Below are 57009 nucleotides of genomic sequence, written 5' to 3'. Positions count from 1 at the left end.
CTCGGAAATCAATCGGTTCACCCCTGCTTTTCCCAAGCTATGGGAACGGAGTGGAAATAGAAGTGCAAGCATTTGCCCTGGGTGATCTTGACGCCGGTGCGCCCGCTCAGCTTGTCATGCCAGGGCCGGAACGCCGGACAAGGCTCCATCGCTGAGAAGACAGGCAGCAGTCCGGGATGATCCCTCCGCCGGTGGAGAATCTCGGCGATGCGCTCTTCCTTGCGAAAGTTCCGCCGTTGAATGAACTCCACTTCCAACCCGGCGGCACGGGCCAGCGTCAGGGCGTGATCCCGCATCGCATCCCGCAGCGGTTCGGCGAAGAGGCCCAGATCAAAACAACGAATGTTGGCAAAGTGAAGCTGTCGCTCCAAAGCGGCGGGATGACACACGTCCTGTAAACTGCCGGTGATGATGACACGATCAAAACAGCCCAACTGTCCGGCAATCTGTGAAGCGTAACGCGAAATCAGTGAACTCGGCTCGGGAGCCGGGGGGATATTGGTCGTTTCCATCCCCGCCAATCTGCCCCAACCTCTTGGTTCCGGCTACGCCGGGTTAGGAGATGGTATGAGCGTGGATCTTCATGGGGACATATACAGAGAACCTCAGAACAAGAGTGCTATGTATTGCGTTCGTAGTAGTGAGGGCTGTTCTCGATCTGAGAATAAGCGTCATCGGTTTCCAACTCTATTCCCTGCGGAGGGCCCGCCGCGTGCCCTCCAGTTTTCATCTCTATTGCACGGTTTCCGACTTTATTACCTAGTTTCCAACTTTACTCCCTGAATACAGAAATACATAAGGATGGGCGAGGCTACTCTACGGTGACGCTCTTGGCTAGGTTGCGGGGCTTGTCTACATCGCAGCCGCGCAGGACGGCGATGTGGTAGGCCAACAGTTGTAGCGGCACCACCGTCAGCAGCGGCTGGAGGATATCCATTGTCCGCGGGACGTAGAGGACATCGTTGGCTTTGTGGGCGATTTCGGTGTCCCCTTCGGTCGCGACGGCGATGATCGGCCCTTTGCGGGCTTTGATCTCTTCGACGTTGCTCATGTTCTTGTCATACATGGCGTCGCGCGGAATCACGAATACGCTCGGGAAGTCGGGCGCGATAAGTGCGATAGGCCCGTGCTTCATCTCGGCGGAGGGATAGCCTTCGGCGTGGATATAGGAAATCTCCTTCAGCTTCAGGGCGCCTTCCAGGGCGACGGGGAAGTTGAATTGGCGGCCCATGTAAAGGAAATCGGTCGCCTTGTGATACTTCCTGGCAATCTTCCGCAAGTGCGCGTCGCCGGCCAGAATCTTCTCGATCTTGCCTGGGATGGTCTGCAACTCGCGCACGAGCTTCCGGCCCTCGGCGGCTGAGAGCTCGCCGCGCTGTCGAGCCAGGGCAATGCCCAGCAGGGTCAGCTGTAGCGTCTGCATCTCGAAAGCCTTGGTCGAGGCCACGCCGATCTCGGGGCCTGCCCGCATGTAGATGTCCGCGTCGGATTCGCGCGCAATGGTCGAGCCCACCACATTGACGATGCCAAGCGTGCGGGCGCCTTGGGCCTTGGCGCCGCGGATGGCCGCCAGCGTGTCCGCCGTCTCCCCGGATTGGGAGATGGATACCATGAGCGTGTTCTTCTCGATGGGGCGGCCGCGATACCGCATTTCGCTTCCGTACTCGACCTCGACCGGCATGCGGGCGAGCGTCTCGATGACATACTCGCCCACCAGCGCGGCGTGCCAGCTCGTGCCGCAGGCGACGAGGATGAGCCGCTCAATCTTGGCCAGCTCCTTGGGTTTGAGGGCCATTTCTTCAAACTCGACGTTGCCTTTCGCGGGACGAAGCGTGCGCTTGAGCACCTCGGCTACGCGGCCAGGCTGCTCGAAGATCTCCTTCAACATGTAGTGCGGGTATTTCCCGCGCTCGGCCTCCTCAGCCGACCAATCCACCGAACTGACCGCACGCTTGATCGGCTTGCCCTTGGCTTGTAAAGCGAAGTCCTTGTCAGTGAGCGTGACGACGTCGCCGTCGTGCATATAGATGACCTTGCGGGTGTGCGCGACAATGGGGGAAACGTCGCTGGCAAGGAAGTTCTCGCCCTTGCCCGTCCCGACCACCAGCGGCGACCCGCGCCGAGCGCCGAACAGATAGCCCGGCAGGTCCTGATGCATGAGCGCGATGCCATATGTGCCGTCAACCTCGCCAGTGGCGGCGAAGATGGCCTGGACGAGACGCTCTGGGCTGACGCCGCCGTTCCTGGCGGGCAGCTTCTCGAGGTGATAACCAATAAGGTGGGCCAGGACCTCCGTGTCGGTCTGGGACAGGAACTGGTGCCCGTGGCGCTGGAGGCGATGGCGCAGGCTGGCGTAGTTCTCGATGATGCCGTTGTGCACCATGGCGATCTTGCCGGACTGGTCGAGGTGCGGGTGGGAGTTGATGTCGCTGGGCAGCCCGTGGGTGGCCCAGCGGGTGTGGCTAATGCCCAGGGACCCTTTGACTGGCTTTGCCTTGAGCGACTGTGCCAGCCCTTCGACGCGCCCGACTTGCTTGCGCACCTGCAAACGCCGGTCCGCCAGGATGCAGACGCCGGCCGAATCGTAGCCGCGGTATTCCAACCGGCGGAGGCCTTCAATGAGTAACGGGGTTGCTTCTCTTTTGCCAACGTATCCAACTATGCCACACATAATTCTTGTTCTTTCGTTTGGGAGTCTCTCTCGGAAATGCCCCGCCCGGCGGGGCGGGGGTTCAGGTTTGCTTGAGTATCAACTGTGCCGCCGCGGCCAAATCGTCCACGACAGTGGCGGCCGCCAGTTTGCCGGCGGATGCGCGCTCCTGTTCCGCCCCGTAACCGGTACGGACCAGCAGACAGAGTTTCACGCCGGCATTCCAGCCGCATTCCAAATCAATCAGTTTGTCGCCAATCATATAACTCTGCGCCAAATCCAGGCCGAACTCATCGCGCGCATCCAGTAGGAATTGCGGTGACGGCTTGCGGCCCCGGCTAGGCACATCGGGCGCCTCGGGCGCGATGTACACCCTATCAAAGCGTGCACCTTCGCGGCCAAGTTCCCTGAGCAGATACTGGTTTACTTCCTCGACTTGCGCCAGCGTAAAATAGCCTCGCCCCACGCCAGACTGGTTGGACACGATGAAAAGCCTGAACCCGGCTTGGCACAAGCATCTCAACGCCGCTGCCGCACCGGGGATAATAACTACCTCCTCTATGCGGGAGAGGTAGTTTCTTTCCTCGATGATGGTCCCATCGCGGTCGAGAAATACGGCTCGGTTCATGACCTAACAGGGCGGAATTGTTAAGGCAATGCCCGGGCAATGGAAATGATAAAAGGGGCCGCGGTAATCCTGGCCTCATACAGTGAACATGGGCAAGAGCTTCCAGTTTTGCCTTTCTGGACGTTTGAGCCCAAGCAGATGCGGCAGCGAATCTCGGGTCTGTTTCGTCGGGGGTGATTGAGAAACCGTGTTGACTTGGATTCTTGCCCCGGCGGGTGCTTTTGACTAATGTAGCCAGACGAAGTGCGGCTACTCCGGTGAAGAGCATCGGCTGGAATTTCGTCGAGGTTATGACCGAGTCTTATATTCAGAACCTGTTTGCAGCTCGTATCGGCGGCCGGGAATACGGCAAGTCGGGCACTATCTACAAATTCGAGAAGATCAAACGGGCGAGGCGCGCGGCTCTGGCGGCGCATCCCGGCGAGGAGATTATTGACCTGGGTATCGGAGAGCCGGATGAAAAGGCGTTCCCCGAAGTTGTGGATCAGCTCTGTGCCGAGGCGCGCAAGCCGGAGAACCGCGGTTACGCGGACAACGGCGACGCGGTCCTGAAAGAGGCGGCGGCCCGCTACCTGGATCGTGTGTTCGGCGTGGAAGAGATTGACCCGGAAAGCGAGGTGATTCACTCGATTGGCAGCAAGGCGGCGCTTTCCATACTGCCGACGGCGCTGATTGATCCGGGAGATTATGTGCTCATGACGGTGCCCGGCTATCCGGTGTTCGGCACGCACGCGAAGTATCTGGGCGGGCGGGTGCATAACCTGGCTCTTACGGAGAACAACGGCTTCCTCCCGGATTTGAACTCGGTACCCGCGGAAGTGTTGAGCCAGGCCAAGGTGCTGGTGCTGAACTATCCGAATAACCCGACCGGCGCGAGCGCGACGCCCGAGTTCTTTGCTCGAGTGGTGGCATTTGCGCGCAAGAATAGCCTGGTCGTCATCCACGATGCGGCTTATGCAGCGTTGGTGTTCGAGGGCCGGCCGTTGAGCTTCCTGGCGACGCCCGGGGCTAAGGAGGTGGGCGTGGAACTGCACTCGGCCAGCAAATCACTCAACATGACGGGGTGGCGGTGCGGATTTGTGGCCGGCAATGAGTTGCTCGTGCGGGCCTACGGGGATGTGAAGGACAATACGGACTCGGGGCAATTTCTGCCGATCCAGCATGCCGCGGCGCATGGCTTCGACCATCCCGATATTACCGCCCGGATTGCGGCGAAGTATTCACGACGGATGGACGGGCTGGTGCGGACGCTGGCGGGCGCGGGGTTCCAGGCCCGGAAACCGAAGGGATCATTCTTCCTGTATGTCAAGGCGCCCAAGGCGCTTGTGACCAGGTCCGGCAGCCGAATTGAATTCGGCAGCGCGGAAGCGGCCTCGCAATGGCTGATCACCGAAAGGTTGATTTCCACGGTGCCTTGGGATGACGCGGGCGCTTACTTGCGGTTCAGCGTTACCTTCCCCGCGAAGGACCTGGCGGACGAGGAACGGATTCTGCGCCAACTGGCCCATCGGTTGCAGGGGGTGCAGCTCGAGTTTTGAAGCGCGGCTCCAAAATCCGTATTGGCAAGCGCCCGCACTCGCCGTCCGAACGGGCGGCTTCGAGAACCAACAACATAAAGAAAGCACAAACAACTATGAGGAGTGATCGTTCTGGTCTGCCATTGCGCCCCTGGGGCCTGGCTGTCCTGCTGGCCATTGGTCTTGGCACATTCCTGGGCACTGGCTGCAGTTCGACTAAGACGGCGAAGTCGGCTCACTTCGCCTCTGTCGAGATTCGTGGCCAGCCGCCCGAGCGAGTGAGCGATGTCACCTCGGAGGTGTTCCACGACCATGGCTATAAGGTGACTCGCAGAACCTGGGCTAGCCTATGCTTCGAAAAGGAAGGCACGGCAATGAACAATCTCGCTTACGGCAACTGGATGGGACAACGCGTTTGGGTACGCGTCAGGGTATCGGTCGGGGAGGCATTGCCCGGCACCTGCCAGCTCAAGTGCGAGGCATTCTTCCTGCGCAACAGGGGAGAGCCGCTGGAGGAGGAAATCAGGATTGGCAAGCTCCACAAAGGCCAGTACCAGGAACTTCTGAACGAAGTGGCCACGCGGATAAGCGGCAAGACAGCGGAGCCGAAGTAGTTCAGCCCCGCCTGGCTTGTCTCAAAGGCTCCAACCGGCGCGATATTCGCGGCGCAGGAACAGGTTCGCGTCTTCGAGGTTGGTGAACCGGAGGTTAGCGCCGTCCCAAAGAAGACTGCAAAGCGTCAGGTCTTCCCGGAGTTGGACTCGTAGAGCGACGTTGCCCAGGAGGACCGACTCGGCGAGTGGCCCGGCCCAGTCGAAGTTTGCGCCAGCGGGCTTGCCTCCTTTGCACGCCTGGATCCACTCTTGGTGGTGGTCTTTGGAACGTGGAATACTCTTGGAAAGGTCGTGGACCTCCCTGGCACACGACTCGGGGTAAACTTCGTTGCCCAAAATAAATCCCTTTTCCCCAATGAGAAGACGACCGTTGTCGCCCAGGGCCCTTCCTTCGGGCAAGGCGTCGGGCCGGGACGGGCGCAGCCCGCCGTCGTACCAAACGAGCGTGCATGGTGGCATGGCGACTGCCCCGCTTGGCGCGCCAGTCAATCCTGTCACATGGCCATTGATGGCTTGGGACGTAGCCCCGCGCGCCGGGAACCGGTAGGTCACGATCGAGCCCAGAGGAAAGGTCTCCTGATTTACGCGTGTCGAGGCAGCCTGGACGCTGAGAGGAGCGCCCAGTTTGAGCGCGCGAAACACCGGGTCCATCGCGTGGCAGCCGATGTCACCAAGGGCGCCCGTGCCGAAGTCCCACCAGCCGCGCCACTTAAAGGGAAGGTAAGCCGGGTGATATGGACGGAAAGGCGCCGGGCCCAGCCAGAGGTCCCAGTTCAGCGTTGCAGGCACCGGCGGCCTGTCCTCGGGTCGGGCGCAGCCTTGCGGCCAGTACTCGTCGAATAATCCCCGGGAGGGGCGGTCGGTCCAGATGTGGGCTTCGTGTACTCTGCCGATGGCGCCGGACCAGATGTACTCGCAGAGGCGGCGCGTCTGCTCGGAAGCCTGGCCCTGATTGCCCATCTGGGTCGCGACCTTTGCCTCCCGCGCCGCTTGTGCCAGTCGCCGTGCCTCCCACACCGAATGCGTCAACGGCTTCTCGCAATAGACATGCTTGCCGCGCTTGATAGCCTCCATCGCGGCGGGGGCGTGATGATGGTCGGGCGTGGCAATGACGACTCCGTCAATCTCCTTCAACTGGTCAAGCATCTGGCGGTAATCGGTGAACTGCTGCGCTTTGGGGTACTTCCTGAAGGTGTGGCCGGCGCGTTCCATGTCCACGTCGCAGAGGGCGACGATGTTCTCGCTCTCCATTTGGCTGAGGTCGTGAGCACCTTGTCCGCCGATGCCGATGCCGGCAATGTTCAGTTTCCGGTTCGCAGAGGTCGCCCCGCGCAATCCCAGCACCGCGCCGGGCACCGCCATAAAGGCGGCGGTGCTGAGCGTGGTGCCACGAAGAAACTGGCGGCGGGTGAATCGGGTGTCTGACTTGGGCGCAGTGGTATGCATGTGTTGAGATCGTAGGAGACTCCGGGCGTAGGCTCAAGACACAAGGCTTCGCTCCCTGTGGGAGTGCGCGCAACGAAGCTACCCCGAGACCCGAGGGCCGAAGTCCCAAATTCGGCACCTCAAAAGCCAGAACCCCGGCTGGGTCAATGCGTCAAGAGTTCAGCAGTCACGGACGCAGGCTTTCCTGGGGCTTCGGCTCTTGCGTTTGCCTGGGACTCGGGCTTTTGACTTTTGATCTTTCTTCGGCCGCGCCCGTCATGGGAACGAAGCGCACCGGCAGGACGGCCTGCTGTTCGAGTTTGCCATCCTGCTTGCGCAGCAGGACCAGCTCTTGGTTCCAGGCGCGCCCAACCGGGATGATCATCCGGCCGCCGTCCTTGAGCTGTTCGATCAGGCGTTTTGGCACTTGCTCCGGCGCGCAAGTGACAATGATTGCGTCGAATGGGGCGGCTTCAGGCCACCCCTGGTAACCGTCGCCGGCGCGCACGTGCACATTGGTGTATCCGAGACGCTTTAGGTCCGTGGCGGCACGCCGTGCGAGGTCCTCAACGATTTCAATCGTGTAGACCTGGGCCACCAGTTCGGCGAGGACGGCGGCCTGATAGCCGGAGCCGGTGCCAATTTCCAGAACGCGGTCGGCAGGCTTGGGTTCGAGCCTCTCGCTCATGAAGGCAACGATGAAGGGCTGCGAAATGGTCTGCCCGTGACCGATGGGCAGGGGATGATCGCGGTATGCTTCGGAACGGCGCCGTTCAGGGACAAATTCATGGCGCGGGATTCGTCCCATCACGGTTAAGACCCAGGTGTTGGTGATGTTCCGGCCCGGGCCGACGAGCTGTTCGGCCACCATGCGCTGACGTGCGGGTGCATAAGGGTCACTCCCCGCGGCATCAATCGCGGGTGCCGCAGTTCCACGGCCGGCGAAGCCCGTCAGCCACCCGGCCATCACGAGTGCCAGTTTACGCATTACGGACCAGGAACGTCAGCTCCGTCAAGGCTTCTTATCGCTGATGCGAACGAGCGAGTAAATGATTGCGGCGGGGATGCCTGCCAACAGCGCCAGGCCAATGAAGATGCCCGAGCCTTCGCCCCGTTTGCGAATGTCAGTGAAGATCCAAATGGCCAGCAGGATGTTGAAAATAAAGCCCACCAGCAGACATAGTTTCACGAGGCCGGCGATGTCTTTGCAGGCCTTCCCGGCTGCCAGAGGCGGGTAAGCGGGTGCGGGCGCGGCTACCGACGCCGAAGGCCGATCGCCTTGCCTCGGTTGACCGATGCCGGAGCGATCGCGCACCGGTTTCATGGGCCGCAAGTTGTCACGTCCAATCGAGTCCCTTGGTGCTTGGCGTTCCTGCTGCGCGCCAAGCCGGCGCAATAGTTGTTGTTGCTGTTGGGCCATCTCATTGACGCGCCGTTCCAGCCGTTCGAGGCGATCAACTGGCCCGCCGCTCTTCTCCTCCGCTCCCGGTAGGAGCGTGGTCGAGCCGAACAAGGTCAACGCCGCGAATGCAGCCACCGGACTTAAACACCAGACTAAGATCTTCATTGTCTATTTCCGTTATTTCTAATTCTAGGAGGGAACAGCCTTGCGCCTGGGCACTAGCCGAAGGCATTCGCTTCCATCAACGCCGCTCCGACTCTCGCATATAGAATATGCTGAAGCCAAAGGGACACGAAGTCAAGCCAAGATAGCGGTCTGTAAGGACGCCCCGCCGCGCGGGTTCCCAGTCTGGAGGCGAGTCAGGGGCGGGGCGCAAAGCCCAATTGATTCACGAGAGCCTGCCCGCGCTCTGACTCCACAAAGTCAATGAACGCACGAGCCGCGGGTGTTGAATTGAGTTTATCGGTGTAAAGGCGCAGCACCCGCGCGTAAGGATAAAGGCCCTTGTTTACGGCTTCGACAGTGGGGGCCACTCCCCCAATGGAGATGGCCTTGACACCTGGCTTGCTGGCCAAGGGGATGGTAGAGTAGCCGATCCCATGCGGGTCCTGGGCAACCGACTGGACGATTTCGGTGTAATTGGTGAAGGTCTTCACATTAATGGCATAGGGCTTGTTCTCCATCGCCAATTCGCGGAAGCCGAGGTGGGTGCCAGAAATGGGGTGGCGGATATACAGATTCACCGGCGCATCGGGCCCCCCGACATCCTTCCAGTTTGCAGTGGCGCCAGTGAAGAGATTGCGCACTTGTTCCTTAGTGAGGTCGGTCAGTGGACTTCCCGCATTCACAATGACTGTGACGTCGTAAGCGCCGATAATATGATCGTCGAATTCAATTCCTCGGGCCTTGGCCAGTGTAATCTCGTTCGTGGTTGCCTCCCGCGAGGCGGCCGCGATGTCGCAGCGACTCACCATTAGTGCCCCCATCCCGTAACTGGTTCCTTTAAACTCCATCTCAACCGCGATGGCAGGATGTTCCTTCCTATACTCGGCCACAAGCAGGGGAGCCAGCTCCTCGCCAATCGTATTGGAGCCTAATATAACGATCTTCTCAGGCTTCGCTTGCGAGCATCCCGCAATGACCGCACTGAGCAGAATCAAACCGAAGCCCTTCAACGAATCAGTTGGCTTGAAGCAAAGCCACTTGGTGAGGCAAGTCGTCTTCATGTCGCATCCTTATGTTAGCGGTTGAACCATTTGCCGACGCCATCCTGTGTGGCCCGCCCGGGGATGTCAATGACCAACATTGCCGGGATTCAGCAGCTCTGCTGCGCCAAGGAGCAGAAAGGTCTGGTCACCGCCCGGCATAGTTGGCATGATGGGACCCGTGCTATCGCATCAAGCTATCGGAATCGAGTCGGGGAATCTCTCTCCTGCGGCTTTGGCACGGGCATGATTGGCGATGAAGTTTTCCCCCATGCTTTGGTTTGAACGAGATAAGGAGCGAGAACGGTTCTATCTGTTGCCTGGCATGGGCGGCAGGGCCCGCCGGCAGAAGGAGATGCGTTTTCTGCGCTGGGCGATTGCGGCGGCGGCGGTGGTTTCGGCGGTGGTGGCCTGCCTGCTGTATTTTCTGAGCCAGAACCGTTAACGGGTGGGGCGGCGGACCCGTTTAAGCCAAAAGGCTGGTAGGGCGCATGGTGACGGTATCAATAAGGCCCTGATCGGTGAGCTTGAGTTCGGGGATGGGAGAGAGGCTCAGGAAGGAGAGGGTCATGAAGGGAGCTTCGAGACGACAACCCATGCCCCGGGCGGCGGCGTTCAAACCGGCGATGCGGGCAATAACCTCCTTGAGCGGGCGGTCGGAGACCAACCCGGCAATCGGTAGAGCCAGTTCGGCGCGCACCTTGCCGTCGCTGACGGCCACCTGACCGCCCTGCATCCGCACCAACTGTTCGATGGCAAAGGCGATGTCGGCGTCGTTGGTGCCGACGACGACGACGTTGTGGGCGTCGTGGGCGACGGTCGAGGCCAGGGCGCCGGTCTTGAGCTTGAAGCCGCGCACGAAGCCGACGCCGACCTTACCGGTGGCGTGATGCCGCTCGACGACGACCAGCTTCAGGAGGTCACGCTGGACGTCGGGGACGATCTGGCCGTCCACAGTGCGGGGGCGCTCGAGGGTGTGGCGGGTGACAATCTGGTGGGGGATAATCTCGATCACGCGAATCTTCGCGGGGTGCTTGAGGCGGACGCGAAAGTCTTCGGGGGCCCGGTAGCGCAGGTTCATGGTGCTGCGCGGGCGGGGGACAAGGGGCCGCGGGGGGGCCAGGTATTGTCCGTCCTCGGCGACGAGGATGCCCTTCTTGTAGGTCTGGCGGACCTTGAGGTGCTTGAGGTTGTCGAAGACGACAAAGTCCGCCCAGTAGCGGGGGGCGATGGCGCCGAAGTTACGGAGGCGGTAGTGGCGGGCCGTGCTGATGGTGGCGACCTGGAGTGCAACCATAGGCGGGAGGCCGAGCTTAATGGCTTTGCGGAGGCTGTGGTCAATGTGGCCTTCGGAGACGAGGTCGCCGGCGAGCTTGTCGTCGGTGGCGAACGAGCAGTTCATGGCGTTGTGCGGATTGACCAGCGGCACCAGGGTGCCGAGGTTGCGCTCGGTGCTGCCTTCGCGCAGGAGCACGTGCATGCCCAGGCGGAGCTTCTCTTTGGCCTCGGCCAGCTCGGTGGATTCGTGATCGGACTGGACGCCGGCGAGGATGTAGGCATTAAGGTTGCGGCCGCGCAGGCCGGGGGCATGGCCGTCAATATTCTTGCCTTTGCCGGCCTCGACCTTGGCCAACTCAGACTCGGCACCGAGGTAAACGCCTGGGTAGTTCATCAGCTCGGCGACGCCGGCAATGCGGTCGTCGCCGATCATCAGGGCGAGGTCCCCGGCGGTGAGCCGCGCGCCGGCGGTCTCCAGGTGCGTGGCCGGCACACACGAAGGCAGCATGATGAAAAAGTCCAGCGGCAGGTTGCGGCTGGATTCCAGAACGTAGCGGATGCCGTCCAGGCCGAGCACGTTGGCGTATTCGTGGGGGTCAATGACCACCGCGCCGGTGCCATGGGGAACGACGGCGCGGGCAAACTCCCGCGTGGTCAGCATGGAGCTCTCGACGTGGAAGTGGCCGTCGATGAGGCTTGGGGCCAGGTAGGCGCCCTTGAGGTCAGTAACGTGCCGGGCTTTGTAGTCGCCCACGCCGACAACGCGGCCGTCGTCCACCGCCACATTGGCGCGGTAGATTTCGCCGCTGAGGACGTTGATGAGGCTGGCGTTCTTGAAGAGCCGCTCGGCGGGTCGCTCCCCGCGGGCGATGCAGAGCTTTCGCTGGAGTTCGCGCATAGCCGAGAATGGACCGAGTTTCCCAGCCTCGCGAGAGAAAAAGAGGGTCAGCCGACCCCAAGAGACGCCGAATTTCCTTGCCGCTCACGATATGACTAATCTCACGTGAGCTGCTAAATCCGGCTACGGACGAATAGGAAATAGGCCACGAGGGCGGCCGCCAGCGCGTACGTTAGCCAGCCGATTTCGCGGCCCTTGCCACTGAACAACTTGATAATCGGGTAGCTGATGAAGCCCAGCGCCAGGCCATCCGCAATCGAGTAGGACAGAGGAATGCCGATCATCGTCAGGAAGGCGGGCACAGACTCGCTGTAATCCTTCCAGTCCACCTTTGCCACGTTCTGAATCATCATGGCGCCGACAATCACCAGCGCCGGCGCGGTTATGGGCGGGTAGCTGCCCACCATCGCAATTACCGGGCTGAAGAACAGCGATAGCAGGAACAGTGCGCCGACCACCAGTCCGGTCAATCCTGTCCGCCCGCCCTGCTCAACGCCCGCCGCGCTCTCAATGAAACTCGTTACGGTGCTTGTGCCCAGCGCCGCCCCGGCCACTGTGCCGACGGCGTCGGAGAGCATCGCCTGCTTGGCGCGCGGCAGTTTGTTGTCCTTAATGAAGCCAGCCTGCTCGCACACGCCGATCAGCGTGCCGATGGCGTCAAAAACCAGCATGAATAGAAACACAAAGATGAACGGCAGCATCTTCGGCGTGAGCGCACCCGCTAGGTCCATCTTGAGAAACGTCGGCGCCAGCGAGGGAGGCGCAGCCACGATGCCCTTCGCGAATTCAAAGCGCTGCATCAACACCGACCCGGTCACATCCGGGGCGGTCGCAATCGAGCGGGGCAGGTGAGGCAAGCCCAATTTGAACACAGCTGCCAGCGCCGTTGCTCCGACGATGCCCCACAGGATTGAGCCCGGCACCCTGCGGACATGCAGCACAGCCGTCAGCAGCAGGCCAGCGAAGAAGACGATCAGATCGGGCGAGGCGAAGTGCGCGTTCATCTTCACCGCTGTGCCGGGATCCTTGAGAATCAACCCCGCATTTTGCAGCCCAATGAAGGCGATGAAGAGCCCGATGCCCGCCGCAATCCCGTTCTTGAGGCTGGGGCTGACGGCGTTGAATACAAGTTCCCGCAATCCTGCCAGCGACAGAATCAGGAACAGCACGCCGGAGATGAACACCACGCCCAAGGCCACCTGCCACGCATTGTCAAAGCCAGCAGCTGCGGCCGCTGGTACGGCTGAGAAGACGAAGAAGAAATTCTCCCCCATGCCCGGTGCCTGGCCGATGGGATAGCGCGCGTAGAGTGCCATGAGGACCGTGGCGAGCGCCGCGGACACACAAGTCGCCGCAGTCACTGCCCCGAAGTCCATGCCGGTGGGTTTGCCGAACATCGCTCCGGACAGGACGGACGGCTGAACGAATATGATGTAGGCCATCGTCAGAAACGTCGTCAATCCAGCCAGTAATTCGACGCGAGTGCTGGTCTGGTTCTCCGAAAGGCGAAAGAATCTCTCAAGCATAGTCGTCGGCATCCTAATGACGGGACAGACGTTAGGACTGGAATCTGGCCGTTTCGAGGAGATTCTTACGCTTGAGCTGGCCCGCGAATGGAGGCCACGCTGGAACCGTTAATCTGGGTTCTTGCGGATTTCCGGGGAATCCCGATAGCGATTCGTCGTCTCGCACTCCCCTCTTAGCCTCCTGCACCCCCGCCGCACAGGCGACGACGACGTGACGGTGGTCCTACGCCGTCGTTGCCTCGCGTTTGGCTGGTCTATGGCTTGTTAGTGCGGTCTGGCCACGGTGTGTATCCCATGGGGAGCGCTCCCCATGGGATACACACCGGGGCACCACCGTGCCGTCACCGTAACTCCAAGCCAAAGGTTCCGGGTTCAGCGGGGACTGGAGAGGGCTAGCTGCCAGCATTACTGTCCAAAATATGGACAGTGTGCGGGTTGGGGATAGGGATGGCCTACCCGGATTTGGCTGGTGGCAGTTTTAGCCTCGTAATCCCTGTGACTCAGGCATCCAGGCGGTGTGGGTAGTGGAAGAGTAGTAGCACTGGCTTGGGAAGGTCGCCTTGCCCACCATACGAGTCTGGTCTGCGGCGGTTCAGCGCGTGGGTCTGCCTTGGCGATCTTACCGGGCCCGGTTCTCGACTCCCGGGCGTGGGGGCGCTATCGTGCTGTGGTTCATGCGAAACATCGTCTTCCAGGCCTTGGCGGAGGCCGCGCGCAGCGGAGAACCGGTTGCGCTGGGCATCATCACTGGCGTGAAGGGGTCCAGCCCGCAGAAGGTCGGCGCCAAAGCGCTGTTCTACGGTGACGGGCGGATCAAGGGCACGCTGGGCGGTGGTTGCCTGGAAGCGGAGATTCAACATCGTGCGACGCAGTCGTTGCGCACCGGGCAGGCGGCGACATTTGACCTGCTGCTCGATCACGATTTCGGCTGGGACGACGGTCTGATGTGCGGAGGGAAAGTGTGCGGGCTAATCCTACCTAACGCACAGAAGGCTGGAGAGCAGTTTTGGAGGGATCTGGCGGAGAGACGGCGGGCTGCGGTATGGGGCGTCACGGGGGACTACAGCATCAAGCACGTCCCTGGTGCCCTCCAGGGCGCTGGTGCGGTGCGTGGTGGTGATTGGCTCTACTCTGAGACGGTCACGACGCCGTGCGCGCTGTGGATTGCCGGGGCGGGGCACATTGCACAAGCAGTCGCGCCGCTGGCCTTGCAGTTGGACTTTAGCGTAACGGTCTTCGATGACCGGCCTGCGCTGGCCAATCACCAGTTCTTCCCATCCGAAGTCACTCTGCAGGCCGAGTTGTGGGAGAAGTTGCTGATGCTCCCCTTGCCAGCGGCGCCGAGCTTCGGGTTGATTGTCACGCGTGGGCATCGGCACGACGCGCTCGTGCTGAAGGAATGGATCCATCGGCCGTTCCTGTTCCTGGGGATGATCGGCAGCGCGCGCAAGGCCCGCACTATCTTCGAGCATTTCGCCGACGAGAAGCTCGCCACCCCAGGGGAACTGGCACGCGTGGCCTGCCCGGTGGGGATCAAGATCCGCTCGCAGAGCGTTCAGGAGATCGCTGTGAGCATTATGGCCCAGTTCATTGATAAGCGAGCGGAACTGGTCTATGGGAAGCAGGGGTCGCCAGCGGCGTGGAGCGAACTTGTTGAATAGCCATGAAGATCGCCTCGCATGTCGCGGGTAACGCCAGTGGCACGTGGCTCCCTGGCGAACCGTAAGCGGCGACAGCATCGCGGATCGCTTCGCGCACCGAGATCGCCAGCATCAACGGTGGTTCGCCCACGGCTTTGCTGCCATAGACAACGCCCTTCTGCGCGGCGTTCCTCAGGAGCGTGACGTTGAACACCTGGGGCATATCGCCGATCGAGGGAAGCTTGTAGGTGTCGGGTGAATGCGTAAGCAACCGCCCCTCGTTGTCCCATAGCAGTTCCTCGGTGGTCAGCCAGCCCATGCCTTGCACGAAGCCGCCTTCGACCTGACCGCGGTTGACACCTTCGTTCACGGAGTCCCCGACGTCGTGCAGAATGTCCGCGCGCAGGACGCGCATCATACCGGTGAATCCGTCCACCTCAACTTCGCTCACCGCTGCGCCGCAGGCGAAATAGTGGAACGGCTTTCCCCGACCGGCCACGCGATCCCAATGAATCCCCGGTGTGGCATAATAGCCGGTCGCCGACAGGCTAATGCGCGCCTGGTAAGCTCTGCGCACTACCTCGGCGTATTTCACGGTAGTCCGAGGTCGTCCGCGGTCGCAAACCAAGCCGTTGGCGAACACCAGTTTGCCTGGTGCCGACACCCGCCCTGACTTCTGTTGGAGCAAGCGTGCCGCAACCGGAGCCAGTCTCGAGCGCAGAATTGTGCACGCATTCTTCACCGCCGCACCGTTCAGGTCGGTGCCGCAGGAAGCAGCGGTGGCTGAGGTGTTGGGCACCTTGTCCGTGCTGGTAGGCATGACGCGCACATGTTCGGGCTCGATGCCGAGCTCTCGCGCGGCGATCGCAGTGATATTGGTGTGGAGCCCCTGGCCCATCTCGGTGCCGGCATGATTCACCTGCGCCGTGCCGTCTTGATAGATCAACACGAATGCGCCCGCCTGGTTCAGATGGGTGACCGTGAAACTGATGCCGAACTTGACCGGCGTTATAGCGAGGCCGCGTTTACAGTTAGGATGCGTGGCGTTCCAAATGGTGATGGCCCTGCGGCGGCGGGTGAAGTCGCTCGAGCGCTTCAACCGGCGCCAGATGGTCTGGATGCGGTTGTCCCCGATCTCCTGCCCGTAGGGCGTCGTGTTCGTCCGGCCTTTTCCGTGGTAGAGATTCCGTTCGCGCACGACTTCCGGCGGCAGCCCAAGCTGCCGGGCAATCCGGTCGAGTATTTCCTCCATGACCACCATCCCTTGCGGACCGCCGAACCCGCGAAACGCAGTGTTCGAGGAGAGGTTGGTTTTGGCGACCTGCCCGCGGAACTCAACCGCCGGAATGTAGTAAGCATTATCAAGATGGAACAACGCGCGGTCGGTCACGGCCTGCGACAAATCCATTGCCCAGCCGCCGTTCGAGTAGAGATGAACTTGCGCAGCCAGCAGCCTGCCTTCGGTGTCGAACCCCACCTTGAACTTCGCCAAAAAAGGATGCCGGTGCCCGGTGAGCGTCATGTCCTGATCGCGGTTCCAGCGCACGCGCACGGGTTGGCCGGTGTGGCGCGCCGCCAGCGCGGCGAGGGCCGCAGGCGTCGCTCCCTGGGTTTCCTTGCCGCCGAAGCCGCCGCCCATCCGCAGGCTTTGGACGACGACTTTGTTTGCGGGGACGCTCAGCAGGTGGGAGAGCAGAGCCTGGATCTCGGAAGGATGTTGCGTGGAGGAAACGACGGAGACAGATCCGTCCTCGCCAGGCTTGGCCCACGCCGCCTGCGTTTCCAGGTAAAAATGCTCCTGCCCTTGCAGTTTAAACACCCCTGTCAGGGTCCTTGGCGCGTCGGCCAACGCCGCGCCGACTTTGCCGCGCCGGATGTAATTCGGGGCATTGTGAAAACTACGCGCCGCCAACGCTTGCTCCAGCGTGAGGATTGGCGGTAGCGGGTGATACTTCACCACTACCTTTTCCGCGGCCGCGCGACACGCCTCCTGCGTCTCGCCAACCACAAGTGCCACAATCTGCCCGTGGAATAACGCCACCTTGTCCGCCAGCAGGACTTCGTCGTGCTTCACCCCGCCGACATTGTTCTCGCCGGGGACATCTTCCGCCGTCAGCACAGCCCGGATCCCAGGCATAGTGCGAGCCGCATTCGCGTCGCGCGCCAGAACCCTGGCGTGCGCATGGGGCGAGCAGACCGGCCAGACCTCAAGCATCCCCGCAGTCTGGTCATCGGTGTAAATCGCCTCCCCGGTGACGTGTTTATGCGCGCTCTCGTGAGGTGGCGCCTCGCGGGCCGGGCGGCTGCGTCCAAGCGCCAATGAAGCAAGCTCCGCCGTCCCGCTCCTGCCGTCGCAGCAAAACTTCTCAAACAGGCTTGTGATTAGCGCGCGGCGGTAATCGGCGCTGCCGCGCAGATCGGAAATTGGCGTGAATTCGGCTTGAAGGACCGGCAGGAGCTTCCGAACCGTGTCCTCGCACCACGGTTGGTCAAGCAGGGCAGCCTCCGTCTTGCGCGCGCGCGCGGGCATCGCAGCCACACCGCCATAGGCGAGCCGCGCATGACGAATGACGCCTTCCGAGTCCACGTCCAGGGTAAAGCATGCCGCGACGGTGCTGATGTCCATTTCACGCCGTTTGGACACTTTGTACCAGGCACACTTGCGTGTGAGTTCGGGTCGAGAAGCGCCCCGGGGAACGATAATAGTCCTGAGCACTTCGCCAGGCTCCAGCGCGGTCTTGCGGTAGGCGAGGAAGAACTCGTCAATCGGGAGGGTGCGCTCCGAGAGCAGGGCAGGGGACTCACCTTCGTGATGGGAGAGCGAGGTCAGCACCACCTTGGCGTCAAGCGCAAGGAGCAGCGGGGCGCTGTCGCCAATGGGCGAGGCGGTGACCAGGTTGCCGCCCATGGTGGCGCGGTTGCGAATCTGGCGCGAGCCAAACACCCGCATCATGTCACCCAACGCGGGGAACTCCTCCGCCATGCGTTGCTCAATTTCCGTGAGGCTAACTGCCCCACCGATGCGCCATTCGGAGTCTGTGCGTTGAATTTCCTTGAGCTCCGGCACCGCTTCTACGGAGATCAATGCGGAGAACTTCTTGAAACGCTTAGTGATGTCCAGACCCAACTCCGTCGCGCCGGCGATGAGCCTGGCATTGGGCACACTTCCAACCAATTCCAGCAAGGCTCTGAGCGACGTGGGCCGAGAGAATCTCTCCCCGGCAAAATGGTATTCGACCCCGCCTAAGCCCGCCGCGCCCTTCTTGAGCCGCTCGGCAAACGAATCATGACCGTTCCGCAAGTGCCGCTCGGGAAAAGCCTGGAGGGCCGCATTGCGAATCGGCCGATAGCCTGTGCAGCGGCAAAGATTGCCGCACAACTGGTCGTCGAGTTGGTCCGGCTGCCGTATATCCCCTCGATAATATCCTTCGAACAGGGACATTACGAAGCCCGGTGTGCAGTAACCGCACTGTGAGCCGTGAGCCGCGACCATCTTCTCCTGAACTGGATGGAGCTGATTGCGCGCGGAGAGTCCTTCCACGCTGACGATTTCACGGCCGGCAATGAGGCACAAGGGCACCAGGCAACTGTTGATAGCGCGGTAACAGGGTTGGCCCCAGGAATCGCGATCAATTATGACCACGGAGCAAGCCCCACAATCGCCTTCGGCACAGCCTTCTTTGGTGCCAGTCAGACCCGCGCCACGAAGATACTCCAGGAGCGTGGTGTTGGGGGAAACGCCTTCAAGGCGGATGATGCGGCCATTAAGGACGAATTCGATGGCGTTGGCCATAGTTGGTAGGCTAACGGTAAACCTAGGGACTGCGGCTGTAAACGAAATACGAGGTTGCGGCGTCGTGGCATCCGGTGTGTTATCCTGACCTCCGTGAAGCGAAACGGCATTGCAGTTGTTCTTTTACTGTGTTCGTTCCTGTCCCTCGGCCAGGAGGACACCTGGAGTCTCGACGACTTCACCCATTCCGCTGAGCAGTGGGCACAGGAGAATCTCGACGAGGACGTCCTTCGCCTGCTGAACGAAGTGGATCGGAACAAGGTGGAGCAGTTTTTCGGCGAGATCCAGCAGCGGTTCACTGGGGAGTATGTCGTGGATCTTGCCTCTCTTATCACTCCAGCCCGGACCATCCTGCCGCTGCTGGAAGGCAAGGAAGAAACGCAACCTTACGCCGCCTGGCTCAAAACGAGACTGGATTACCTGGAAGTAGCCGAAGAGGTCCGACGCACTTTCCCACCTCCTGAACCACAGCCGGGTCGGCCGCCTCTGGTCGTCCCCAACCCTGCACCTGATACTGAGCGAGAGATATGGGTGAGGCGGCTTGCGGGTCGGCCTTGGCCCAAAGCGGCGACAAACTATGTGCCCCGTCTGAAGCCCATTTTCACAGCGCAGAAGGTCCCACCCGAACTTGTCTGGATTGCGGAGGTGGAATCTTCGTTTGATCCGCGGGCGCGCAGCCCGGCAGGCGCGGTGGGGCTCTTTCAGCTCATGCCCGCCACCGCCCGCCGTTTTGGGCTCAAAACCTGGCCACTGGACCATCGCCTGCGGCCGGATGCCAGCGCACGTGCCGCTTCCAAGTACCTGGCGAATCTCCATTCCCAGTTCAAGGACTGGCGGTTGGTGCTGGCGGCCTACAACGCCGGCGAGGGCACGGTGCATAAGCTCCTGCAGCAACGGAAGGCGAGGACGTTCGACGCCATCGCCACGCGGTTGCCTGCGGAGACGCAGATGTTCGTTCCTAAGGTCGAGGCAACGCTCGCCCGCCGCGAAGGCGTTAAACTCGGCCAACTGCGCCTTCCTCGTGGTTAGGCTTCCATTGGGGACAAATTCGTGCTTCCTATTCTTTGGCGCGGCACTACTATCAGCACCGGCCAGACGGCTGGGGCTGCAAGATTGGGAGTTTTGCTGATGCTGCCCTGGGATTGTGGGTATCAGACGTGAACACTGCTTTCGATGACAACCCGGAGGCGGCCCGAGTGACCGCCGCACAGCAATTGCTCTTTCCTGCCAACGCGCGCGCGGTCTGTGGGCAAATGGGGCTCAATTGGTGGGCGGCGGTTAAGCTCCACGAGGACGGCTGGCTGAGTTTCGCCCCCACGAACACTCTGCAGCTCGACGAAGCGCAAGAAGCGGAGTTACGGTTCATCGGATCACTGGTGACCGGCGGTTGCGATCGGGGCATGCTCGCCATTCTGCTGGACCGGCTTCCCAAGCCTTATGCCTACGACGCGACTCGCATTTACTATGATTGGTCGGAGCGGCGCTGGCGGCACTTGCCCGATCCGCGCACTCACCCGGAAGCCCTCTTCACCGACTGGCTGGAGGAACTAGTCGAATGCGGAGACATCAGCTCGCTGTCCGGAATTCTCGAACTTGCCCAAGATAGCCTGTCCCGAGTCAGGAACGAAGCTGCTCATACGGCGTTTGAGCGAGAACCGTGACTGCGGCGCCACGGTGTGGGCTCAGCGATTGCTGAAGAAGGTCTGCAACAGCGTGCCATGCTCGGTGCGGACCACCGTCCCGGGAGCGACTTGGTGCCTTCCAAACCAACCCTGGCTGGTTTCCAACACAAACTGGACCCGCTGCGAAGTGGCCACGACAGAGTTCGTGTTATGAGGCTGCAGGTCGTTTATTTCCAGGATGACACCCTCCGGATCAATGTAAGCCGCCGACAGCGGCAACGGGCAGTTCTTCATCCAGAATGACGCGCGGTGAGGCGCGGGGAAGACAAACAGCATCCCGGCGTTCTCTGGCAGATTCGTGCGAAACATCATGCCGGTTAGCTGTTGTTGGGGAGTCAACGCCAATTCGGCCACCATCTCCTCGGCGCCGAGCCACAGTTTCATCGTTTTCAATTTCGGTTGCGCAGCAGTCGGCAGGCTCGGGCCTGCAGGAAGAGCGGCTTGTTTGCAGCCGGCCCACACCGCGACCGCGAGCCCGAGCGCCAGCATGTGCCATTGATTCATGACTCCAGCCTGAGCGAAAGCCGCTCCCGCTTCAACTCCGATTCGTCGGTGCATTCGAAAGACTTGCTCTTGGTCCGCGCCTGCTCCAACCTGCCGGCATGAATGATACGCTTTCTTCCTCCCCCGCTCAGGCGCTCTCGCGGTACGGCACGCCGCAGAGGTGGTCTCGACGCCAGTTCCTGCGTGCGGCAGCCACGGCCGGCGTCGCCGGGCCGTTCTTGATGTCGTGCCGCAGCACGCCGGCCGGAGGGAAGTTCATTGCGCCCAACGCGAAGCTGAACCACGCCTGCATTGGCGTGGGCGGCATGGGATGGGTTGACCTGCAAAACTTCCTGCAGCATCAACGCACGCAGATCGTCGCGCTGTGCGACGTGGATGCCGGGAGCCTTGACAAGGCCGCCAAAGCCGTGCCCGGTGCGCGCGTGTACGCGGATTGGCGGGAGCTGCTGGAGAAGGAAGGCGACCGGATTGACTCAGTGAATGTGGCCGTGCCCGATCACACGCATTTTCCCGCCGCCTACAGCGCCATTCAAATGCGGAAACATGTCTACTGCCAAAAGCCGCTGTGTCACGATGTCGCGGAAGTGCGCGCGTTGACTCTAGCCGCTATTAAGAAGGGCGTTATTACCCAGCTGGGGACGCAGGTGGCCTCAGGTTTGCATGACCGCACCGGTGTCCAATGGCTGAAGGAAGGCCGAATCGGCAAGATCACGCACGCTTACCTGTGTTCGAACCGCCCCGGAGCAATTGAAGCCTACCGCTTGTTAGGCCCGCGCCCGGCAGTTAGCCAACCCCCGCCCCAGTCCCTGAACTGGGATCTTTGGATCGGCAGCGCCCCAACGCGTCCTTACGCGCCGGACATCTACCATCCGGCCAAGTGGCGCGCGTGGCAGGATTTCGGCACTGGCTGGTCAGGAGACATCGGCTGCCACATTTTCGATCCTGTTTGGAAAGGACTCGGGCTGACGCCACCGCTGACAGTTTGGGCGGAAGTGCAGCAGTCGTGGAAAGACTCCCCTGCACGCCGCGCGGATACCTGGCCTCAAGGGAACCACATCGTCTGGACTTTCCCCGGGAATGAGAAGACCGAAGGCCGCGAGTTGGTGATGGAATGGTTCGACGGGGAGTTCTATCCGCCCGAGCGCATCCGCAAGCTCTATTCGGAGGACTTGAAGGACTACCCGCCGGAATCGTCCATGTTGGTTGGGACGGAAGGCGCGCTGTTCATCCCGCACGGTTCCCCGCCGCAATTGCTGCCGGAAGACAAGTTCAGCAAGATCGAGCGACCCAAGGTGCCACCGCGCAATCACTACCATCATTTTGTGGATGCCTGTCTCGGTGGCGAAAAGACCGAGTCGCATTTCGCGCAGACGGGCCCGATGACCGAGGCAATCCTGTTGGGGACGGTGGCGATTCGGGTGCCTGGGGAGAAGCTGGAGTGGGACAGCGCCCGCCTGAAAGTCACTAATCAACCCGAGGCCAATCGTTACCTGCAACGTCGTTACCGCAAGGGCTGGAACGTGGCGCGATTCTGATCAGAACTTAAGGAACCACTTGCGGCGATACATTACGGCCGCAACCAGGTAGAGCGCGATGACGTACATCAGCGCCCACATCAGCGAGGCATTCTTCGGGCTGGCGAGGAAGCCGAGGAGGGGCGCGGTTTCCGGGCTGGCGAACGGGGCGAAAAGCTTGTCGTAGAGCCACGTTTTTAGCGCAACTTGATGGCCGGCGGCGTTGGTCAGCTTGACGGCAAGGGAGATGCGGCCCAGCAAACCCGCCAGCATGAAGACGGCGATTGCATTCATGCCGTAAATGGCGAAGGGTTTTGCCCATTTGCGCCACCCTTGCACGTCCACCAGCCAGTAAGCAACGGCGAAGCAGTTCATTGCCATGCCCGTCATGAACACTGCGTAGGAGCTGGTCCAGATATTCTTGTTGATGGGGAGCCAGGCGTCCATTACCGCTCCAAGCAGCAGCAACAGGTTGCCCGCGACGCAGAGCCACGCGGTGCGGGTCTCGGGCGTTTGGTTGGAGCGGAGCACGTGGCCGGTCATGATGCCAAGGAGGCACGTGGCCACGGCGGGCACGGTGCTGAAGATGCCTTCCGGGTCCCAGGTCTTGCCACCACTCCAGACGTGCGTGCCAATGACCTTCCCGTTGAGCACAAGGTTATCAATGTACTCGCAGAAATTGCCTTGCCGCTCCAGGCCACCCGTGCCGCAGCCAAGCAGCGGCCCGACAATCATCAGCACCCAGTAACCGGCGAGCAGCGCGGCGATCCAGGTGACTTGTCCGCGGATGCCGGCGCCGAGATAGATCAGCATGGCCACGAAGTAGCAGATGCCGATGCGCTGCAGGACGCCTGGGATGCGGACTGTGGTGGCGTAGTTGTGCAGCCAGGCGGTGAAGCCGTCACGGAATAGCGAGCCGTCAATCAGGTAGCCAAACGAGTTGAGGAAGAAGCCCAGTGCAAAGATGATCGCGGCCCGGCGCAGAGCGTGGACGAGGAGCTCGCGGCGGCGTTGGCCTTGCTCGAGCCGGCGCGCGGTGGACAGCGGGATGGCGACGCCGACGATCCAGAGGAAGAAGGGGAAGATGACATCGGTGAAGGTCCAGCCGTGCCACTCGGCGTGGAGCAGCGGCTTGTACGCGGCGCTCCAATTGCCGGGATTGTTCACCAGGATCATTGCGGCGATGGTCGCCCCGCGGAAGACGTCGAGCGACATCAGCCGGGCAGAGCTTCGAGAATTAGGCTGCGCTGGGGCGGCGGTGTTCATTTGCGATGCGGCGCTCACGCTAGGGATATTCCAGGCGCAAAGGAAGCAGGAAAGCGCGGAGGCGTGCCTGGGGCAGCCGTCTGGTGGGTCAAGGGCGATTAAGGGGCGGCCGTGGCGCTGAGCTTGTGTCAGGAAGCCCCCGCGACGACGCGCTTGATTTCACTACCAACAGCGTCAGCGTAAAGGAGGATTCGGTGGAAAGCTGCGCATAGATGGGTCAGCGGAAGACAGGCGCCCGCTATTATTCTATCTTGTACCAAAGGGTGCGAAGTTCCGGGCTGATGGTGAACTGCGCAGTGTTCCCTTGGATACGGACAGGAACTTCGGTTTGAGAGTGGCCACGGCCGTCAAGTGCGTGGACGCTGCGAACCCGGAAAGGCAGTGTCACTTCCGCCGGGATGCCGTTGACAAGTGTCGGCCCGGTGCCCCATCTGTTCCCCACTGACGTGCGGTCCTCATTCCAGACCATGCCCTGATTCTCGGCGGAGCCGACCGCCGCAAGAAGTATGTGGCCGGCGGTCTCCAGCGGCTTCCCGTCGAGACTGGTGACGACAAGCGCGGCGTAGTTGTGGTCGGTTGGGCCAAAAGCAATTTGGATTCCGCCCAGGTCAAACTTCTGCCCGGCGACCAGGCCCCACACGGCGCGGGAACTGGGCGTGTTGATTAGCACGTGCGCCCGGTTTCGGTCGCCGGCATCCCATACAATCCGGCCGTCCGGACTCGCCAGACGCCTTTTGGCAGGCGCGGAAAGTCTAGCGGGGCGAACTGCTTTGGGATCAACTCCAATTCGATGGCTCAGGCCGAGCGTGGCGGGCAATTGCTCAAGCAGTGTGCCAGCGGCAACGTCTGCCAGGGGCTTGAGATCGCCGCGCCGATAAAGATTCGCGCAGGCGCTGAGCAGTACGAGTTTCACAGGCTGGCCGTTGAAGGAGAAGTAGCCGCGCATGCGGTCGGTGTTCCAAGCCTCCCGACTGCTGTGGTAGTCAAAGAAGAAGACACCGTCCCAGTCCTGCAAGGCCGCCACCATAGCCGCAAGGGGAACCGTGCTGGCGGCATAATCGTTAGGGTCGGAGATGTTCCACTCCGAGAGGGTAAAGGGGCGATCCAGGAGGCGCCACGGCGCGCGGTTCAGGAGGCTGTCGGCGTCCGGTGCCTGCTCCATGGGCGTGTTGCGGATCGTCCAGTTGTTCGCATCCCAGGGCCGTTCGGGGAAGTGCGGATGCTGCCAGTAAGCGTGGATGTCGGCGTAGTCGCACGTTTCGGCAACGATCTCCTCGCCGTGATAGGTGATCTGGGAGGCAGTGATCGGCACGCGCATCCCGAGGTCTTCCTTGAGAAATGCGGTGATCTCGCGAACAAAGCCCTTCTCCGTTTCAGCCATGAACCGGCTCGCATCCCGGCGGGCGGCTTTGCACCAACCCGCTCCCGGGATTTCTATGCTCCGCTTCTCGATGCTTTGCTCAGGCGGCACAACGACATGCTCGCCGCCCTGCTGCAGGCGCACGGCGGCCAGCGAGAAACTGGTGGCGTTCTTGCCGAACTTGAAGCAAATACGCACCTTGTCGGGCATCCTGTCCGCAGTGTGGAAGACGCGTGTGACCAACTCCCACTTCGGCCCGGCTTGGATCGTTTCCGCAAGGCCCACATCGTGCCACTCTTCGGGGCCTTGCAGGGAAACATCCACAAAGACGGGGCGGGCGACATCGGCCTTGACCCAGAACGAGAGCGTGTAAGTGCGGGACGGCGCGAGGCTCAGGTTCGGCAGTTGGAGTTCCTGCAAATACAGTTCTGGGGCAGCTTTTGGGATTTCGAGGCGCAGAGCCCGAAGCTCCGGCTGCGGGCCGGGTTGGCCGAGCAGAGTGTTCACCGGGAACTCCGCGCTTTGGTGCAGGCGCCAGCCGCCCAGGTTCTGCTGCCAGCTCGCAGGTTCGACAACATATGACCCCACGGGTTCGACCGTCGCGCCCCAGGCCTTCCTCAACTCATCGTTCGAAGCATAGCATCGAGCCAACCAGGTATTCCACTGGCGCTTGAACTCTGCGCGATACGGTTCCGGCAGCCGTGCGGCGATGTCGGGGCCGAGCTTGCTGAAGGAATTCTCGTTGCTGAGTTCGATCAGGGCAATGCCTGGGTCGGCAGCGCGCGTCAGGCCCCGGTATTTGTTCGTATGCAACAGGTATTCGCGGCAGAAGTCCTTGAACAACACCCGCATGCGGGGTTCGAAGTAGATAAGGTACTTGCTGTAGCGCACCGCATCCGGGAGTCCTTCAGTGACGAAACCCTCCGCCGTGGTGAAGGTGCGCCCCACGTGGAGATTGAGGTTGGCGTAGATTCCATGGCGGTGGAGTTGGTCCAGCAGGTAGTCCTGCCGGTCGAGCATCAGCGGATCCAACGTCCGCCTCCCGTTGACGATTGGGCCCCATATACCGCTTGGTGAGACGGTGGTGTCGTGGTGATGCATCCGAACCCCGTTGACTCCGAGCTTGGCGAGGTGCGCAGCGACGCGGTCGGCGTCTTCGTGGCTCGGGAAGTTCGCGCCGAAGCACAAGTTCACGCCCCAGATCCGCAAGCGGTTGGTCCCGGCAAAAAAGTGGCCTTCCTCGATGTGCACAAAGCCCTCGGCTCCGGCGGCCTTGGGCGAGAGCTTTGAGAAGTCAGTGACCGACTCGCTGGCATCGTCGCCGGGCACGACACAGGGGAATCGCTCAGCGCCAGGGGCACTCCGGAGCATAAGGCCAGATGCGAAAAGCGCCAGCAGCCAGCAAAGCCGAATCGCAGGCAGGCCCAGACTGGAAGCAATACTCATGCAGTCAAGCAGTTACCAGGCCGGAGCCCCAGTTTCCAGATTTAATTATTGCTTCGCATTGGAGCGAGAATAGTGTTCGTAATGTGGCTTGTGCCTCAATGGACGTATCGGCGAAGGCTGTTCAATCGCAATTTACAGCCTCTCTGCTTCTTAAGGCCTGAATTTGCGCAAGTTAATGTGTTTTCGGCGCTTGGATTAGGCATAGGGTACCTATCACATTCCCTATTACTAACTGCAATTACGCAACTTATGGATGTTGCAGGCCCCTAGGCACCGCAATCCGCTCATACTGTGCCCTATCCCTGGACCGGATAGCAGGCCCGGTGTGACAACGCTGTGACACCCGCTATACCCCGGTGTGGTTCCCATGGGGGCCGACCCCCATGGGAACCACACCGTAGTCCCGCCGGATTGGCACCGTCCAAACGCGGTGGCTGGCTTGGGCGTGGGGGGGCTCAGGCTTTGGGGGCGGGCGGAGCCAGTAATAGGGGTGGCAGTCGGTGGTCGTGACCGGTTTCGCCCGGTTTGCGGCACTTTTCTGGAGCCCACCCAATCGCTGGTCGTGATTTGGGACGAAAGACTGGCCTTCGTTTGGGTCTCCCCGACGCAGCGGATTCATAGGATTGGGTGGGTGTCTCCTTGCGTTGTGGGCATAGTTCGGCTTAGTTCTTGGCCGGCCGAATAGGCTCAGAACCCGTGCGCACAATTCTCTTTGGCCTTCTTATGTCGGCGACCCTGCAGGGGAGCGCCGCTGATTCTATCACCAACCAACTCCTCCCGGCCATTCCCAACGGATTTTATCTCCAGGAATACGACGATTGCGGAGTGGAGGGACGTCAACCCCACGTAGTGATGAAGGACTGCTACTTGTGGACCTTCAACACCAGCGACACCGACGCCGGTCTGAAGGAGAGGTCGGCGGTATTCAGTTACAAAGGGATCCAGGCGGTTTATGACCGGCTTGATCCGGATGCCTCCTACCTACTGGCGCTGACCTACGCCAGTGACCATGTGTACAACCGTGTCCAGAGCCTCGAAGCTAATGGCGTGATCCTGCACGGGCCGCATGCCTTGCCCAAGGCCGAGGCCACGCGCGTGGTCGTGAAGGTGCCGCGCCAGGTTACGCAGTCCGGCAAAATGACGCTGGCCTGGAAGATCCACGGCGAGGTCAACGCCACAGTGTCGATCATCGAACTGTGGGCCAACAAGCCGGCGATCAACGGACTGCGATTTGGGTCCATCACGGGCTTGCCCGGCGGCCTGCAAGGACAGGTGCTGGATGCTGTCTACGATCCGGTGGTTGGGGCGCAAGTGAGAATCCGGGACGACGGCAACGCGAATACCCCAACCGCCACGTCAGGTCCCGAGGGCATCTTCGGTTTTGCGCGGAAGGAGATCGAACGATTTGTCTTTGGTGGCGCGTTGCATTTCACCGCGTCGCATGATGGGCGGACGGGCAGCGGCAGTGTGAGCACGACCAACCTGTTCTTTAAGCCAGTGCACTACCGCCCCCTGCCTGCGAAGACGGGGGGGCTGGACAAGAACTGCGTCCTCCTCGATGGCTCATGGGCGCTCAATCCCGGGCCCACAACCAACGTCCGCACAGAGCCGATCGGCGGCCCCGGTTGGGCGCCCTTTAGAGTCCCCGGGCAGTGGCTGCAACAGGGGTTTGACGTGCCGCAAGACAAGCCGGTTGCAGTGGCGCGGGAATTCATCGTTCCGAAGGCCTGGGCTGGCAACCGCATCATCCTGAGGTTCGATGCCGTCCACGGCGGCACAGGCTACTGGCTCAACGGCCACGAACTTGGCTACAGCGAGAACCTGTTCACGCCGGTGGAGTGGGACATCACTGATGCCGCGCGGCCTGGCGAAACCAACCGAGTCGATTTGGAAATGAAGGTGGCCACAGCCTCGGAAGCTCTATCGGTTGCCTCCAGTTACGCGTTTCACAACCTTGGCGGCATTGACCGTTCGGTGCGAATGTTTGTGTTGCCGCCGACGCACGTGCAGGAATTGCGAGTGGACGCCGCGCTCGACGGGAACTATCGGGACGGTGAGTTGCGGCTGCGCCTGGTGCTGGAGAGGGGCAGGGAGCCGGAGGAAGGGTTGGCCGTCTTTCTCAAGCTACAGGATTCGGCTGGCAAGGCGGTTGAGCAGAGCCTCCTGGAGGCAAATGCCATGGGGATGGTGCACACGCGGAAGGGAGAAGTTGGGGTTGCGGTTCCGGATTTTGCCGGCACGCAGGTTGTTGAGGTGGTGACGCGCGTGGCGGCACCGTTGCAGTGGAGCGCGGAGAAGCCAACCCTTTACTGCCTGACGATCGAGCTGCGGCGGGGCGGGACCGTCCTGGAGCGCATCGAGCGGAACATCGGGTTCCGCAACATTGAAGTTCGGGGTCGGCAGTTCTATGTCAATGGCCGGCGCGTAAAGCTTGCCGGCGTCTGCCACCATGAATTTGACCCGCTTACCGGGCGCGCCGACACCATGCGTCACGCCGATACGGATGTGCGGCTGCTGAAGGAGGCAAACCTGAACTACATCCGCACCTCGCATTACCCACCCACAGCCGAGCTGCTCGACGCCGCCGACCGGCTTGGCATGTATGTTGAGGTCGAAGCTCCGTTCTGCTGGGTGGGCGGCGCACTGGACAGCCCGAGCAATCTCTCCGCCACGCTCACCCCCACCTCGGCCATGGTGGATTATCACCACAGCCACCCGAGCGTCATCGTCTGGTCGCTGGCCAACGAGTCGCACTTTAACCTCCAGTTCCTCGCCTCCACCCGCATGGTTAAGGAGCTGGACCCGACTCGCCCTACCACCTTCAATCACGACTTTGCCAACAGCCCATCCGCGCGTGTTACCGACATCGCCAACCTCCATTACCCAGCGATGCCCTACGACGACTTGCTCAAGGACGACCTGCGTCCGCTGTTCCTGGGCGAGTACTTCTTCCCCATCTGCCACGAACAAACGGATGTTCGCATCAACCCCGGCCTGCGCGAACTTTGGGGCCACGGCCACGCCGAGCCGGACTCCGCATTCAGCCGCGCTTGCGCACTGGACTTCGATAAGCCGCCCCTGAAGCCCGGTCTCAAGCCCGGCGGCTGGAGCTACATCACACATTCTGACCGAGTCATCGGCGGCGCCATTTGGGCCTCGCATGATGACGCATTTTACCTCTCGGCCACCAACCACGCGGGCTACGCCTGGCACCATGGATTCTGGGGACTGATAGATTACTGGCGGCGGCCCAAACCGGAATGGTGGCTCGCCCGGCACATCTTCAGCCCCGTTTGGCTGGAGACCCGCCACGTAGCGTTTACCCCCGGGCAAAAGACTGTCCGCGTGCCGGTGGAGAACCGCTACGCTTTCACCGACTTTAGCGAGCTCGAGTTCGGCTGGAGCCTCAACCGCCACAACGGCCGGTTGAACCCCCGACTGGCGCCGGGTGTCCGGGGCGAACTCAAGTTCCACGTGCCGGGGGGAACGGTTGAGGGGGACAGCCTCTTGCTGCGGGTGAAGGCAGCTTCGGGCAGGTTAATCCATGAATCGGCGGTTCAACTTGGACAGGCGAAACCGGTTCCGTTGCCGGGGCCCGCGTCAGGCGCGCCGTGCTGGAGTGACGATGGCAGCACTATTGTGATCCAGGGCAAGGGCTATAGCGCTGTCTTCGACCGGGCCAAAGGGGACTTTGACCCCGCGGATCCGCGTCACAATTGCGCGGCGCGTTCCTTTCCCACCCTCCATGTTACGCGTTACGACTTCGGCGACCTGAATGGTCCGAACTCGCCGCCTTACGCCGTGTTTCCCGACGCCAAGACCCGGCGCTTTGAAGGCATAGAGGCGCAGGAGGAGCCCGTCGGCCTGCGGTTGACAGTTGATTACCGCTATGCGGACTTTTCCGGAACCACATCCTGGCTTATGGACAAAGATGGCCGCGGCATCGTTGCCTGTGATTACACCTACTCCGGCCAGGCCATGGACACACGTGAGGCAGGCATCCGCATCCTGATGGACGCTGGCTGTGACGAAGTCAAATGGCACCGCTGGTCGGAATGGGGTGTCTTCCCTAGTGAAGATATCAGCCGCACGGAGGGTATCGCCCGCGCGCACCGCGATCGCAAGTGGGGCGAAGCTTGCTGGAACCTTCGCCCGGCCTGGCCATGGTCGCTGGATGAAACCGACCTTGGCACCGCCGACTTTCGATCCATCAAGTACAACATCCACCAAGCGGCGCTGGCAGCGCCGAACGGGTTGGGCCTCAGCGTGCACTCCGACCGCGACGCCCATTTCCGGGCCGCCCTGGCGCCGGGCGGCGTGGCGGCGCATTTGCTTTGGCGCTGCCCCTTGGGTCAGGTCTCACTCAAGCCCAACGATCGTTTGCAGGGAGAGTTTGTGGTGGGTCTGGGTCCGCATCGTTGACACCTCGATCACCTTTTCGTGACGGTTTTCTTGTGGCTGGTCAAACGGTGTTTTGGGCGGAACGCGAGCTGCGTTCACGCCACGCTCCCGCCGAACGCATGACGTCATTTCAAGGGCGGCTGAGATGAGGATGCACCCCTGGGTGCAAACCTTCGAGGTCTTGACGAGCGTCAAGGAAGCGTCAACGGTGATGGGCGACGATGTAACTGGCAATGACCGATCCAAGAGTCATAGGAACGCCCGGGCCAGGCCCTGCGATACGCGGGGAGACGGCTGCGCTGGGGAACTTCGCCGGCGGGCGGCTTGCCCGGGAATGGCGAACCATCACAGCGATGATCTACTGCTTTTGCCGGGACCATCATGTGCGCGGGGACGCCCTCTGCCCGGAGTGCCAGGGTTTGCTGGACTACGCAGCGGTTCGCTTGGGGCGCTGCCGGTTCGGGGAGGAGAAGCCTGTCTGTGTCAAGTTTCCGGTCCATTGCTACCAGCGTGCCCGGCGCGAGCAGGTTAAAAGAGTGATGCGTTATGCCGGGCCGCGCATGGTGTGGCAGCACCCGATTCTAAGCCTGAGGCATTGGTTCGACGGTTTTCACAAGTCGCCGGCGGTTGTCTGAAAGGAGCAAGCGGGCTGAAGCGGATCATTCTTTGCCCTGCCATTTGCTGGATGGGAACCGGGCCTGAAGATGTAACCAGTTGAATTTGGCCCATGGTCCATTAGTCTGGTTGGGAACCGATGCTAACAGTGAATCCCCGCAACTCCGATCCACCTCGGCTGAAGCATGCCTGCCTTTCCGCTCTGGCAGTAATCCTCGCCGGCAGCGCCATTGGTGCCACGGCAGCAGCAGCGCCCTCTCAACCGCGGGCGGCTGTTTTCTCAGATGCCTTGCCCGATTTCAACCGGACCCTTGCCCAGGAAGCAGGCGCCCAGGTGCGGTCGGGTGGTTACGCTACCGAGTTCGTGAACGTGGCCGTCCTGACCAACGAGTCCGCCCTGACAGTCAGGCATTACGACCTGCTGGTTTTGCCAGGCGCGCGCTCATTGCCGATCGCCGCGGTGCCCGCCATTACGAGCTATTTGCGGGAGGGGGGCGACCTGCTCGCGCTGGGGCTGCCTGCGTGGCAATCGCCCATGTTCCAAGTCAATGGCCGATGGCTATCCCGCCAGGACTACGAGGAAGCGCTCGGCGCCCAACGGGCCCATCACAGCGTGGAGAACTTTGACCATGCTGACCTGTCTCTTTGGAAGCGATCTGTGGGCGAACCGGTCGCGCAAGCCCGGTATGAGCTGGCGGAAGCAGGGCAGGGCAAGGCACTGCACGTAAGGATCGGGCGCCTTGGCGGCTGGGAGACTTTTGCTTCTCCGGCTCTGGAGCGGCCTTTTCCCAGCAACCATACGCTCACCTGTTTCAGAGCCAAAGGCGGCCCCCGCACACGGCAGCTCGCGCTCGAATGGAATGAAGAAGACGGCTCCCGCTGGATCGCAACGGTCGACATTACTCGGGAATGGAGGAATTACACCTTGCTGCCGGATCGCTTCAAAGCCTGGCCGGTTGGTGCGGTCGCCGAGCATCGCCAGTTCAACCCAGCCAAAGCCGTCAGTTGCTGGATTGGCCTCGCGCTATCGCACACCGCTCTCGAGGGTCTTGAGCACGAATACTGGTTCGACGATTTGGGGACCGCGCCGAATCCATTTGGCGATGCGCTGCCACCGGCAGGCCCCGCTGTCCCGTCGCTGGAGTCGGTCTCACCCAGCTACCAATGCTATCTGATTACGACCCCTATCGTTGTGCGTCCGGACCACTTGAAGGTGGCTTTAGAGGACTGGGAGAAGACTTCAGCGAAGCCGCAAACGTTGGAAGCGCTTTCGTGCCTTGGCCTCAACCCGCGCGCCCGGGGCGTCGGCTTCGAGCAGGGGCGGCCTTACCGTTGGGAGCCTGTGCTGGGCGCCTATGACGCGGCCACGCGCGACTACCGCGGCGCGCTGGGCGCCCTGGTCGTTCATGTCGAGCCGCCTCTGCGTGGCGGCGTTTGGGCCGCGTTCACGCCGTCCGATGCGTACTTCTACCGGCAGCCGGTTGTGAGTAATTGCGTGCGCCAGACCCTGATGCGCATGAAACGCGGGGTCTTTCTTGCCGAAGGCGGCACCGAGTTTTTCACGGTGTTTGCGGGGCAGCAGTTCAAAGCCGGGGCGCGCATCGTGAACTTTGGCCGGGACCCAGTCACCAACCTTCTCGCCGTGGCGCAGTTCCTCGATGCCAAAGGCGGCGCGCAACGCACCGCGATCGAGGTCGAAGTAGCTCTTCTTCCAGGCGAGATGAAGGCGGTCGAGCAGGACCAGCTGACCAGAGGCCGCGACGAGGCCGGCGTGGCGACCACCCTGATCCAGGCTGGCACTCCCATAGACGCTCTGCACCACGAGCTTGGTTCCTGGGAGCCCGCAACCAATCCGGAGTACATTGATACCCGCGACGGCGGTTTCTGGCTCCGCGGCAAGCCCTGGAAGGCGCACGGCGTGAACTACATGCCCTCCAGCGGCATTGGCCTGGCCAATGGCCGTTACTTCGAGCGGTGGCTGGGCCGGGGCGCTTACGATCCCGACGTCATCGAGCGCGACCTGCGCCGCGTGAAGGCCATGAACCTGAACTCGGTGAGCGTCTTCGTTTATCATGACTCCCTCAAGGCCCAGCACCTGCTCGACCTGCTGCGCCGCTGCGCGGCCCACGGCCTGCGCGTCAACCAATCCCTCCGCCCTGGCACGCCCATGGACTTTCGCTGGAAGGAAATGCGGGAGCTGATCGAGCATTACCGGCTGGCGCGGAACGACACGGTCTTTGCCTACGACCTCGCCTGGGAGCCGACCCATGGCGGCTACGCGGAACAGGCGCGCGCCTACGCCGGCTTGTGGGCCCAGTGGGTGGCAAAACGTTACGGCAGTGTGCTCGAGGCGGAGAAAGCCTGGGGCGTTCCCGCGCCGCGCGCGCAGACGAATTCGGCTTCCATCAGCGTGCCGCCGATGGCGCAGCTCACGAGCGATGGCGAGTGGCGCAAGCTCGTGGCCGACTACCGCCTCTTCCTGGATGACCTTCTCGGCGAAAGATACGGCGCCGCGCGCCGGCTGGTGCGGACCATTGATCCGCATCACGCCGTCAGTTTCCGCATGACCTGCGCGGGCGATCCCCTCTACAACTGGGATGCCGCGCTGGTTTACGACTTCTACGGCCTCGCCGACGCGGTGGACATTTGGCAGCCCGAGGCCTACGGCCGCATCGGCGATTGGGAGCGGGTTCGCGCGGGCGACTTCACCGCTGCTTACGCCCGCCTCTGCGATCCCGCCAAGCCGGTCCTCTGGGCGGAGATGGGCTACACCGTTTGGGACATCAACCGCATGGCCCCTGACCCTGAGAAGCTAGCCTACGCAGGGCGATACTATACCGACTTCTACCGCATGATGATCGAGTCCGGCGCCGACGGTGTTTTCTTCTGGTGGTATCCCGGCGGCTTCCGCCTCGGCGAGAATAGCGACTTCGGCATCATCAATCCCGACGGCACTGATCGCCCAGTGACGAAGGTGATTCGCAGCGAAGGCCGGCGCTTCCTCAAAGCCCCCAAACCCGCCGAGCCCGATTACTGGATCGCCGTAAACCGCGACCGGGATTCCCGCGGTCTCTACGGCATCTATCAAGCTGCCCAAGGTGCGTTCTGGAAGACGATGGCCGAAGGCCGCCGCCCCGCGCTCAAATGGGAATCCCGCCCCGGCACGACCAAGTAAGTTAACCTGTGAGCCAGAGAATCGTATTGATCACAGGAGCTACACGGGGCCTGGGCCGGGCGATGGTGGATGAATTTGTCCGGCACGGGCACACCGTTCTGGGCTGCGGCGGGTCCCAGAAGGGAGTTGAGCAACTCCGCCGGCAGTTTGGCGCGCCCCATGATTTCGCGCAGGTGGATGTCGCGTCCGAGGGGCAGGTGATGGCGTGGGCTGGCCGGTTGATGAGCTCCTTCGGGCCGCCCGACTTGGTGCTGAACAATGCCGGCGTGATTAACAAGAACGCCCGCCTCTGGGAGGTGCCTGAAGCGGAATTCTCGCGGGTGATAGACGTAAACATAAAAGGCGTTGCAAATGTTATCCGTCACTTTGTGCCGGAAATGGTCAGGCGCAGGCGAGGTGTAATCGTGAACTTCAGTTCCGGCTGGGGCCGGTCCACGGACGCGGAGGTTGCGCCTTATTGCGCGACCAAGTGGGCTGTCGAAGGGTTGACCCAGGCCTTCGCGCAGGAGCTGCCATCCGGCATGGCCGCGGTGGCTCTGAACCCCGGGATCATCAACACCGAGATGCTGCAGAGCAGCTTCGGCGGCGCCGCTTCAGGCTATCCCTCGCCGGCCGAGTGGGCCGGACGCGCCGTGCCGTTCCTGCTCCGCCTGGGGCCAGCCGACAATCGCAAACAAATGACGGCCCCCGGCGGTTGAAGTGTGTGAGGTTGAAGCGTGTTGACGCGCCTGCGGGCAACCCGTAGCCTTCCTGAATGTCGAATGCGAAGAAGAAAAGGCCGCGGCGCAAGGCGTTGCTGCTTGGCGTTGGCCTCGATTCCGATGGCCACAAGCGGCTCACCACCGGCCCGAACTTTCTTCTGGCCGGCGGCACGCAAGCGACCCACGAGGAGATGACGGAGAAGGCCATCAAGATCAACGAAAAGCTTGCCGCCAAAGGCAAGCAGTTGGACGACGTCACCCACGAGGAGCTCGACGAAATCGCCCACTCCGTGGGCCTGCATCGCCCCAAATCCGACTGATTCGGCCGCTCGAACCCGGCAGCGGAGAATCTCTGCCGTCGTAGAGGCAGTTGCCTGATCAAGTAACCCGCCGGCTTCGTTCCTTGACGGAGCAAATCTCAACGCGTACGGTGGCGTGGCGAAAGCGATATGGATTTGACCTATGCCTGTTGAATACGGCCCCTACTTGTTTATCCTCGTCCTCCTGGCCGCTGGGCTGCTCTTTGCCCTGGCACCGCTTGGCCTGGCGTGGCTTTGGGCGAGGAAGTTCTCCCCGCGCAAACCCGGCCCCGGCAAGAACGCTGTTTACGAGTGCGGCCTTGAATCCAAAGGCGACGCCTGGGTGCGGTTCAAATCGGAGTATTACCTTTACGCCATCCTGTTTCTCATCTTCGACGTCGAAACCATATTCCTGTTGCCATTTGCCGTCGCTTTCGGCGGCCTGCCTGCTGGCGCGTTCGTCGCGATGATGGTCTTTCTGTTGCTGGTGGTCGAAGGTTTGGCATGGGCCTGGCAGAAAGGCGTGCTGACGTGGAAGTGAAACCGCCAATTGGAACATTGAAGGGGTGGAGTGCTACGGTGATGCGGATGAACCACGCCCGTTGCTCCAATACTTCACGGCTCCAACACTCGCTTTCCCCATGGACGAAGGCCTGCGCAGCGAGCTGAGCAAACAGGGGATCTTCACCACGACCCTGGAAGATCTTTACAACTGGGGACGCAAAAACTCCATCTGGCCGCTGGGTTTTGGCCTCGCCTGCTGCGCGATTGAAATGATCGCCGCCTCCATGGCCCGGTGGGACCTGGCCCGTTTCGGCGCCGAGGTGTTCCGGCCCTCCCCACGCCAGGCCGATTTAATGATTGTGGCCGGCACGGTGACCAAGAAGATGGCACCGCAAATCGTCCGCCTGTACAACCAGATGCCGGAGCCGAAATACGTCATAGCCATGGGTGCTTGCGCCATTTCCGGCGGGCCGTTCAAGCAAGGCTACAATGTGCTTAAAGGCATTGACCGATACCTTCCTGTGGATGTGCACATTCCCGGCTGCCCGCCGCGGCCCGAGGCGTTACTGCATGCGTTCATGACCTTGCAGCGCAAGATTGACGCGCAAACATTGACCGGAGACCAGCGTCCCCGCCACCTCGTCGCCGAAGCCCCGAGCGAGTTCCCCGTGCCGGCGTACGGCGAGCATGACCTGGAGCCGTCCGCCAACCCGGAAATCTGGCAGCCGCCCGCGCTTGCGAGGGTAGATTAGATCCATGGGAACCTTGGACGAGATCAAAGCCCGTCTCGAAGCCGCCGTGCCCGGCGCGTCCATAGAGATTGTGCCTAACGCCAATCCGGATAGCCGGCCGTCGCTGCTGGTGGACAATCCCCACGCGCTGGCGGTCGCACGGTTTCTGCGCGATGACCCGTCGTTGCGATTCGAATACGCCTCCAATGTCACCGGCGTGGATTGGCTCGATACCGTCAGCCAGGAAAAGCGGAATGTGAAACAGGTGATCGACGGGGTGGAGCGGGAGATCGAGCAGACGACCGAGCTGAAGAAGCCAGGCTACCTGGAAGTGGTCTATCATCTTTATTCGATGGAGCTCAAGCATGGGCCGGTCGTCCTGCGGCTGCGCACGGGGAACCGCACCGACAATGCGCGCGTGCCATCATTGACACCCGTCTGGCGCGGGGCCGAGTTCCAGGAGCGGGAAGTCTATGACCTCTACGGAATCATCTTCGATGGCCATCCCGATTTGCGGCGCATCCTGATGTGGGATGAGTTCAAGGACTTCCCAATGCGCAAAGACTACGTCGAGCCGGATGATTACGAATACGAGCCCACTCCGCACGATGATGTGCTGGAGAAAGCGCGGCGGCACTATCCGGTGGAGGGCAAGTCGTGACCCAGGCTTATGTGGAAACGCCGCGAAGCGAGGGTGCCTCGGCCCAAGGTATTCCGGCGCCCGAGGGCGCGGGAGCACCGAATTACACGGTCACGCCCAAGCGCGCGCCGGACGGCACCCTGCAGGGCGATCTGCTGGAGGTCTCGATGGGACCGCAGCATCCCTCGACCCACGGCGTATTTCGCATGGACGTCGTCCTGGACGGGGAACGCGTGATGAAGCTCAAGCCCGTCTTCGGCTACCTGCACCGCAACCATGAGAAAATTGGCGAGAACACGACTTACCTCGGGTCCATGCCCTACACCGACCGTCTGGACTACTTCTGCTCGCTGACCAACAACTGGGCCTACGCGCTGACGGTGGAGAAGCTGGCTGGCCTCCAGCCGCCCGAGCGCGCGGAGTACATCCGCGTGATCACCGCCGAGCTGACGCGGCTCCAGAACCACGTCTCGCTTGTAGGCTTTCTACTCCAGGACATGGGCGCAATGGGCACGCCGCTGATGTACGCCTTCCGCGAACGCGAGAGGATTCTCGACCTGTTCGAGTCGCTCACCGGCGCCCGGATGATGTGCAATTACATGCGTTTCGGCGGCTGCCGTTGCGACCTACCGCCCGGCTGGCTCGAGCAGGCGCAGCAGGCAGTAAACGAATTCCCGCGCTTCCTGGACGAGTTTGAGGCGCTCCTGAGCGGGAATGAAATCCTCCTGGCGCGCACTCAGGGCGTCGGCGTGCTCCCGCGCGAGCTTGCTGTCAATGCCAGCATCACCGGCCCGATGCTCCGCGCCAGCGGCGTCAACTACGACATCCGCAAGGTGGACCAATACGGCATTTACGACCGGTTCAAATTCCGCGTGCCGCTCGGGGACCACGGCGACGTCTATGACCGCTACATGATTCGCATCCTGGAAATGCGCGAGTCGGTCGGGATCCTCCAGGCGGCGCTGCGCGATATCCCCGCCGGGCCAATCGTGGACCCGAAGGCAAAGTTGCGCGGCTTCCGGCCCAAGCCGGGCGAAGTCTATGGTCGCATCGAATCCCCGAAGGGCGAGCTGGGTTTCTATATCATCAGCAATGGCTCGCCCAACCCGTACCGCTATCGAGTGCGTCCCCCCAGCTTCATCAACCTGACCATCCTGGAGGATATCTGCCTCGGGCATCACGTCGCGGATGTAGTCATCATCCTTGGCAGCGTGGACATTGTCATGGGCGAGGTGGACCGGTGAGTGCTCCCTTGCTGGGCCAGGGAATCTTCAAAGGGCTGGCGGAGACGGCCAGAAACTTCTTCGGCAGCTACGTCAAGAAAGACCGGCTCATCACGGTGCAATATCCCGAGGAGCGCTTGCCTCAAACGGAAGCGGCTCGCAGCTTCCCTGTCCTCGTCTACGACGGCGACGACTGGCAAAAGGGCTTGCGCTGCGTGGCCTGCCTGATTTGCGAGAAGGAGTGTCCGCCACAGTGCATCTACATCGTCAAAGACACCGTCCGCAAACCCGATGCCGCCGGCAAGCTCCAGTTCCAACCGAGGGTCTTCGACATTGACATCTCGGTATGCATGAGCTGCCAGATCTGCGTCGAAGTCTGTCCGTTCGACGCCATCAAAATGGACGTCCAGTATGAGCTTAGCACTGGTGACCGGTTTGGCACGCTCCTGCTGCGGAAGCAGCAATTGGCCAAGCCAAACCAATACTACCACCAGATTCACCCCACCGAAGCCGCCGAGGTGGATGCCCACCTGAGCGCGGACAAGGCCAAAGCCAAGGCCGCCCCCACTCCCAAGCCCGCTTAAGGCGGTTGGAGCCCGGTTAGGCGGGGGATAGCTGTAACTGATTTCAGGTGATGCTCGTGCGGCAAGACCAAGTGTGCCAAAATGGCTCACCTGGGCGTCAAAAAAGGGTTGAGTCCGACTTGACCTCGTCGGAAGTCTCGAAACCCTGGGAGGGTGGGCACCCAGTACATGCCCTACCCAGCCACTCTAATCCAACCAGATGACCGTCCCTTGGTCAGGTGCTGGCCGTCTCCTGGCCGTCTAGTAGCCGTTTAGTGACCGTTCCTCGGTAGATCTCCTGAAGAGCGGAGGCGTGCCAGGCAACGAGAGCCTGTTGCGTCCTCTTCCTGAAGTTCCCCCAGCCAATGAAAAGTGCCAAAAGACCTCAATCCTGATCAAGTTGCGGTACCAACTTACCGGGCTGAAGAAGCGCTGGGGCGTGCATAGGACTTCTCACCCTGCCTGGGCTTGGAATCTTGGAATTCAGGCTGATGAAAAGTCTTGTATTCCAGGCGGTGCGCACTAGCCTGTGTGGAGAACATACAAACACGGACTGCAAATGAGACGCGTCGTTACTCTCCTGCATCTTGTCGCGCTCGCTTGGTTGGCCGTTAACACTGCTTCGGCGGATACGCTGCTTTCGAACTTCCAGCAGCCCAATAGCTACAGCGCGAGCATAGGAAGCGGGTCTCCAAGTGGTCGATTCGCAGCGCAGTTCTTCCCTGGGAGTCTCACGCCGGTGTGGAACGTCACCGCCTTCACACTGTCGTTCGGAGGTCCTGTTCTCTGGGAGGAACAATACCGAGGTCCAATCCTGTATAGCGCTTACGTTTTTAATGGCGCTAATAACACGCCAACCACAGAGCTCGCCTCTTTGGGCTCGTTCAATTTTGATGACCTGACCACCAGCATTCTGGAGGTCACTTTCAACCCTGCTGCCCGGCTCTTGCTTAACGCAAACTCCGAATACTGGCTCGTAGTAGGCGCGGTCAGCGCTCACTCCAATGGTATTCTGGAAGGAACCGCTGGTCGCCGAAACGATATCGTCGGGAGCGGTTGGCAATATGGAAGATGTGGTTCTCTGTTCAATTCAGGATCATTCTTGCCCGCCTTCGGCAATGCAACGCCCTTCCTGGAGATTCAGGCAACCGTTCCCGAGCCATCGATATTTGCACTGGCGGGTGTCGCCATGGCAACGCTCTACCGGCGTTCCAAGCGCCGGTAGTATCTGGCACTGAGCTGGAGTGCGCCCGAGCCACATCCTTCAATCGGATCGGCGGGAGGCGACTCCCGTGGCCCGTTCGGCGCACGTGGAATGAAACCGCTTTGGCCTGTTCTGTTGACTCTGCTGCTGGCCGTGGGATGTGGTTCCGTGAGAACCATCCCGCTCCAGCGCGGCCCGTGGAATCTGGCGGCGCTGCGGCAAGCGCCCGTGGTGGAATGGGGTGTGCGGACCGGGTTGGTCCAGGAGGTTTATTACCAGGGCGAACCCTATCGCGGGAAGCCGACCCGCGTCTTTGCGTACTTGGGTCGGCCCGCCTCGGCCCAAGGTCCCGTTCCCGCGATGGTCCTGGTCCACGGCGGGGGCGGCACGGCCTTCCGAGCCTGGGCCGAACATTGGGCAAAACGCGGCTTTGTGGCGCTGGCCATGGATACGGCGGGCTGCGGTCCCGACGGCCCCATGTCCGATGGCGGGCCTGACCAGAGCGATGCCACGAAGTTCCGCAACTACGCCGATGAAGACGCGCAGGACATGTGGACCTGCCACGCCGTGGGCGCGGTGATTCGGGGCGTGTCGTTGCTGACCGGGCTGCCGGAGGTGGATCATCGTCGAATCGGCATCACCGGCATAAGTTGGGGCGGCTACCTTACGTGCATCGTTGCGGGGCTGGATGACAGGCTCAAGGTGGCTGTGCCCGTGTATGGATGTGGATTCCTGGGGGACAACAGTGCCTGGAAGTCAAGCTGGCTGGCGAAGATGAGCAAGGACGCGCGCGAACGCTGGCTGCGCGACTTCGATCCATCGCAGTATCTCAGCGGAGTGAAGTGCCCCATCTTGTTTCTGAATGGCGCCAACGACTTTGCCTATCCGCTCGACTCCTATCGCGCTTCGTACCGGCTCGTGCCTGCCGGGCTTCGCCACGTCAGCGTCGTGCTCGACCTGCCGCATGGTCACATCTGGACCTTCAATGAGGTTGATGTATTCGTGGACAGCGTGTTGCGGGAAGGCGCACCCTTGCCGCGCTTGGGGCAGATAAAGACCAACGGCAACCGGGTGAGCGCAAAGGTAGACTTCACCTTGCCGTTCCGAAAGGCCGCGCTGCACTACACAGCCGACACGGGCGAATGGCAGAGGCGCCGCTGGCACTCGGTTCCAGCCGAAGCAAAGGGCGGCGCCATTACGGCTCAGTTGCCGGGGCAGCCGATGGCGGCGTGGTACCTGTCTGTCACCGATGCGCGCGGCGTGCGCGTGAGCACGGAGCACGACGAATTTCTCGGCACTGGCTCGCACCAAGAGGCGACGTCCAATTGAACACGGTCGTTGTCGGTGCGAGACATTGACCTGTGCTTCGAACCGTGATCGCGCGGGCAAATCCGCCGATTTCCATGCTGGGTAATCACTTGCGGAGCAGGCAAAGGCGCGCCATGCTTAGGCTCTGCCCAAGCTTGAGCGGGCCGGGCCGTACCAGTTACCGACGGGGCCTGAGAAGGTTGAAACGATGGACCAGATTTTTGTCACCTTGAAGCACTGGCTGGTAGGTTTAGCACCCGGCCAGTGCCAGCCCGTGCTTTCAGCCCTGCTTTCTGCCGCCTCGCTTATCCTTGGTTTTGCGACCCTCTCTGCGCTGACGACCCTCCTGGAGCGCAAGGGTCTCGGGCGCATGCAGAACCGCTATGGCCCGAATCGAGTCGGCCCTTGCGGCCTGCTCCAGCCCATCGCCGACGGGCTCAAAGCCCTCACGAAGGAGGATGTAGTCCCGCAGAGTGCGGACAAAGTCGTCCATTTCCTCGCGCCGATCGTCTTGGTGGTGCCGGTCTTGCTCGCTCTCGCGGTCGTGCCGATGGGGCGGAACATGACTGCCCTGGATGCCGACGCCGGGGTGTTGTTCTTCTTTGCCGTCGGCGCGGCGACGGAACTGTCGGTGTTCATGGCGGGCTGGTCGAGCCGCAACAAGTATTCCCTGCTCGGCGCTATGCGCGCCATCGCGCAGATGATCAGCTATGAAGTCCCGCTGATTCTCTCGGCCGTGACGGTTATCATGGCCGCCGGCTCGCTGTCCACTGTAGGCATCGTGGAGGCGCAGGCCGGATACTGGGGCCTCCTGCCGCGCTGGTATCTGCTGACACCGTGGGGATTCGCGGGCTTCGTTCTGTTCATGATCGCCGCGACAGCCGAATCGAACCGCTCGCCCTTCGATCTGCCCGAAGGTGAATCCGAGCTCGTCGCCGGCTATTACACGGAGTATTCGGGGTTCAAGTTTGCATTATTCTTCCTGGGCGAATACCTGGGCCTGTTTGCTGTCAGCGGCCTGGGCATCACGCTGTTCTTGGGTGGCTGGCAGGCTCCGCTGCCCGGCCTCGATTGCGTCCCGTCCTGGGTTTGGTTCTTCGCCAAGCTCCTTGGGCTCATTGCCGGCTTCATCTGGGTTCGCGGCACACTGCCGCGTCTGCGCATGGACCAGCTCATGGGCCTGGCTTGGAAGTTCATGCTGCCAATGGCAATGGCGAACATCCTGATCGCCGGGCTATGGCGTTTCATGTCCACCGGTGTCACCCGATGGAGCGTCTGCGCGCTGCTCGTATGTGTGGCCTGCCTTCTGCTGGGCGGGGCGATGGTCGAAAGGAAGCAACTGGCTAAGCGAACATACCGTTATGCCGAATGAAAGCTGAGCGTCATATGGCTTGCATGAGTTACATCAGTTTGGCGCTTCAGGGTTTCCTGCTTTGACTCAGTGGACTGGCTATTCGCCATCATCGCCGTGGTGACGCTGGGCAGCGCCATTGCTGCCATGAGCCTGCGCAAGCTGGTGCATTGCGCCCTGATGTTCATGGTGACGCTCGGGGGCCTGGCGGCACTCTACTTGAAGCTGGACGCCCAATTTGTGGGGTTTGCGCAAGTCCTGGTATATATCGGCGCAGTGGCGATCCTGATCGTGTTCGCCATCCTGTTGACGCGCGGGAGCGAGCCGCCCCGGCAGAGCATTCTCTCTGGGACTTGGGTGCTCGGCATTGGCACAGCGGTGGGTGTCTTCGGCGTTATGAGCGCGATGATCCTGTCAAGCCCTGCTGTGAGCCGTGAAGGCTCACCACCTGCCGCATCTACGGTCCGTCAAATCGGGGATCAACTCATGACGAGATATGTCTTGCCGCTGGAAGTCGTCGGTCTGCTGCTGACCGCCGCGCTGATTGGCGCGGTCATCATCGCCATGTGCGATAGGGAGGGCGAATGACACCGCTGGTGGGCTACCTGCTGCTGTCCGCCTTGCTATTCACCGTGGGCCTGGCGGGTGCGCTTACGCGGCGCAACGCCATCATCGTACTCATTGGCATCGAGTTGATGCTGAACGCGGCGAACCTCAACTTCATTGCTTTCTGGCGTTATGGCCCCAATCCGGCGGCATTGACCGGGGTGATGTTCGTGATCTTCTCAATTGGTGTCTCGGCCGCCGAATCGGCGGTAGGGCTGGCGCTGATCATCTTGATCCATCGGCACTACCGGACGACCAATCTGGACAAGTTTGACTCGATGAAGGGCTGAGATGGATTGGATTGTTCATAAGCTCTGGCTGATTCCGGTATTGCCCCTGCTGGCCGCGGGGCTAAGCGTGTTGCTCAAGCAACGGCAGCGCCGACTCTCGGCCTCTCTGGCGATTGGAGCGATGATTCTCGCTTTGGTTCTTTCTTGCCTTGCGCTGGCCAATGCAGTTCAACAGTCCGGCCGGGGTTTGCCTGTAAGGCTAGCCGTCAATTTCTTCTGGTTTGAGTTTGGAGATCCGCAGATGAGCGACACTGCCCTACGGCTCGGCTGGGTGCTGGACCCGCTTGGCGCGATCATGCTGGTGATGGTTTCCTTCGTAGGCTTGCTAATCTTCATTTACAGCCTTGGCTACATGGCGGGGGACGAAAATTTCACGCGCTTCTTCTGCTTCCTGTCTCTTTTTGCCGCCGGAATGCTTGGCCTGGTCATCGCCAACAGCCTGATGCTGCTGTTCATGTGCTGGGAACTGGTCGGGCTGACGTCCTACCTGCTGATCGGTTTTTGGTACCGCAAACCCAGTGCCGTAGCGGCGGCAAAGAAGGCATTCATCACGACGCGGGTCGGCGATCTCGCCCTTCTGCTAGGTATGGTGTGGCTTTACGCGGAAACCGGCACGCTGCTCTTCTACGACGGTGGTAAGGGCTGCCTCGAACAGACCGCGCATGCCGGGTTGGTCACCCAATCCACGATCCTCGGCATGACCGTTTCGACCGGCATTTCGCTCCTGATCTTCTGTGGCGCGGTTGGCAAGTCGGGTCAGGTGCCGCTGCACGTGTGGCTGCCGGACGCGATGGAGGGGCCGACACCTGTGAGTGCGCTTATCCACGCCGCGACGATGGTTGCCGCCGGGGTGTTTCTGGTCGCGAGGGTGTATCCGCTGATGGAGGCACATCCTGAAGGGGCGACATCCGCGCCGGGGGCGCTGCAGGTTGTCACTTGGGTGGGGGCGCTCACTGCTGTCTTCGCCGCCAGCATTGCCGTGGCGCAGACGGACATTAAACGCATCCTGGCATATTCCACGGTTTCCCAGTTAGGGTTCATGATGCTGGGGCTGGGCACGGGCGGCGCAGCCGTCGGGATGTTTCACCTTGTCACACACGCATTCTTCAAGGCACTGCTGTTCCTCGGCGCAGGCTCAGTAATCCACGGCTGCCACGACGAACAAGACATTCGTCGCATGGGTGGACTGCGCACAATCATGCCGGTGACCTTCGGCACCTACGCCGTCGGCATGCTGGCGCTAAGCGGCTTTCCACTTTTGTTCTCGGGGTTCTGGAGCAAGGACGGGGTTTTGCATTCGGCGCACATTTGGGGCGTGTCTCACTGGCCCTTCTACCTTGGCGTGGCTGGCGCGCTGCTGACCGCCTTCTACATGACCCGGCAGCTCTGCTACGTCTTCTTTGGTTCTTCCCGCGTCAACCGACGCGGGGGGGGGCATTTTGCGACTGCCAACGAAAGGATCAACAGATCAGGGTCTCTTCAGCCCGGCTGCGAAGTAGTGCACGAGAGTCCGCGGGTCATGACCATTCCGTTAATCATGTTGGCTGCGGGTTCAATTTTCCTGGGCTTTATTGGAACACCGGCTTGGCCATGGTTCCAAGGATTCCTGGCGGGCCAAAGCGTGACGGGCCAACCCGGAAGACTGTGTGATCCGGAAGTGCTGCGATTGATGGTGTTCTCAAGTGCCGGCGTCTTCATCGGCCTTGGTTTGGGATGGTGGCTGTATGGGCGGAAACCTGTCGCGACTACAAACGAACCGGACGCGCTGGAGCGACTTCAACCCGAGATCTTCGCCTTGCTGCGCAGGAAGTACTTCGTGGACGAAATTTATGAGGCTTCTGTGGTCCGTTTCAATGCCTGGGGAGCCAGGGCGTGCAACTGGTTGGATTACTGGCTGTGGAACGGTGCGGTGCAGATGATCGCGCTGCTGGTGGTTGGGCTCGCCTGGGTGAGCCGGGTCCTGGACGAATACGGCATCAATGCCGGCTTCGACGAAAGCTGCCGTCGTTTGACGAATGGCGGCGCACTTATGTCCCGCGTGCAATGCGGACAAGTTCAGAGGTATCTGCGCCTGATCGCGGTGGCGCTGACCGTGTTTGTGCTGTTTCTCATCTGGGGGTGCCGTCGGCCGTGAACGGGATTCCTCTTCTCACCTTGGTGACATTCGTGCCGCTCCTCGGGGGCTTCGTGGTCCTTGGTCTCGGGAAGGAGTGGAACCGGCTCGCTCGCTGGGTCGCGATGGGGTTCAGCCTCGGGGTGCTGTTGCTGGCCTTGATTCTCTGGCACCAATTCAACCCGGGCTCTGGCAACCTGCAATTTGAGGAGGGGCCATACCCATGGATTCCCATGCTCGGAGTGGATTATCGTGTTGGGGTGGATGGACTCGGGTTGCTGATGGTAATGCTCTCCGCCATCGCGGTACCAATGGCCATGCTGGCTTCGTGGCGAATCATGGAGCGCGCATCCCTTTATTTCGGTCTGGTACTGTTCCTGCAAGGCGGTCTGTTCGGCACCTTCACCGCGCTGAACTTCTTTCATTGGTTTATCTACTGGGAACTGAGCCTGATACCGGCGTTCTTCCTCATCAAGCTCTGGGGCGGGCCGAGGTGCGCCAAGGCCGCAACTCAGTTCCTCGTTTACACCATGGCCGGCAGCGTTGCCCTGCTGCTCGCATTCCTGGCAATCTTCCTGGCCACGGGCAAGTTTGACTTCATCGAGTTGGCCGACATGGGCCGGAACGGGGCTTTGACTTCGGCATTGTCGGACAAGCTCGGTTGGACGTGGCTGAACACCCTGTCACCGACACTAATCATCTTCACCGCGGCGTTCGTGGGTTTTGCGGTCAAGGTGCCGCTGATCCCGTTTCATACCTGGCTGCCCCCGGCGTATGCAGAAGCGCCGACTGGCACCACGATGCTCTTGACCGGGGTGATGTCCAAGATGGGCGTCTATGGCTTCTTGCGCATTCTGTTGCCGATCTTCCCCGAACAGATGCGCTGGGTTGTAACGCCGCTGCTGTGGCTAGCCGTGATTACGATTGTCTTCTCCGCCAGCGCGGCCTTTGTGCAGCGGGACCTCAAGCAGATGCTGGCGTACTCCTCGATCAATCACCTGGGTTACTGCCTGCTGGGCATATTTGCCGTTGCCAGGTTTACCGGCGTTGACACGGCGGCGGCTGCGGCAAAGACCTCCGCCCTAAACGGAGTGCTGCTGCAGATGTTCAATCATGGCCTGACCGCTGCGACCCTGTTCTGGTTCATTGGAATGCTTGAACAACGAAGCGGAGGCCTCCGGGGGGTGGACGACTTTGGTGGCTTGCGCCGAATTGCGCCTGTATTCTGCGGGTTGATGGGCATCGCTTCGTTTGCGTCCCTGGGGCTGCCAGGCCTGAACAACTTTATCGGCGAGTTTCTCATCTTTAAGGGGGCGTTCCCGCTGGTTACCTGGGCGACGTCTCTGTCGGCCGTCGGCCTGCTGCTCACAGCGATCTTTCTCCTGACACTGCTGGAGCGCGTGTTTTATGGCCCGCTGAATGCGCGGTGGTCAACAATGCCCGACCTGACACTGCGGGAGCGAATCGCCCTGGTTCCGGCCATCGCGTTGATGTTCGTGCTGGGCATCTACCCACAACTGATCCTTGGCGTGATTAACTGTACAGCGGTACAGATGGTGAAAGACCAGACCTTCTGACCATGCTCGCCTGGACGATTTACATCTCATTCCTTGGCGCCGCAGTGGTGTTGTTGCTGCCGAAAGGCCATGCGCGCGCGCCGCGCCATGTTGCGCTTCTGGTGGCGGTTCTTGGCTTTGTTGCCGCCGTTTCGGGCACCTTGGAAACCAAACCGGGGAACCTCCTTACTATTGCGCGGATTCCCTGGATCCCATCGCTCGGCATCGAGTTTCATCTTGCGGCGGATGGAATCAGCTTGACGCTGGTGTTGCTAACCGCCATTGCCGCGATTGCGGGAATCCTCTTCTCGTGGGACGTCGCGCACCGGGCGAAGGAGTTCTTCGCATTGTTCCTTCTGCTGATTGGGAGTGTCTATGGCGTGTTCCTGAGCTTCGATTTGTTTCTGCTCTTGGTCTTTTATGAGTTGGCCATTATTCCCAAGTACTTCCTTATTGCGGTATGGGGCTCGACGCGGAAGGAGTACGGCGCCATGAAGCTGGCACTGTATTCGTTCGGCGGTAGCGCGATGGTCCTCATCGGCGTGATTGCGGCTTACGCTGTCGCCGGGGCCAGGTCAATGAACATCCTCGAGCTGGCCAGGTTCCCGTTCCCACAGAGCTTCCAAATGTGGGCCTTTCCGGTGGTGTTCGTGGGGTTCGGCATTCTGGCCGGTCTCTGGCCGTTCCATACCTGGGCGCCAACAGGGCATGTTGCGGCGCCGACGGCAGGCTCCATGCTTCTGGCGGGAGTGGTGATGAAGCTGGGCGCGTATGGCTGCTTGCGCGTAGCCATTACGCTTTTCCCCTCCGGGCTGGACCCGTGGGATTTCACTGTCCTGGGATTGGACTCGTGGCGGGACGCCCTGAGCATTCTGGCGGTAATTGGCATCGTCTATGGGGCGCTGGTGGCGCTGGTGCAGCAGGATTTTAAGTTCGTCATTGGCTACTCTAGCGTGAGCCATATGGGGTTCGTGTTGCTGGGGTTGCTCACCCTAAACACAGTCGGTCTGAGCGGCGCGGTGCTGCAGATGTTCTCGCACGGAATCATCGCCGGATTGCTGTTCGCGGTCGTCGGGCGAATGGTCTATGACCGCACGCACACTCGTGACCTGCCGTCCTTGCAGGTAATGAGCCTGAACAAGGCAATACCCTTTGCGGCCGTGACATTCACCATCGCCAATATGGCTGCGATGGGCCTTCCGGGGTTCAGTGGTTTCGTAGCGGAACTGCAGGTGCTGATTGGAAGCTGGCGAGCGTTCCCTTCCTTGGCCGTCCTGACAGGGTTTGGCATTGTGGTCAGCGTAGCCTACAGCCTGCGCGTCCTGCAGAGCGCATTCTTCGGCGAACGTGCGAACTCCGCCACCAACGAAGTGTTGGAGGAACAACGACACTCGGAACTGGAACAGATTACCATTCCCGAGCGGATCGGGGCGATGCTCCTTATCGGAACGTCGCTGATCATCGGTTTGTGGCCAAGGTTGCTGTTGGATTTGATCGGACCGACCTTTGATTTGCCGCACTTTGATTGGCTGCGGAGGGGAGGCGTCTTATAAGCGCGGCTGGTTATCTTGAGTTGCTCGAACTGGCCGCGCCTGAAGCAGTACTTGTTTTCACAGGGCTCGTTGTTCTGGCGGTGGACCTGTTGGCCCTGCGTGGGGTCGAACTGCGCTTTCGCCTGTTCGTGGCCGCGATGATCGCTTTTGTCGGCTGCACGGCGGCAATGGGATGGATGCTTGTGCTGCCAGAGCAGGCGGCGACCTTCAACGGCATGTGGGAGGTGAGCCCGGCGACCCAGTTCATCAAGGTCGCATTGCTCGCGCTGACAATCTTCACCGTCCTCCTGTCGGTGGATACCGACTTCACTCCGCATGTGGGGGAGTACTTCGCACTGATCCTGCTGGCGGCGGTTGGGATGATGTTCCTGGTCAGTTCGGTGGATATCCTGATGATCTTCGTCTCACTGGAACTTACGAGTCTCTGTCTCTACATCCTGACGGCCTTCAGCAAGCGCAAGCCCCAGTCCGCGGAAGCAGCCTTGAAGTATTTCCTGTTTGGCAGCATGTCGGCTGCATTCACGTTGTTTGGGTTGAGCATGCTCTATGGGCTATCTAACGCGACTAACCTCGGCCAGATTGCGCAGGCGGTCGAAGGTCCGAGTCTTGACCCTCTGCTGGTGGTTGCGATCGTGATGACCGTAATTGGCTTAGGCTTCAAGGTCGCTGCCGTTCCGTTCCATCTCTGGGCTCCGGACACATACCAGGGGGCGCCGGCGCCAAGCGCCGCGTTCATCGCTTCCGGCTCCAAGGTTGCGGGCTTCTTCATCTTCGCCCGGGTGATGATGCTCGGTTTCAAGGGTGCCGAAGGCAGTGCCGCATGGCAGGCATATCTGCCGGGTTGGGTGCCGGTACTGGCGGTCCTGGCGGCGGCTTCGATGTTCCTCGGCAACCTTGCGGCGATTGTCCAGTCCAGCGTGCGCCGGTTGCTGGCCTATTCGGCAATCGCCCATTCGGGGTATATGTTTCTGGGCATTTTGCCGCATGGGCAACAAGGCATGGTTGCGCTGGTTTACTATGTCATCACCTACGGTCTGGCGACTTTGGGGGCGTTTGGGGTGCTCAGCATTGTGGAGCGGCAGACTGGGGGAGACCGCTTGTCGGATTTTGCCGGCTTCGGTCGCCGGGCGCCAGCGGTCTCGATGTGTATGGCGATCTTCTTACTGTCCCTTGCCGGGGTTCCGCCCCTGGCAGGGTTCATGGGGAAGTTTCTTGTCTTCGCTTCGGCCTTGAACGAAGCTCGGGGTGGCTTGGGCCTGCTCTGGCTGGTGGCAGTCGCGCTCCTTCTCACCGCGGTGTCCTTTTATTACTACCTCAAGGTCCTCAAGCAGATTTTCATCGTCAAAGCGGAAGGGGAGACAGGGACCACGCCAACGCCGGTCGTGAGCCAGGTTGTCATCATCCTGCTAGCGCTGTTGGTGGTGGTGCTGGGATGCGCTCCAAATCTTCTCATTGGCCCGCTGCTCAGCGCGATCCAAAGCGCCGGGGCTTAGCCCTTTAGCCTTGCGGAACGACCGGTGGGTCGCCTACACTCCAGCCGCTGCTATGGCAACGATTGGCCGATTCCAAAAGGGCGATGAAATCTTCTACGCGAAGGTTGTTGATGGTGAGATTTACCGTGTACGCGGTGATGTTTTCGGTTCTCCTTCCTTTGAGAGGAAACCAACGCCGCTCAAAGGAGTGCGAACGCTGACGCCGGTGGCTCCTTCGAAGGTTATTGCGGTCGGCCTGAACTACGCGGACCACGCTCGCGAGCAAAACAAGGCCCTGCCCCGGGAACCGCTGATTTGGTTCAAAGCGCCGACGTCGGTGCTGCCGGACGGCGGCAAGATCGAGATTCCGTTTCCCAACCACCGGACCGACTACGAAGCAGAACTGTGCGTTGTCATTGGCCGGCGCGTGCGGAACGTGACGGCAGCGGCGGCGGCCCGCTACATCTTCGGCTACACGGCGGCCCAGGATATCAGTGACCGCACGATCCAGAACAGCGAGACGCAATACGCCCGCGCTAAATCCTTCGATACTTTCACACCATTGGGGCCATACGTGGAAACGACTGCCGATCCGCGGGATTTGACCATCCAGCTTTTCCAGAACGGCCAGTTGCGCCAGAACTCGGCCACGAGCCAGCTCATCTTCAATTGTCACCAGTTAGTGAGTTTCATTTCCACCAACCTGACCCTGCTGCCGGGCGACATCATTCTCACCGGCACGCCCAGCGGGGTGGGGCCGATTGTGTCCGGCGACCGCCTCGAAGTGCGCCTGCAGGGGTTCACCCCGCTGGTGAACACGGTGAGGTGAGTTCTTGCTCGCCAACTCCTCTTCGGCTCTTCACAATTCGCCGCTCGTATGCGTTGGACCCAAACACTCATCCCAACCCTTAAAGAGACGCCGGCGGACGCCGAGATTGTCTCGCACAAACTATTGCTCCGCGCCGGGCTGATCCGCAAGCTCACCGGCGGGCTTTATACCTTCATGCCGCTCGGGCTGCGTGCGCTGCGCAAGGTAGAGCAGATCGTGCGCGAGGAGATGGATCGCGCCGGCGCGCTTGAGTTGCTCATGCCCGCCCTCCAGCCGCCTGACATATGGCAGCAAAGCGGCCGTTACGAGACGGCGCAGGACGTTCTTTTCAAGGTGCGCGACCGGGCCAAGAAGGAATGGGTGCTGGGACCGACGCACGAGGAGGTCGTTACCACGCTGGTGGCCGGGGAGATCAACTCCTATCGGCAGATGCCGAAGAACTTCTACCAGATTCAGACCAAGTTTCGGGACGAAATCCGCCCGCGCTTCGGCCTGATGCGGGCCAAGGAGTTCATCATGAAGGACGCCTACAGCTTCGACGCCACTGACGAAGCCGCACAGGCGAGCTACCACAGGATGTACGACGCCTACGCGCGGATTTTCCGGCGTTGCGGCCTCAAGACCATCGCCGTCGAGGCGGACACGGGCGTTATGGGGGGCAAGTTCTCGCACGAGTTCATGGTGCCGGCGGAGACGGGGGAGAACGAGGTGGTGTTCTGCGAAGCTTGCGGCTACGCGGCGAACATTGAGAAGGCGACGAGCGCGGTGGCCAAGTCCGACATCCGTAGTCCAAAGGCCGAAGTGGAGAAGTTTCCTACGCCGGGTGTCGTGACCATCGAGGCGCTGAGCAAGGCGCCTTACAGTGTGCCCGCGGAGCAGCAGATCAAGACGCTGGTTTACCTTGCCGACAGCAAGCCGGTCCTCATTCTGCTGCGGGGGGACGACAAACTGAACGAAGCAAAGCTGGTCGGCGCGCTGGGCACGGGGAACTTCCGGCCGGCGGAATCGGAGGAGATCTTCGCGGCGCTGGGCGCGCATCCGGGCAGCCTGGGCGCCGCTGGCGTCACTAAGCTGCCGGTTTATGCCGATGAACGTCTGCGGGACGCTGCCGAGATGACCACGGGTGCCAACGCGGACGGCTTCCACCTGCGTCATGTCGCCATCGGGCGCGATATTCAGGTCGCGCACTGGACGGAGTTGCGGCTGGTGCAGGCGGGGGAGGCCTGCGCCAAATGTTCCGACAAGTCGGGACTCAAGGTGCAGCGCGCCATCGAAGTCGGCCACGTCTTTAAGCTCGGCACCAAATACAGCCAGGCCCTCAATGCGCTGTTCCTGGACGAGACCGGCAAGCAGCAGCCGGCGATCATGGGCTGTTACGGCATCGGCGTCACCCGCACCTTGCAGGCGGTGATCGAGCAGAGCCACGACGATTACGGCATCGTCTGGCCCGTCAGCGTCGCACCGTACAGCGTCTGCATCACGCCGTTGAATGTCGCGCCCGAGGGCGCCGTGATGCGGCTCGCAGAGAAGATCTACGCCGAGCTGACCGCGCGCGGCGTGGACGTGATTCTCGACGACCGGAATGATCGGCCCGGGGTGAAATTCAAGGACTCGGAGCTGGTGGGCTTTCCGATCCGCGTGGGCATCGGCGAGAAATCGCTGGCCAAGGGCGAGGTGGAGATCAAGCCACGCGCGGGCGAAATGATGCCCGTGAAGGACGTGGAGGCGGTCGAGAAAGTCCTCTCGCTAATCGCCGCATCCGCCGGATAACGCGGGCGGCCTTCCCTGTCGACAGCACTGGCGGCACTCCGGAACGCCATTCCTGGTCTCCCATATCGTATATTGTGGGGGAAAACCAGCTTTCCTGCTTCAGAAATGGCAAGTCTTGACAGTTTCCGGCCGCTTTAGCCCAGAGCCCAGCCAGGGAGGATGTCGGCGTCGAGGCTGGCTGGCTCGGGACGGAGGGTTAGTTTTTGCTCGGCGAGGATGCCGATCATGGCCGCGTTGTCGGTGCAGAGGGAGCTTTCGGCGAGATGGAGGGTGAGGCATTCCCGTTGGCAAGCAGCCGTGAGCCGCTGGCGCAGGGCGCGGTTGCAGGTGACGCCACCGGAAGCCGTCACACAGCGGACGCGAAGCCGGCGGGCGGCGCGGAGGGTTTTGGTCACGAGCACGTCCACGATGGCCGCTTGAACGCTGGCGCACAGGTCCCGCAAGCGTTGCGGGTCGTCGAGCAGGCGGGGGTGGTCGCGCAGGAAGTAGCGGACGGAGGTCTTCAAGCCGCTGAAACTAAAGTCATCATTGGGCTCGTCAATCATCGGGCGTGGAAAGTCGAATGCCTTGGAATTACCGCCTTCGGAGAGGCGATCAATCTCGGGACCGGCCGGGTAAGGCAGGCCGATGAGCTTGCCGGTCTTGTCGAAGCATTCACCGGCGGCGTCGTCCACAGTGGAGCCGAGCAGAACATGGTCGAGTTCGGCGCGCAGATGGACCAGGAGGGTGTGGCCCCCGCTGACGATGAGTGACACGCTGGGCTCGAAGCTGGAGAAGTCGGCGACTGGCGGCCGGCCTTTGACCCAGGCCGAATAGAGGTGGGCTTCGTGGTGATTGATGCCGAGAAATGGGCGGCGCAGAACAAAGGCAACGGCCTGTGCGGCTCTGAGGCCGACCATCAGTGCGCTGGGCAGTCCGGGACCACGGGTGGCGGCCACGGCTTCGATTTGGTCAGCGGCGATGGCGGCCTCCTGGAGGGCCATCCGGGTGACGGGCATGAGGTTGCGCAGATGCTCGCGGGCCGCCAGTTCCGGCACAACGCCGCCGTATTCCGCGTGCAGTTGAACCTGCGACGAGACGACATTCGACAATACGCGGCCACGATGCACGACCGCCGCGCTGGTCTCGTCGCAGGATGTTTCAACCGCCAGGAGAGGCATGGCCGCAGGGGCTGCGAAGGTGGCGGTTGGCTATTTCGCGGCCATTTTCCCGCCTTTGGCGACTCGCTTGTCGAGGGCAGGGGCGCGCTGGGTGAAAAGGGTGATGCCCTTGAGCAGGTCCATGGCGCGATCCAGTTGTGGATCGTGTGAATTCAATACTCGTTCGCGCTCCTTCTCGTCCAGGCTTTGAATACCCCCCGGGGCATGCTTCATTAGCACATCGCGCTCCTGTTCTTCTGTCAGCGGCACGGTAATGTCCGGCGTGATGCCTTCTTCGTGGATGACCTTGTGGCTCGGTGTGTAGTACTTGGCGGTGGTGAGCCGCAACGCCGGCACGCCATCCGGCATCTCTGCGAGGGGAATGATGCTCTGCACGGAACCTTTGCCGAAGGTCTTCTCACCAAGGATGATCGCGCGCTTGGAATCCTGCAGGCAGCCGGCGACGATCTCGGACGCGCTGGCGCTGCCAAGATTGACCAACACGACCATGGGCAGGTTGTTTAGCGTGTCACCCCGGCCCATGGCTTTGCGCACCGAGTTTTGCGCGGGGTTCCGGCCTTCGGTGGTGACCACGAGGCTTCCGCGGGGCAGAAACTTCTCGCACACATCCACGGCCTGCTCGAGCAAACCGCCCGGGTTCCAACGCAGATCCAGCACCAGCGCCTGCAAGTTCTGGGCTTTGAGCCTTTTCAGCGCCGCTTCCAGGTCGGCGTTGGTCTTCTCGCCGAACTGTACCAGGCGGATGTAGCCGATCTTGTTTTCGCCCAGCGGAAACTCCTTTTTGCCGTTGATGTCCTTGACCATGTCAATGTTGATGACGGCGCGGGTGAGGTTGTAGTCTTTTAAATTGCCGGAGGAGGGGCGTAGGACGGAGATTTTGACTTCGGTGCCCGGCTCCCCGCGCAGGTACTTCACCGCGTCCTGCAGGCTCATCTTCTCGGTGCTCTTGCCGTCAATCTTGATGATGCGGTCGCCGGACAGGATTCCGGCGCGGAAGCCCGGACTGTCCTCCATGGGCGTGATTACGGTGATGAAATTGTCCTTCATGGCGATCACGATGCCGAGCCCTCCAAACGCGCCCTGCGTGTCATTCTGGAGTTCCTTGTAATTGTCCGGCTCCATGAATTCGCTGTGCGGATCAAGCGTGCCCAGCATGCCTTTGAGCGAGGCATAGACAAGGTCCTGGTAAGTCAGCTTGTGGCCGTCCACATAGTCCTTGCGGACCTTTGCCATGGCGTAGGAGAAAAGCTCAAGGCTGGGATAGGCCGAGTCCTTTTCAGCCGCCTGGGCGGAGTTCAAATAGATGCGCGCGCCGACCAGCAAGTTCACCGCGAGCGCGCTCACTACCACCCCGTAAATAAACCGTCGTTTCATAATGCGCGAAGATTCGTTCTGGGAGACGATAATGGGGGGTAAGGTGGTTTGCAAGGGCCGCTGGACTGGCGGAGTTCGGCGCGGCGGAGTTCTACTTCCAGGTGCTCGGGACGCCTTCCTCGCGCCGCATACCGAGCAGCAGGGCTTCGACGCAGTAAAGGTCCTCGGGACGGGTGACCTTGGGGTTGGGTTGGGTGCTGGGCACGAGTTGAACCGGTTGACCGATAAGTTCGCAGGCTGCGGTGTCGTCGGTGACCAGCAAATTGCGCCGGCGCACCTCCGACAACGCCCGGCGAATGATCTCGACGCGGAAGGTCTGGGGAGTTTGAACGGCCCAAAGCCGCGAACGGTCGAGGGTCCGCTCGATGACCTTGCCATCGCCCGACTCCTTGATGGTGTCAACGACCCGCTGGGCTGCGACGGCAGCGCCGATTTGCCGGGCGGCAGCGATAGTGGCGTTGATCAATGCCTGGGAAGTGCAGGGGCGCGCCGCGTCCTGAATGGCCACAATTTCGGCCTGCGGAGAGAGCGCCGCAAGCCCGTTCCATACCGAGTCTTGTCGTTCCCTTCCGCCGACGACCAAACTATACGGCTTGCGGAACCGCTGCTTCTGAGCCAGTTCGGCAAAGGAAGGCTGCGCGCCGTCGCGGACGACCATTAGAATCTCATCAATGGACTCCGTTTGGTCAAAGCGCCTCCAAGTGTGAGCCACGATTGGGCAACCGTCCAATTCGAGGAGCAGCTTGTCCACCCCGGCGCCCATACGGGTGCCTTGGCCGGCGGCGACGATGATGGCGGAGATCATGATTCTGCCAAAGGATGCGGCTTTCCCCGGGAGGTTTCAAGTGTGTCGTTGTTCCGGCGACCCGGAAATGGCTGATCTGCGGGTAGCTGGATGATAGCTTGCCAATACGGTTCGGCTACGGTGTGGTTCCCATGGGGGCCGACCCCCATGGGAACCACACCGTAGCACCACCATGCAGACACCGTATCGCCAAGCCAAAGGTGGTGGGGTCAAGGGAAGCTTTGGAGGGCAGGTGGGCAGTATAACTGTCCAAAATATGGACAGTGAGCGAGTTTGTGGCTGGGAGGGGCCGTCCTTCTTGGGCAATGGGCTTGATTCTGTATCATGCAGTGGTTCAGGGGTGGGGCAATAAGCAATGTCACCCATCCCTTCCCCCCATTTTTTGGACACCGTGTACTTGCGTCCGCTTCACGTTAGT

General features: G+C 61.3%; 44 protein-coding genes. 28 read left to right on the top strand and 16 right to left on the bottom strand.

Features of this window, described 5'->3' with window-relative positions; all coding sequences use genetic code 11:
• Positions 1-17 precede the first annotated feature (17 nt).
• From P5205_18400 to P5205_18390, 3 genes are all read right to left on the bottom strand, one after another.
• On the bottom strand, positions 18-512 hold the full coding sequence (locus tag P5205_18400) for a hypothetical protein (protein ID HSA12334.1): 495 nt from the start codon (positions 510-512) through the stop codon (positions 18-20).
• A gap of 299 nt (positions 513-811) precedes the next feature.
• On the bottom strand, positions 812-2671 hold the full coding sequence (gene glmS, locus P5205_18395; protein ID HSA12333.1) for a glutamine--fructose-6-phosphate transaminase (isomerizing): 1860 nt from the start codon (positions 2669-2671) through the stop codon (positions 812-814).
• A gap of 61 nt (positions 2672-2732) precedes the next feature.
• Complete coding sequence (locus P5205_18390) at positions 2733-3278, bottom strand: HAD family hydrolase (protein ID HSA12332.1); 546 nt, start codon at positions 3276-3278, stop codon at positions 2733-2735.
• A 290-nt stretch (positions 3279-3568) separates the two neighbouring features.
• Here P5205_18390 and P5205_18385 point away from each other — a divergent pair, with 290 nt between their 5' ends.
• Together P5205_18385 and P5205_18380 are read left to right on the top strand one after the other, a co-directional pair.
• Positions 3569-4816, top strand: a complete 1248-nt coding sequence (locus P5205_18385; protein ID HSA12331.1) for an LL-diaminopimelate aminotransferase — start codon at positions 3569-3571, stop codon at positions 4814-4816.
• Between the two features lie 95 nt (positions 4817-4911).
• Complete coding sequence (locus tag P5205_18380) at positions 4912-5409, top strand: hypothetical protein (GenBank protein ID HSA12330.1); 498 nt, start codon at positions 4912-4914, stop codon at positions 5407-5409.
• A gap of 21 nt (positions 5410-5430) precedes the next feature.
• Here the strand turns inward: P5205_18380 and P5205_18375 are convergent, their stop codons facing one another.
• From P5205_18375 to P5205_18360, 4 genes are all read right to left on the bottom strand, one after another.
• Entirely contained in the window at positions 5431-6855 is a 1425-nt protein-coding gene (locus P5205_18375) for a Gfo/Idh/MocA family oxidoreductase (protein ID HSA12329.1), read from the bottom strand.
• A 166-nt stretch (positions 6856-7021) separates the two neighbouring features.
• The gene (locus P5205_18370) at positions 7022-7822 is read right to left on the bottom strand and encodes a protein-L-isoaspartate(D-aspartate) O-methyltransferase (GenBank protein HSA12328.1); all 801 of its coding nucleotides are present in this window, start codon (positions 7820-7822) and stop codon (positions 7022-7024) included.
• 24 nt (positions 7823-7846) lie between these two features.
• Positions 7847-8401, bottom strand: coding sequence for a hypothetical protein (locus P5205_18365; protein HSA12327.1), 555 nt, complete (start codon positions 8399-8401; stop codon positions 7847-7849).
• 194 nt (positions 8402-8595) lie between these two features.
• Positions 8596-9462 (bottom strand): phosphate ABC transporter substrate-binding protein, encoded by an 867-nt coding sequence (locus P5205_18360; protein HSA12326.1) that lies wholly within the window; start codon positions 9460-9462, stop codon positions 8596-8598.
• Positions 9463-9712: 250 nt separating this feature from the next.
• Here P5205_18360 and P5205_18355 point away from each other — a divergent pair, with 250 nt between their 5' ends.
• Positions 9713-9886 carry a hypothetical protein gene (locus tag P5205_18355; GenBank protein ID HSA12325.1) on the top strand — a complete coding sequence of 58 codons (174 nt, stop codon included), beginning with the start codon at positions 9713-9715 and terminating at the stop codon, positions 9884-9886.
• Between the two features lie 21 nt (positions 9887-9907).
• On the opposite strand, the gene ade is transcribed toward P5205_18355, so the two are convergent.
• Positions 9908-11617, bottom strand: a complete 1710-nt coding sequence (gene ade / locus P5205_18350) for an adenine deaminase (protein HSA12324.1) — start codon at positions 11615-11617, stop codon at positions 9908-9910.
• Between the two features lie 113 nt (positions 11618-11730).
• Positions 11731-13143: an NCS2 family permease gene (locus P5205_18345; GenBank protein ID HSA12323.1), complete on the bottom strand. Its 1413-nt coding sequence runs from the start codon at positions 13141-13143 to the stop codon at positions 11731-11733.
• A gap of 674 nt (positions 13144-13817) precedes the next feature.
• Here P5205_18345 and P5205_18340 point away from each other — a divergent pair.
• A complete protein-coding gene (locus P5205_18340; protein HSA12322.1) occupies positions 13818-14804 on the top strand; it encodes an XdhC family protein in 987 nt (328 codons plus the stop codon).
• Here P5205_18340 and xdhB read toward each other — a convergent pair.
• Positions 14731-18576, bottom strand: coding sequence for a xanthine dehydrogenase molybdopterin binding subunit (gene xdhB / locus P5205_18335; GenBank protein ID HSA12321.1), 3846 nt, complete (start codon positions 18574-18576; stop codon positions 14731-14733). The two genes, P5205_18340 and xdhB, sit on opposite strands and share 74 nt — an antisense overlap.
• 93 nt (positions 18577-18669) lie before the next feature.
• Between xdhB and P5205_18330 the strand changes: the two genes are divergently transcribed.
• Positions 18670-19605 carry a lytic transglycosylase domain-containing protein gene (locus tag P5205_18330; GenBank protein HSA12320.1) on the top strand — a complete coding sequence of 312 codons (936 nt, stop codon included), beginning with the start codon at positions 18670-18672 and terminating at the stop codon, positions 19603-19605.
• 128 nt (positions 19606-19733) lie between these two features.
• Positions 19734-20237 carry a hypothetical protein gene (locus P5205_18325; GenBank protein ID HSA12319.1) on the top strand — a complete coding sequence of 168 codons (504 nt, stop codon included), beginning with the start codon at positions 19734-19736 and terminating at the stop codon, positions 20235-20237.
• A gap of 21 nt (positions 20238-20258) precedes the next feature.
• Here the strand turns inward: P5205_18325 and P5205_18320 are convergent, their stop codons facing one another.
• Complete coding sequence (locus tag P5205_18320) at positions 20259-20642, bottom strand: DUF192 domain-containing protein (GenBank protein ID HSA12318.1); 384 nt, start codon at positions 20640-20642, stop codon at positions 20259-20261.
• A gap of 218 nt (positions 20643-20860) precedes the next feature.
• Between P5205_18320 and P5205_18315 the strand changes: the two genes are divergently transcribed.
• Positions 20861-22297, top strand: coding sequence for a Gfo/Idh/MocA family oxidoreductase (locus P5205_18315; protein HSA12317.1), 1437 nt, complete (start codon positions 20861-20863; stop codon positions 22295-22297).
• Here the strand turns inward: P5205_18315 and P5205_18310 are convergent, their stop codons facing one another.
• Positions 22298-23560: a DUF5009 domain-containing protein gene (locus P5205_18310; GenBank protein ID HSA12316.1), complete on the bottom strand. Its 1263-nt coding sequence runs from the start codon at positions 23558-23560 to the stop codon at positions 22298-22300.
• Between the two features lie 223 nt (positions 23561-23783).
• Complete coding sequence (locus P5205_18305) at positions 23784-26348, bottom strand: carbohydrate binding domain-containing protein (GenBank protein HSA12315.1); 2565 nt, start codon at positions 26346-26348, stop codon at positions 23784-23786.
• A 723-nt stretch (positions 26349-27071) separates the two neighbouring features.
• Here P5205_18305 and P5205_18300 point away from each other — a divergent pair.
• The 21 genes from P5205_18300 (at position 27072) to P5205_18200 (ending at position 53252) form a co-directional block, all read left to right on the top strand.
• A complete protein-coding gene (locus P5205_18300; protein HSA12314.1) occupies positions 27072-30770 on the top strand; it encodes a glycoside hydrolase family 2 TIM barrel-domain containing protein in 3699 nt (1232 codons plus the stop codon).
• 212 nt (positions 30771-30982) lie between these two features.
• Positions 30983-31384, top strand: a complete 402-nt coding sequence (locus P5205_18295; protein ID HSA12313.1) for a nitrous oxide-stimulated promoter family protein — start codon at positions 30983-30985, stop codon at positions 31382-31384.
• A 119-nt stretch (positions 31385-31503) separates the two neighbouring features.
• Entirely contained in the window at positions 31504-34539 is a 3036-nt protein-coding gene (locus tag P5205_18290; protein ID HSA12312.1) for a hypothetical protein, read from the top strand.
• An 8-nt stretch (positions 34540-34547) separates the two neighbouring features.
• Positions 34548-35237 carry an SDR family oxidoreductase gene (locus P5205_18285; GenBank protein HSA12311.1) on the top strand — a complete coding sequence of 230 codons (690 nt, stop codon included), beginning with the start codon at positions 34548-34550 and terminating at the stop codon, positions 35235-35237.
• Between the two features lie 56 nt (positions 35238-35293).
• The gene (locus P5205_18280) at positions 35294-35560 is read left to right on the top strand and encodes a hypothetical protein (protein HSA12310.1); all 267 of its coding nucleotides are present in this window, start codon (positions 35294-35296) and stop codon (positions 35558-35560) included.
• 142 nt (positions 35561-35702) lie between these two features.
• On the top strand, positions 35703-36080 hold the full coding sequence (locus tag P5205_18275) for an NADH-quinone oxidoreductase subunit A (protein HSA12309.1): 378 nt from the start codon (positions 35703-35705) through the stop codon (positions 36078-36080).
• Positions 36081-36180: 100 nt separating this feature from the next.
• A complete protein-coding gene (locus P5205_18270; GenBank protein HSA12308.1) occupies positions 36181-36795 on the top strand; it encodes an NADH-quinone oxidoreductase subunit B in 615 nt (204 codons plus the stop codon).
• Positions 36796-36799: 4 nt separating this feature from the next.
• A complete protein-coding gene (locus tag P5205_18265; protein ID HSA12307.1) occupies positions 36800-37435 on the top strand; it encodes an NADH-quinone oxidoreductase subunit C in 636 nt (211 codons plus the stop codon).
• Positions 37436-37581: 146 nt separating this feature from the next.
• Positions 37582-38658: an NADH-quinone oxidoreductase subunit D gene (locus tag P5205_18260; protein ID HSA12306.1), complete on the top strand. Its 1077-nt coding sequence runs from the start codon at positions 37582-37584 to the stop codon at positions 38656-38658.
• Entirely contained in the window at positions 38655-39221 is a 567-nt protein-coding gene (locus tag P5205_18255; GenBank protein HSA12305.1) for a 4Fe-4S dicluster domain-containing protein, read from the top strand. Before P5205_18260 ends, P5205_18255 begins: the two co-directional genes overlap by 4 nt.
• Positions 39222-39759: 538 nt before the next feature.
• A complete protein-coding gene (locus tag P5205_18250) occupies positions 39760-40425 on the top strand; it encodes a choice-of-anchor R domain-containing protein (protein ID HSA12304.1) in 666 nt (221 codons plus the stop codon).
• A gap of 147 nt (positions 40426-40572) precedes the next feature.
• On the top strand, positions 40573-41733 hold the full coding sequence (locus P5205_18245) for an acetylxylan esterase (protein HSA12303.1): 1161 nt from the start codon (positions 40573-40575) through the stop codon (positions 41731-41733).
• Between the two features lie 187 nt (positions 41734-41920).
• Positions 41921-43084, top strand: coding sequence for an NADH-quinone oxidoreductase subunit NuoH (gene nuoH / locus P5205_18240; protein ID HSA12302.1), 1164 nt, complete (start codon positions 41921-41923; stop codon positions 43082-43084).
• A gap of 69 nt (positions 43085-43153) precedes the next feature.
• On the top strand, positions 43154-43651 hold the full coding sequence (locus P5205_18235) for an NADH-quinone oxidoreductase subunit J (GenBank protein ID HSA12301.1): 498 nt from the start codon (positions 43154-43156) through the stop codon (positions 43649-43651).
• A complete protein-coding gene (nuoK, locus tag P5205_18230) occupies positions 43648-43959 on the top strand; it encodes an NADH-quinone oxidoreductase subunit NuoK (protein ID HSA12300.1) in 312 nt (103 codons plus the stop codon). The genes P5205_18235 and nuoK overlap by 4 nt, the downstream gene beginning before the upstream one ends.
• A 1-nt stretch (position 43960) precedes the next feature.
• Positions 43961-46093, top strand: coding sequence for an NADH-quinone oxidoreductase subunit L (gene nuoL, locus P5205_18225; GenBank protein HSA12299.1), 2133 nt, complete (start codon positions 43961-43963; stop codon positions 46091-46093).
• Positions 46090-47649 carry an NADH-quinone oxidoreductase subunit M gene (locus tag P5205_18220; protein HSA12298.1) on the top strand — a complete coding sequence of 520 codons (1560 nt, stop codon included), beginning with the start codon at positions 46090-46092 and terminating at the stop codon, positions 47647-47649. The genes nuoL and P5205_18220 overlap by 4 nt, the downstream gene beginning before the upstream one ends.
• A 2-nt stretch (positions 47650-47651) precedes the next feature.
• Complete coding sequence (locus P5205_18215) at positions 47652-49181, top strand: NADH-quinone oxidoreductase subunit M (GenBank protein HSA12297.1); 1530 nt, start codon at positions 47652-47654, stop codon at positions 49179-49181.
• A gap of 20 nt (positions 49182-49201) precedes the next feature.
• Positions 49202-50674, top strand: coding sequence for an NADH-quinone oxidoreductase subunit N (locus P5205_18210; GenBank protein HSA12296.1), 1473 nt, complete (start codon positions 49202-49204; stop codon positions 50672-50674).
• Between the two features lie 52 nt (positions 50675-50726).
• The gene (locus P5205_18205) at positions 50727-51482 is read left to right on the top strand and encodes a fumarylacetoacetate hydrolase family protein (GenBank protein ID HSA12295.1); all 756 of its coding nucleotides are present in this window, start codon (positions 50727-50729) and stop codon (positions 51480-51482) included.
• A 48-nt stretch (positions 51483-51530) separates the two neighbouring features.
• A complete protein-coding gene (locus P5205_18200; protein HSA12294.1) occupies positions 51531-53252 on the top strand; it encodes a proline--tRNA ligase in 1722 nt (573 codons plus the stop codon).
• Positions 53253-53386: 134 nt separating this feature from the next.
• Here P5205_18200 and tsaD read toward each other — a convergent pair whose 3' ends face one another.
• The 3 genes from tsaD to ispD all read right to left on the bottom strand — a co-directional run bounded on the left by tsaD (position 53387) and on the right by ispD (position 56591).
• Positions 53387-54412 (bottom strand): tRNA (adenosine(37)-N6)-threonylcarbamoyltransferase complex transferase subunit TsaD, encoded by a 1026-nt coding sequence (tsaD, locus tag P5205_18195; protein HSA12293.1) that lies wholly within the window; start codon positions 54410-54412, stop codon positions 53387-53389.
• A gap of 30 nt (positions 54413-54442) precedes the next feature.
• Positions 54443-55786: a S41 family peptidase gene (locus P5205_18190; GenBank protein HSA12292.1), complete on the bottom strand. Its 1344-nt coding sequence runs from the start codon at positions 55784-55786 to the stop codon at positions 54443-54445.
• Between the two features lie 91 nt (positions 55787-55877).
• Positions 55878-56591 (bottom strand): 2-C-methyl-D-erythritol 4-phosphate cytidylyltransferase, encoded by a 714-nt coding sequence (gene ispD, locus P5205_18185; GenBank protein HSA12291.1) that lies wholly within the window; start codon positions 56589-56591, stop codon positions 55878-55880.
• Positions 56592-57009: the final 418 nt, after the last annotated feature.

It is taken from the genome of Candidatus Paceibacterota bacterium (assembly GCA_035452965.1).
Lineage (GTDB): Bacteria > Verrucomicrobiota > Verrucomicrobiia > Limisphaerales > UBA8199 > UBA8199.
The sequence above is the reverse complement of the archived record's forward strand: the minus strand, read 5'-3'. Positions and strand labels throughout refer to the sequence as shown.

Coding starts and splice junctions, on each gene's coding strand:
- nuoL (HSA12299.1), top strand. CDS start 43,961: ATGGATTGGATTGTTCATAAGCTCTGGCTGATTCCGGTATTGCCCCTG.
- nuoH (HSA12302.1), top strand. CDS start 41,921: ATGGACCAGATTTTTGTCACCTTGAAGCACTGGCTGGTAGGTTTAGCA.
- P5205_18265 (HSA12307.1), top strand. CDS start 36,800: ATGGGAACCTTGGACGAGATCAAAGCCCGTCTCGAAGCCGCCGTGCCC.
- P5205_18345 (HSA12323.1), bottom strand. CDS start 13,143: ATGCTTGAGAGATTCTTTCGCCTTTCGGAGAACCAGACCAGCACTCGC.
- P5205_18315 (HSA12317.1), top strand. CDS start 20,861: ATGAATGATACGCTTTCTTCCTCCCCCGCTCAGGCGCTCTCGCGGTAC.
- P5205_18215 (HSA12297.1), top strand. CDS start 47,652: ATGCTCGCCTGGACGATTTACATCTCATTCCTTGGCGCCGCAGTGGTG.
- P5205_18340 (HSA12322.1), top strand. CDS start 13,818: ATGCGAAACATCGTCTTCCAGGCCTTGGCGGAGGCCGCGCGCAGCGGA.
- P5205_18290 (HSA12312.1), top strand. CDS start 31,504: ATGCTAACAGTGAATCCCCGCAACTCCGATCCACCTCGGCTGAAGCAT.
- P5205_18365 (HSA12327.1), bottom strand. CDS start 8,401: ATGAAGATCTTAGTCTGGTGTTTAAGTCCGGTGGCTGCATTCGCGGCG.
- P5205_18250 (HSA12304.1), top strand. CDS start 39,760: ATGAGACGCGTCGTTACTCTCCTGCATCTTGTCGCGCTCGCTTGGTTG.
- P5205_18190 (HSA12292.1), bottom strand. CDS start 55,786: ATGAAACGACGGTTTATTTACGGGGTGGTAGTGAGCGCGCTCGCGGTG.
- ispD (HSA12291.1), bottom strand. CDS start 56,591: ATGATCTCCGCCATCATCGTCGCCGCCGGCCAAGGCACCCGTATGGGC.
- ade (HSA12324.1), bottom strand. CDS start 11,617: ATGCGCGAACTCCAGCGAAAGCTCTGCATCGCCCGCGGGGAGCGACCC.
- P5205_18280 (HSA12310.1), top strand. CDS start 35,294: ATGTCGAATGCGAAGAAGAAAAGGCCGCGGCGCAAGGCGTTGCTGCTT.
- P5205_18260 (HSA12306.1), top strand. CDS start 37,582: ATGGGACCGCAGCATCCCTCGACCCACGGCGTATTTCGCATGGACGTC.
- P5205_18295 (HSA12313.1), top strand. CDS start 30,983: ATGACCGATCCAAGAGTCATAGGAACGCCCGGGCCAGGCCCTGCGATA.
- P5205_18355 (HSA12325.1), top strand. CDS start 9,713: ATGCTTTGGTTTGAACGAGATAAGGAGCGAGAACGGTTCTATCTGTTG.
- P5205_18305 (HSA12315.1), bottom strand. CDS start 26,348: ATGAGTATTGCTTCCAGTCTGGGCCTGCCTGCGATTCGGCTTTGCTGG.
- P5205_18200 (HSA12294.1), top strand. CDS start 51,531: ATGCGTTGGACCCAAACACTCATCCCAACCCTTAAAGAGACGCCGGCG.
- P5205_18390 (HSA12332.1), bottom strand. CDS start 3,278: ATGAACCGAGCCGTATTTCTCGACCGCGATGGGACCATCATCGAGGAA.
- P5205_18380 (HSA12330.1), top strand. CDS start 4,912: ATGAGGAGTGATCGTTCTGGTCTGCCATTGCGCCCCTGGGGCCTGGCT.
- P5205_18360 (HSA12326.1), bottom strand. CDS start 9,462: ATGAAGACGACTTGCCTCACCAAGTGGCTTTGCTTCAAGCCAACTGAT.
- P5205_18270 (HSA12308.1), top strand. CDS start 36,181: ATGGACGAAGGCCTGCGCAGCGAGCTGAGCAAACAGGGGATCTTCACC.
- P5205_18275 (HSA12309.1), top strand. CDS start 35,703: ATGCCTGTTGAATACGGCCCCTACTTGTTTATCCTCGTCCTCCTGGCC.
- glmS (HSA12333.1), bottom strand. CDS start 2,671: ATGTGTGGCATAGTTGGATACGTTGGCAAAAGAGAAGCAACCCCGTTA.
- P5205_18375 (HSA12329.1), bottom strand. CDS start 6,855: ATGCATACCACTGCGCCCAAGTCAGACACCCGATTCACCCGCCGCCAG.
- P5205_18400 (HSA12334.1), bottom strand. CDS start 512: ATGGAAACGACCAATATCCCCCCGGCTCCCGAGCCGAGTTCACTGATT.
- P5205_18385 (HSA12331.1), top strand. CDS start 3,569: ATGACCGAGTCTTATATTCAGAACCTGTTTGCAGCTCGTATCGGCGGC.
- P5205_18320 (HSA12318.1), bottom strand. CDS start 20,642: ATGAAACTGTGGCTCGGCGCCGAGGAGATGGTGGCCGAATTGGCGTTG.
- nuoK (HSA12300.1), top strand. CDS start 43,648: ATGACACCGCTGGTGGGCTACCTGCTGCTGTCCGCCTTGCTATTCACC.
- xdhB (HSA12321.1), bottom strand. CDS start 18,576: ATGGCCAACGCCATCGAATTCGTCCTTAATGGCCGCATCATCCGCCTT.
- P5205_18370 (HSA12328.1), bottom strand. CDS start 7,822: ATGCGTAAACTGGCACTCGTGATGGCCGGGTGGCTGACGGGCTTCGCC.
- tsaD (HSA12293.1), bottom strand. CDS start 54,412: ATGCCTCTCCTGGCGGTTGAAACATCCTGCGACGAGACCAGCGCGGCG.
- P5205_18205 (HSA12295.1), top strand. CDS start 50,727: ATGGCAACGATTGGCCGATTCCAAAAGGGCGATGAAATCTTCTACGCG.
- P5205_18300 (HSA12314.1), top strand. CDS start 27,072: ATGTCGGCGACCCTGCAGGGGAGCGCCGCTGATTCTATCACCAACCAA.